At 66.4% G+C, this 57,671-nt stretch carries 41 protein-coding genes (2 of these 41 running past the window's edge); 24 read left to right on the forward strand and 17 right to left on the reverse strand.

Annotated elements, in window-relative coordinates; all coding sequences use genetic code 11:
• Positions 1-963, forward strand: partial view of an alkene reductase gene (locus tag AC2T4A_RS18460; protein ID WP_486741466.1) — the 3' portion only. The gene continues 147 nt to the left of window position 1, outside the view; 963 of the gene's 1,110 nt are visible here — the last part of the coding sequence; its start codon lies beyond the left edge, outside the window; it ends in the stop codon at positions 961-963.
• A gap of 143 nt (positions 964-1,106) precedes the next feature.
• On the opposite strand, the gene AC2T4A_RS18465 is transcribed toward AC2T4A_RS18460, so the two are convergent.
• Positions 1,107-1,898 (reverse strand): SDR family NAD(P)-dependent oxidoreductase, encoded by a 792-nt coding sequence (locus AC2T4A_RS18465; protein WP_486741467.1) that lies wholly within the window; start codon positions 1,896-1,898, stop codon positions 1,107-1,109.
• Positions 1,899-2,022: 124 nt separating this feature from the next.
• Here AC2T4A_RS18465 and AC2T4A_RS18470 point away from each other — a divergent pair, with 124 nt between their 5' ends.
• The 3 genes from AC2T4A_RS18470 (at position 2,023) to AC2T4A_RS18480 (ending at position 4,566) form a co-directional block, all read left to right on the forward strand.
• Positions 2,023-2,919: a LysR substrate-binding domain-containing protein gene (locus AC2T4A_RS18470; RefSeq protein WP_416749569.1), complete on the forward strand. Its 897-nt coding sequence runs from the start codon at positions 2,023-2,025 to the stop codon at positions 2,917-2,919.
• A gap of 139 nt (positions 2,920-3,058) precedes the next feature.
• A complete protein-coding gene (locus tag AC2T4A_RS18475; RefSeq protein WP_486741468.1) occupies positions 3,059-4,069 on the forward strand; it encodes an aldo/keto reductase in 1,011 nt (336 codons plus the stop codon).
• An 80-nt stretch (positions 4,070-4,149) separates the two neighbouring features.
• Positions 4,150-4,566: an SRPBCC family protein gene (locus AC2T4A_RS18480; RefSeq protein WP_416749573.1), complete on the forward strand. Its 417-nt coding sequence runs from the start codon at positions 4,150-4,152 to the stop codon at positions 4,564-4,566.
• 66 nt (positions 4,567-4,632) lie between these two features.
• On the opposite strand, the gene AC2T4A_RS18485 is transcribed toward AC2T4A_RS18480, so the two are convergent.
• Entirely contained in the window at positions 4,633-5,037 is a 405-nt protein-coding gene (locus AC2T4A_RS18485) for a hypothetical protein (protein ID WP_478379118.1), read from the reverse strand.
• 280 nt (positions 5,038-5,317) lie between these two features.
• On the opposite strand from AC2T4A_RS18485, the gene AC2T4A_RS18490 reads away from it, so the two are divergent.
• A complete protein-coding gene (locus tag AC2T4A_RS18490) occupies positions 5,318-7,270 on the forward strand; it encodes a hybrid sensor histidine kinase/response regulator (protein WP_416749576.1) in 1,953 nt (650 codons plus the stop codon).
• Between the two features lie 66 nt (positions 7,271-7,336).
• The gene (locus AC2T4A_RS18495) at positions 7,337-7,477 is read left to right on the forward strand and encodes a hypothetical protein (RefSeq protein WP_416749578.1); all 141 of its coding nucleotides are present in this window, start codon (positions 7,337-7,339) and stop codon (positions 7,475-7,477) included.
• 353 nt (positions 7,478-7,830) lie between these two features.
• Here AC2T4A_RS18495 and AC2T4A_RS18500 read toward each other — a convergent pair whose 3' ends face one another.
• Both AC2T4A_RS18500 and AC2T4A_RS18505 read right to left on the reverse strand, forming a co-directional pair.
• Positions 7,831-8,442 (reverse strand): Yip1 family protein, encoded by a 612-nt coding sequence (locus AC2T4A_RS18500; RefSeq protein WP_478379119.1) that lies wholly within the window; start codon positions 8,440-8,442, stop codon positions 7,831-7,833.
• 30 nt (positions 8,443-8,472) lie between these two features.
• Positions 8,473-8,832 (reverse strand): hypothetical protein, encoded by a 360-nt coding sequence (locus AC2T4A_RS18505; RefSeq protein WP_486741469.1) that lies wholly within the window; start codon positions 8,830-8,832, stop codon positions 8,473-8,475.
• 210 nt (positions 8,833-9,042) lie between these two features.
• Here AC2T4A_RS18505 and AC2T4A_RS18510 point away from each other — a divergent pair, with 210 nt between their 5' ends.
• From AC2T4A_RS18510 to AC2T4A_RS18525, 4 genes are all read left to right on the forward strand, one after another.
• On the forward strand, positions 9,043-9,255 hold the full coding sequence (locus tag AC2T4A_RS18510; protein ID WP_486741470.1) for a PLDc N-terminal domain-containing protein: 213 nt from the start codon (positions 9,043-9,045) through the stop codon (positions 9,253-9,255).
• Positions 9,256-9,380: 125 nt separating this feature from the next.
• On the forward strand, positions 9,381-10,928 hold the full coding sequence (locus AC2T4A_RS18515; RefSeq protein WP_486741471.1) for an AMP-binding protein: 1,548 nt from the start codon (positions 9,381-9,383) through the stop codon (positions 10,926-10,928).
• Positions 10,929-10,942: 14 nt separating this feature from the next.
• Positions 10,943-12,112, forward strand: coding sequence for an acyl-CoA dehydrogenase family protein (locus AC2T4A_RS18520; protein WP_478379123.1), 1,170 nt, complete (start codon positions 10,943-10,945; stop codon positions 12,110-12,112).
• Positions 12,113-12,170: 58 nt separating this feature from the next.
• Positions 12,171-13,457, forward strand: a complete 1,287-nt coding sequence (locus AC2T4A_RS18525) for an MFS transporter (protein WP_416749590.1) — start codon at positions 12,171-12,173, stop codon at positions 13,455-13,457.
• An 18-nt stretch (positions 13,458-13,475) separates the two neighbouring features.
• On the opposite strand, the gene AC2T4A_RS18530 is transcribed toward AC2T4A_RS18525, so the two are convergent.
• Positions 13,476-14,423: a LysR family transcriptional regulator gene (locus AC2T4A_RS18530; RefSeq protein ID WP_478379125.1), complete on the reverse strand. Its 948-nt coding sequence runs from the start codon at positions 14,421-14,423 to the stop codon at positions 13,476-13,478.
• A 314-nt stretch (positions 14,424-14,737) separates the two neighbouring features.
• On the opposite strand from AC2T4A_RS18530, the gene AC2T4A_RS18535 reads away from it, so the two are divergent.
• Genes AC2T4A_RS18535 through AC2T4A_RS18555 form a run of 5 tightly spaced genes read left to right on the forward strand, consistent with a single transcriptional unit; the run spans position 14,738 to position 19,561 of the window.
• Complete coding sequence (locus tag AC2T4A_RS18535; protein ID WP_416749655.1) at positions 14,738-16,567, forward strand: DUF1302 domain-containing protein; 1,830 nt, start codon at positions 14,738-14,740, stop codon at positions 16,565-16,567.
• A 14-nt stretch (positions 16,568-16,581) separates the two neighbouring features.
• Positions 16,582-17,955, forward strand: coding sequence for a DUF1329 domain-containing protein (locus AC2T4A_RS18540; protein ID WP_486741472.1), 1,374 nt, complete (start codon positions 16,582-16,584; stop codon positions 17,953-17,955).
• Positions 17,956-17,968: 13 nt separating this feature from the next.
• Complete coding sequence (locus tag AC2T4A_RS18545; protein ID WP_478379127.1) at positions 17,969-18,331, forward strand: YidH family protein; 363 nt, start codon at positions 17,969-17,971, stop codon at positions 18,329-18,331.
• A gap of 13 nt (positions 18,332-18,344) precedes the next feature.
• Positions 18,345-18,662 carry a DUF202 domain-containing protein gene (locus tag AC2T4A_RS18550; RefSeq protein ID WP_416749598.1) on the forward strand — a complete coding sequence of 106 codons (318 nt, stop codon included), beginning with the start codon at positions 18,345-18,347 and terminating at the stop codon, positions 18,660-18,662.
• Between the two features lie 2 nt (positions 18,663-18,664).
• Positions 18,665-19,561 carry a LysR family transcriptional regulator gene (locus AC2T4A_RS18555; protein ID WP_486741473.1) on the forward strand — a complete coding sequence of 299 codons (897 nt, stop codon included), beginning with the start codon at positions 18,665-18,667 and terminating at the stop codon, positions 19,559-19,561.
• On the opposite strand, the gene AC2T4A_RS18560 is transcribed toward AC2T4A_RS18555, so the two are convergent.
• The 6 genes from AC2T4A_RS18560 to AC2T4A_RS18585 form a co-directional block, all read right to left on the reverse strand.
• Complete coding sequence (locus AC2T4A_RS18560) at positions 19,558-21,129, reverse strand: sensor domain-containing diguanylate cyclase (RefSeq protein ID WP_416749602.1); 1,572 nt, start codon at positions 21,127-21,129, stop codon at positions 19,558-19,560. The two genes, AC2T4A_RS18555 and AC2T4A_RS18560, sit on opposite strands and share 4 nt — an antisense overlap.
• A gap of 354 nt (positions 21,130-21,483) precedes the next feature.
• Complete coding sequence (locus AC2T4A_RS18565) at positions 21,484-23,583, reverse strand: site-2 protease family protein (protein WP_486741474.1); 2,100 nt, start codon at positions 23,581-23,583, stop codon at positions 21,484-21,486.
• A 4-nt stretch (positions 23,584-23,587) separates the two neighbouring features.
• A complete protein-coding gene (locus AC2T4A_RS18570; RefSeq protein ID WP_486741475.1) occupies positions 23,588-24,928 on the reverse strand; it encodes an efflux RND transporter periplasmic adaptor subunit in 1,341 nt (446 codons plus the stop codon).
• A complete protein-coding gene (locus AC2T4A_RS18575) occupies positions 24,921-25,694 on the reverse strand; it encodes an efflux RND transporter periplasmic adaptor subunit (protein WP_486741476.1) in 774 nt (257 codons plus the stop codon). The genes AC2T4A_RS18570 and AC2T4A_RS18575 overlap by 8 nt, the downstream gene beginning before the upstream one ends.
• Positions 25,681-27,273 (reverse strand): TolC family protein, encoded by a 1,593-nt coding sequence (locus tag AC2T4A_RS18580; RefSeq protein WP_486741477.1) that lies wholly within the window; start codon positions 27,271-27,273, stop codon positions 25,681-25,683. Before AC2T4A_RS18580 ends, AC2T4A_RS18575 begins: the two co-directional genes overlap by 14 nt.
• 38 nt (positions 27,274-27,311) lie before the next feature.
• Entirely contained in the window at positions 27,312-37,877 is a 10,566-nt protein-coding gene (locus AC2T4A_RS18585; RefSeq protein ID WP_486741478.1) for a VCBS domain-containing protein, read from the reverse strand.
• Between the two features lie 313 nt (positions 37,878-38,190).
• Here AC2T4A_RS18585 and AC2T4A_RS18590 point away from each other — a divergent pair, with 313 nt between their 5' ends.
• Positions 38,191-39,819 carry a mechanosensitive ion channel family protein gene (locus AC2T4A_RS18590; protein ID WP_486741479.1) on the forward strand — a complete coding sequence of 543 codons (1,629 nt, stop codon included), beginning with the start codon at positions 38,191-38,193 and terminating at the stop codon, positions 39,817-39,819.
• 87 nt (positions 39,820-39,906) lie between these two features.
• Positions 39,907-40,695 carry an SDR family NAD(P)-dependent oxidoreductase gene (locus AC2T4A_RS18595; protein ID WP_486741480.1) on the forward strand — a complete coding sequence of 263 codons (789 nt, stop codon included), beginning with the start codon at positions 39,907-39,909 and terminating at the stop codon, positions 40,693-40,695.
• Between the two features lies 1 nt (position 40,696).
• Here AC2T4A_RS18595 and AC2T4A_RS18600 read toward each other — a convergent pair whose 3' ends face one another.
• Together AC2T4A_RS18600 and pdxR are read right to left on the reverse strand one after the other, a co-directional pair.
• Positions 40,697-40,987, reverse strand: a complete 291-nt coding sequence (locus tag AC2T4A_RS18600; RefSeq protein ID WP_416749619.1) for a putative quinol monooxygenase — start codon at positions 40,985-40,987, stop codon at positions 40,697-40,699.
• A 1,208-nt stretch (positions 40,988-42,195) separates the two neighbouring features.
• On the reverse strand, positions 42,196-43,629 hold the full coding sequence (pdxR, locus tag AC2T4A_RS18605; RefSeq protein ID WP_486741482.1) for a MocR-like pyridoxine biosynthesis transcription factor PdxR: 1,434 nt from the start codon (positions 43,627-43,629) through the stop codon (positions 42,196-42,198).
• A 146-nt stretch (positions 43,630-43,775) separates the two neighbouring features.
• Between pdxR and AC2T4A_RS18610 the strand changes: the two genes are divergently transcribed.
• Positions 43,776-44,216 (forward strand): carboxymuconolactone decarboxylase family protein, encoded by a 441-nt coding sequence (locus AC2T4A_RS18610; RefSeq protein ID WP_045214595.1) that lies wholly within the window; start codon positions 43,776-43,778, stop codon positions 44,214-44,216.
• Positions 44,217-44,292: 76 nt separating this feature from the next.
• Here AC2T4A_RS18610 and AC2T4A_RS18615 read toward each other — a convergent pair whose 3' ends face one another.
• Together AC2T4A_RS18615 and AC2T4A_RS18620 are read right to left on the reverse strand one after the other, a co-directional pair.
• Positions 44,293-45,459 (reverse strand): YbfB/YjiJ family MFS transporter, encoded by a 1,167-nt coding sequence (locus AC2T4A_RS18615; protein WP_486741483.1) that lies wholly within the window; start codon positions 45,457-45,459, stop codon positions 44,293-44,295.
• The gene (locus AC2T4A_RS18620; protein ID WP_486741484.1) at positions 45,456-46,328 is read right to left on the reverse strand and encodes a LysR family transcriptional regulator; all 873 of its coding nucleotides are present in this window, start codon (positions 46,326-46,328) and stop codon (positions 45,456-45,458) included. Before AC2T4A_RS18620 ends, AC2T4A_RS18615 begins: the two co-directional genes overlap by 4 nt.
• Before the next feature lie 99 nt (positions 46,329-46,427).
• On the opposite strand from AC2T4A_RS18620, the gene AC2T4A_RS18625 reads away from it, so the two are divergent.
• Positions 46,428-47,477 carry an NAD(P)H-dependent flavin oxidoreductase gene (locus AC2T4A_RS18625; RefSeq protein ID WP_486741485.1) on the forward strand — a complete coding sequence of 350 codons (1,050 nt, stop codon included), beginning with the start codon at positions 46,428-46,430 and terminating at the stop codon, positions 47,475-47,477.
• 244 nt (positions 47,478-47,721) lie between these two features.
• Here AC2T4A_RS18625 and AC2T4A_RS18630 read toward each other — a convergent pair whose 3' ends face one another.
• Positions 47,722-48,615: a DMT family transporter gene (locus tag AC2T4A_RS18630; RefSeq protein ID WP_486741486.1), complete on the reverse strand. Its 894-nt coding sequence runs from the start codon at positions 48,613-48,615 to the stop codon at positions 47,722-47,724.
• 278 nt (positions 48,616-48,893) lie between these two features.
• On the opposite strand from AC2T4A_RS18630, the gene AC2T4A_RS18635 reads away from it, so the two are divergent.
• A complete protein-coding gene (locus AC2T4A_RS18635; protein WP_416749633.1) occupies positions 48,894-49,691 on the forward strand; it encodes an AraC family transcriptional regulator in 798 nt (265 codons plus the stop codon).
• A 3-nt stretch (positions 49,692-49,694) separates the two neighbouring features.
• On the opposite strand, the gene AC2T4A_RS18640 is transcribed toward AC2T4A_RS18635, so the two are convergent.
• The gene (locus AC2T4A_RS18640; RefSeq protein WP_416749635.1) at positions 49,695-50,231 is read right to left on the reverse strand and encodes an RNA polymerase factor sigma-70; all 537 of its coding nucleotides are present in this window, start codon (positions 50,229-50,231) and stop codon (positions 49,695-49,697) included.
• Between the two features lie 347 nt (positions 50,232-50,578).
• On the opposite strand from AC2T4A_RS18640, the gene AC2T4A_RS18645 reads away from it, so the two are divergent.
• The 4 genes from AC2T4A_RS18645 to AC2T4A_RS18660 form a co-directional block, all read left to right on the forward strand.
• Positions 50,579-50,788, forward strand: coding sequence for an MbtH family protein (locus AC2T4A_RS18645; protein WP_416749637.1), 210 nt, complete (start codon positions 50,579-50,581; stop codon positions 50,786-50,788).
• 3 nt (positions 50,789-50,791) lie between these two features.
• On the forward strand, positions 50,792-51,514 hold the full coding sequence (locus AC2T4A_RS18650) for a thioesterase II family protein (protein ID WP_486741487.1): 723 nt from the start codon (positions 50,792-50,794) through the stop codon (positions 51,512-51,514).
• 21 nt (positions 51,515-51,535) lie between these two features.
• On the forward strand, positions 51,536-52,522 hold the full coding sequence (locus AC2T4A_RS18655; protein ID WP_486741488.1) for a TauD/TfdA family dioxygenase: 987 nt from the start codon (positions 51,536-51,538) through the stop codon (positions 52,520-52,522).
• Positions 52,523-52,720: 198 nt separating this feature from the next.
• Positions 52,721-57,671 carry the 5' portion of a non-ribosomal peptide synthase/polyketide synthase gene (locus AC2T4A_RS18660; protein ID WP_486741489.1) on the forward strand. Its footprint extends 7,835 nt past the window's final position, so 4,951 of the gene's 12,786 nt are visible here — the first part of the coding sequence; it begins with the start codon at positions 52,721-52,723; its stop codon lies beyond the right edge, outside the window.

Consider the following 57,671-nt stretch of genomic DNA (forward strand, 5'->3'; position numbering starts at 1 on the left):
CAGCGTGCCAGCGCCGGCCTGATCGTCAGCGAGGGCACCTGGATTTCGCCGCTGGGCAAGGGCTACGCCTGGACGCCGGGCATCCACACCCCGGCCCAGGTCGCCGGCTGGCGCAAGGTCACCCAGGCGGTGCATGCGGCCGGCGGGCGTATCTTCGCCCAGCTCTGGCATGTCGGCCGGCTCAGCCACATCAGCCTGCTCGACGGCCAGTCGCCGGTGTCCTCGTCGGCGATGCAGGCGGAAGGCGTCAACGTGTTCGTCGCCGAGAACGATGGGACTCCCGGCTTTGTCCAGGCCTCGAAACCGCGTGCGCTGAAAGTGGAGGAAATCCACACCATCGTCGACGAGTACCGCCAGGCTGCGCGCAACGCCATGGCCGCCGGTTTCGACGGCGTCGAACTGCACGCCGCCAACGGCTACCTGGTCAACCAGTTCATTGACTCCAACGTCAACGACCGCACCGACCAGTACGGCGGCTCGCTGGAGAACCGCCTGCGCTTCCTCGCTGAAGTAGCACGGGCGCTGGTGGAAGGTACCGGCGACAAGAGCCGTGTCGGCATCCGCCTGGCGCCGCTGACCACCCTGAACGGTTGCTCCGACGCCGACCCTGAAACCACTTACGTGGCCGCCGCCCGCCTGCTGGGCGAAATCGGTGTGGGTTACATCCACATCGCCGAAGCCGACTGGGACGATGCCCCGCACATGCCCCTGGCGTTCAAGCGTCGCCTGCGCGAAGTGTTCCCCAGCGCGCTGATCTACGCCGGCAAGTACACCGCCGAGCGTGCTGTCGCCGCGCTGGATGAAGGCTGGGCGGACCTGATTGCCTTCGGCCGGCCCTTCGTCGCCAATCCCGACCTGCCCGAACGCCTGCGCCTGGGCGCACCGCTCAATACGCACCAGCGTGAAACCCTGTTCGGCGGCGGCGCCCACGGCCTCACCGACTACCCGCGCCTGACGGCCTGAACGGCATTACTTCCTGCGCAACAAGGCCGTCTCCCGAGGAGACGGCCTTTTTTGTGTTCAGGCCCTTCTACCTTTGCGTTTTTCCCTAGGTGCAAGGAAAAGCCCCGGCGAATCTGCCGGGGCTTGTTGCGACTCAGGCCGCATCAGATCGCCAGGCTGTCCACCACGCCGCCATCCACACGCAACGCTGCGCCGGTGGTCGCGGAGGAGTAGGGCGAGGCGACATAGGTCACCAGCGCTGCCACTTCGTCGACGTCGGCGACGCGCTGGATGATCGAGCTGGGACGTTCGCGGCGGACGAAGGCGTCGGCTTCCTCGCGGGCGCTGCGGCCGGACTGACGCACGGCGTCAGCCACGAGGTTCGCCACGCCTTCGGTGAAGGTCGGGCCGGGGAGGATGGCGTTGACGGTCACGCCGGTGCCCGCCAGGCGCTTGGCCAGGCCATGGGAGACGGCGAGGTTGGCGGCCTTGGTGACGCCGTAGTTGATCATCTGCGCGGGGATGGCGACGCCCGATTCCGAGGACAGGAAAATCACCCGGCCCCAGCCACGCTCGACCATGCCGGGGGTGTAGTGACGAGCCAGGCGCACGCCGGAAAGCACGTTGATCTCGTAGAAGTCCAGCCATTCCTGGTCCTGGGTTTCGTAGAAATCGACATCGTTATAGATGCCCAGGTTGTTCACCAGGATGTCGGCGTGGGGTTCGGCAGCAAACAGTACGTCTGCACCGGCGGCGTTACCCAGGTCCGCGACCACGCCGCGAGCCTTGCCGTTGGCGGCGCGTATGCCGGACACGGCTTCGTCCACCGATGCGGCATTGCGCCCGACTATGACCACGTCGGCGCCGGAAGCGGCGAGCTGGCGGGCGATGCCCAGGCCGATGCCGCCCGTCGAACCACTGATGATGGCGGTCTTGCCGCCGAGATCGATCTGCATGTCTTCAATCCTCATCCAGGAGGCGCGGGATGCGCCGATGATCGTCTGGATATGGCGCCATGCTAGGAGTGGCTTGTAAGATCGTACATAACTTAATTCGACATACTTGAGTCCTTGAGGGTCTATGCTCGATCTCAGACAACTCCGTTATTTCGTCGCCGTGGCCGAAGTCGAGCACGTCGGCAAGGCGGCGGAGACCCTGCACATTTCCCAGTCGCCGCTGAGCCGGCAGATTGCCCAGCTGGAGGAGCGTCTCGGCCTGCAATTGTTCGAACGCAGCCAGCAGCGCCTGCGCCTGACTTCCGACGGGCGCACTTTCCTGCATGAGGCCAAGGCGCTGCTCAAACACGCCGAGCGCCTGGAATCCCTTGGCCGTCGCCTGGGTCGGGGCGAGACCGGCGGGCTGTGCATCGGCTATGTCAGCCACGCCATCCATGCCGGCGTACTGCCCGAGGCGCTGCGCCATGTGCGCGAGGAGCGTCCGGGCATCCACATCGCACTCTATAACCTGTCGGCCCAGGAGCAGTTCGAGGGCCTGCGCCAGCGCAGCCTGGATGTCGCCCTGGTCTGCGAGCCACCGGCGGAGGACGATCCGGACCTGCTCGCCGCGCCAGTGTTCGACGACCCGCTGCACCTCGCCTTGCCGCTGGATCACCCGCTGGCGGACAAGCCGCAGATCGAGCCGGCAGACCTTCATGAACAGGACTGGATCATGGTGGAGGGCCAGTTGCAGCCGAACCGCAGAGAACGTTTCCTCGCCAGTTGCGTGGCGGCTGGCTTCACCCCGCAGATCCGCCTGGAGGCCGCCGAGCCATTGAGCGCTATCGGCCTGGTTTCGGCGGGCCTGGGCCTGGCGTTGATCCAGCAGAGTATCGGTGGCGAGAGCAATCCCAATGTGGTGCTGCGCGAACTGCCGTGGCTGGGGCAGAGCACCGGGCTGTGGGCGGCCTGGCATCGTGTCGACCTGCGTCCGATCGTGGGCGACTTCCGTGAAATGGTGCTGGCGGGCGCCAAGGTCTGAGAGAACGTTGGAAAGGACTTGATGATAATTTAGGTCTCAAGTCTGTCGAATTATGACTTGGACGGTCTCGGTTGGGCGGGCATAGGATTGTCGCCACTGGAGTTCACAAGCGACTCCCCCCAACCCGGAGAACCTCCTGATGAGTCTCAAATCCCTGATCCCCACCCGCCTTGGTTTCGGTACCGCGCCGCTGGGCAACATGTTCCGCAACGTGCCCGTTGAAGAAGTGCAGGCTACCGTGGATGCCGCCTGGAACAACGGCGTGCGCTACTTCGACACCGCTCCGTTCTACGGCGCCGGCCTGTCCGAATCCCGTCTGGGCGCCGCGCTGGCCAACCGCCCGCGTGACGAATACGTCCTCAGCAGCAAGGTCGGTCGCATCATCCTCGACGAACTGGAAGACCCGGCGGCCCGCGAACTGGGTGAGAAAAGCGGCCTGTTCGAACACGGCAATCGCAACCGCATCGTCAACGACTACAGCGCCGACGCCACCCTGCGCTCCATCGAGGACAGCCTGAAGCGCCTGGGCACCGACCGCCTGGACATCGTCTGGATCCACGACATCGCCCAGGACTTCTACGGTGACGAGTGGCTGACCCAGTTCGAGATCGCCCGCACGGGTGCGTTCCGCGTGCTCACCCGTCTGCGTGAAGAAGGCGTGATCAAGGCCTGGGGGCTGGGCGTGAACCGCGTCGAGCCCATCGAACTGACCCTGGACCTGGACGAACCGCGTCCCGATGGCTTCCTGCTCGCCGGTCGCTACTCGCTGCTGGACCATGAGCGCGCGTTGCAGCGGGTCATGCCGCAGGCGGTGGAGCAGGGTGTCGGCATTGTCGTCGGCGGGCCCTACAGCTCCGGCGTGACCGCCGGTGGCGAGCACTTCGAGTACCAGAAGGCCAGCCCGGCCGTGCTGGCCAAGCTGGAGCGTATCCGCGCCGTGGCTCGTGACCATGGGGTGGACGTGAAAGCCGCCGCGCTGCAGTTCGCCCTGGCCCATCCGGCCGTGGTCGCGGCGATCCCCGGTGCGACCCGCCCGCTGCACGCCAACCAGGACCACGCTGCGCTCAGTGCCGTCATCCCTGCCGCGTTCTGGAGCGACCTGCGCGCCCAGGGCCTGATCAGCGCGCTGGCCCCCGTACCTGCCGCTTGAACCTTCGCCGCCGGGCCTTTTGGCCTGGCGCTCCACCACGATCATCGAATCAATGGGGCGAACGCCCCGGGAGAAACATCATGGCCAAGGCCACAGCATTCATCGACCTCAATTCCGATATCGACCAGGTCTGGCAACTCATTGGCGGCTTCGATTCGCTGCCCGACTGGCTACCGTTCATTCCGCAGAGCGCGCTCAGCGAGGGTGGCCGTGTGCGCACCCTGAAGAGTGTCGCCGGCGAAACCATCATCGAGCGCCTGCTGGACTTCAACGAAGCTGAGCGCAGCTACAGCTACACCATCCTCCAGGGGCCGGCGCCGGTGCGCGACTACCAGTCGACCCTGCGCGTGCTGCCGGGTGCGGAGGCTGAAGGCGTGCGCGTGGAGTGGTTCGGCTCCTTCACTCCCGAAGGCATCAGCGATGCCGAAGCCTCTGCCCTGTTCACCGGCATCTATGTCGATGGCCTGGCGGCACTGAAGCAGAAGCTCGAGGGCTGATCGCACCCTGCAAAAAGCCCCTTGTCCGGCGTGCGGACAAGGGGCTTCGTCATTCTGCCGCGAGGGCTACCAGAATCCCCCGGCGTGCCGTTCGGAGGCGTAGTCCAGATGCAGGGCGAAGGAGCTCTGGAAGAATTCCAGCAGGCGGGTATCGAGCACCATCTCGTTGAGCGAGGCGAGCGATCCGATCACCTGCTGCACGTCGGCCTCGGTCTCCCCGCAGCGATTTTCGTGGCATAGCCGCTGGGTCTGCGGGTCGGCGCTGATACGGCAGATGCACTCGGCGTCGTGGCAGGAATGGCGGACTTTCAGGCGCAGTTCCGGCAGGTCGCGGCGGCCGTCCAACAGCTCCACGCTGCATTCCAGGCCGTGTTCACGGGCAAATTCGCTGGCGCGGGCGAAGGCGGGCAGGGCCACCTCCACCAGGGCGCTCTGGTAGTCGTTGGCGAAACGCTCGGGGTCAACGCTCATCCGCAGTCTCCTGTGCTCGTTGCACGATTCCCCGGGCATGGACATCCGAGGGGGTTGTGTCATGGACCACGGAATTCGCGGCTTGCGCGAAGTATCAGCGGGTTTTCCGCCAGGCGGTTGGCTGGCCGCGGGGCTGCGGCCCGGCCTGGTCGGTAGCCCAGCGCTCTGGAACGCAGACGGGTTGCGCCAGGCGTACCGCCAGTGACGCCGTCCGGCGGCAGTCGGGGTAGGATGGCCGTGCCTATGCTTTGCTCCAATGAGCCAGGGGAGCTCGGATTTCATGCCAGAGACCATTGCCAGCACCGCCCAACTCGTCGAAGACGCGCGCTACCGCCTGCTGGTCGAGGCGGTGACCGATTACGCGATCTACATGCTCGATCCCGATGGCAGGGTCAGCAGCTGGAGCTCCGGGGCGCAACGCCTGAAGGGCTACGCCGCCGACGAAATCCTCGGCGAGCACTTCTCGCGCTTCTACACCCCGACGGATCGCGCAGCCGGTCTGCCAGAGCTGGCCCTGGACGAGGCGGCGCGGGTCGGTCGCTACGAGAGCGAAGGCTGGCGCCTGCACCGCGACGGCAGCTCGTTCTGGGCCCACGTGGTGATCGACGCCATCCGCAATACTGCCGGCGAGTTGCTGGGGTTTGCCAAGATCACCCGTGACCGCACCGAGCAGCACGAGACCGAGCAGGCCCTGCGGCGCAGCGAACAGCAGTTCCGCCTGCTGGTGAACGGTGTTACCGACTATGCGCTGTACATGCTCGACCCCGAGGGCAACGTCGCCAGCTGGAATTCCGGCGCCGAGCGGATCAAGGGCTACCACCCCGAAGAGATCATCGGCCGCCGTTTCGACTGCTTCTACTGCGACGAAGATCGCCTGGGCGGCGTACCCGAGGCCAGCCTGAGCACTGCGCTGGCCGAGGGACGCTATGAGGAAGAGCGTCTGCAGATGCGCAAGGACGGCTCGCGCTTCTGGGCCAACATCGTCATCGACCCGGTGTTCGATGACACCGGCAAGCTGCTGGGATTTGCCAAGATCACCCGCGACATCACCGATAAGCGCCGTGCCCAGGAAGAGTTGGAGCGTGCCCGTGACGAGCTGATCCAGTCGCAGAAGATGGAGTCCCTCGGCCAGCTCACCGGCGGCGTTGCCCACGACTTCAATAACCTGCTGACAGTGATTCTCGGCGGGCTGCAGCTGCTGGAGCGGCAGTTGCCCAAGGACAACGAGAAGGTCCAGGCCATCTGGCGCAACGCCCTGGAGGCGACCCGCCGCGGCGCCCAGCTGACCCAACGGATGCTGGCTTTCGCCCGCAAGCAGCGGCTGTTCCCGCAGCCGATCCAGCTGCCGGCGCTGCTGCAGGACATGAGCGAGCTGCTGGTCAGCTCCCTGGGCCCGACCATCAGCCTGGAAACCCGCTTCCCGCTGCAACTGGACTGCGTGCTGAGTGACCAGAACCAGTTGGAACTGGCGATCATCAACCTCGCCACCAACGCCCGTGATGCCATGCCCAGTGGCGGCAGCATCACCTTCTCGGCGCGCAACGCACAGGTCGGGCCGCGGCAGAGCGGCAAGCTGGCGCCGGGGGATTACGTGTGCCTGGCGGTCACCGACTCAGGGCAGGGCATGGACGAGGACACCTTGCGACGCGCTGCCGAGCCGTTCTTCACCACCAAGCCCACCGGCAAGGGCACGGGGCTGGGGTTGTCCATCGTCCATGGCCTGGCCCAGCAGCAGGGCGGAGCGCTGCTGCTGCGCAGCTCGCCGGGGCTGGGCACCACGGCGGAAATCTGGCTGCCGGCGGTGCGGGTGAAAGCGGAGCCGGAGTTGCCCAGCGTCGCGCGAGTAGTGCCGGCACCGCCCACCCTCGACGAGCCGATCGGTTTGCGGGTACTGGTGGTGGACGACGATGCGCTGGTGCTGGCCGGCACCAGCGCGCTGCTCGCGGACTTGGGCTGCCAGGTGGCGCGCAGCGAGTCGGCGCGCGCCGCCATGCAGTTGCTCGAGCAGTCGAGCTACGACCTGATGATCACCGACTTCGCCATGCCGGACATGGACGGCATGCTGCTGATCCAGCATGTGCGTCAGGCATATCCGGCATTGACCTGCGTGCTCACTACCGGGTACGCCGGGCGCCTGGATACCCTGGCCGAGTCGGTGATGCGCCTGCCCAAACCGTTCGACCGCGACCAGCTACTGGCCCTGCTCCTGATGGTAAAGGGCGCCGACAGGTAGAAAAACCGAACCTCCGCGAGCGCGGTGCGCCCAAAGTTGACCGCCCGCGCTATCGGAGGATTTGCCATGAACACCACTTTCCACGCCCAACGCCCCGATCCGCAGGAGGCTCCGCCGGATCGCGAAAGCCAGATTCCCGAGGACTTCCCCGAAGAGGTGCCCATGCAGCAGCCTCCGGAAGAGCCGGTGCCACGACCGGAGCAATGAGCCTACTGGTATGCCTGTCGCGTAGCAGCGGACTTCATCCGCGATCGGCCTGACCTTCGTGCGGGCGCGCCCCGTGTCTGCTCGACGGCCGGCAGGTTCAGACCGGCCTGCCGGCCGGATCGAGGAAGAGTCCGCTCCTGAGTGAAAGTACTGTGCTCGGCTTTGCCCTCACCCTAACCCTCTCCCAAGAGGAGAGGGGACTGTTTGGTGCAGGATGAAACCTTTGCGTCAGTGGGCTCGGACTGCTCCCTCTCCCTCCGGGAGAGGGCTGGGGTGAGGGGATGCATAGGTACGGACTTACCAGAGAAAGACAGTTGCTCCTGCACTCATGAACGCGACCTGCGAGGGGTGAGTTACTCCTGCAGATACTCCCCCGTCCCCATCATGGTCTGTCCCCACAATTCCAGGAAGGCGAAGGCGGTGGTCAGCAGGGCGAGAAATCCCAGCCCCAGGATGCAGCCTGAATAGAAGGCCGCGCTGCGCTGCGTCAGGCGCATGTAGATGGGCAGGCCGATGAACAGCAGCCAGCCCGAATACAGCGTGGCCGCCCCGGCGGCGAGTAGCAGCAGCCAGCGCGATGGCAGCAGGGCGGCGAGCCCGGCCAGCATCAGGGGCAGCGCCACGGCCGTGGAAAAGCCCATGCTGCGGTTGAGGTCGGGGCGCACGTCGGTGCGGAACAGCACCCAGCGGGTCAGGTACGCGATGATCACAATCCCCGCCACCAGGCCGGCATAGCACCAGAAGGCGAGAAGCGCGCCGCTGGCAAGGCTGAGTAACTGGGTTTCCTCATTCCCCGGCAGGCGCCAGCCAACCTGGGTAGTGCCGATGAACAGGCACACCGCCGGTAACAACGGCATCAGCAACCAGAGCGGCAGGTAGGCTGCCGGGTGCTGGTCGGCGTTGTCGCGCAGTTCGTGCCAGGCCGTTTCCGGGTGGGTGAAGAAGTGGGTCAGGGGAAAGGTCATGGCGTCCTCCTCGGGCCTCGTGGATAAGCATCAGTGGCGGGTTCGCCGGTCCGGGCGCAAGCCTTCCTCGACTTCCATTTCGATGAGCGAGCCGGGGTCTTCGTTGCCTGGGTCGTTGATCTGCGAGCTGACCAGCTCGGGATCGTCGATCGCCGGATCGAGGTCGCCTTGTGGCATCAACCCCTCGCCGCGATCGCGGCGGTCGAGCAGCGGCAGCAACTGCTCGTGGAACTCCTGCTGCTGCGCTTCGGAAAGCGCGGCGAATCCGTGGTTGAGGATGTAGCGGGCAAGGATCTCCTGGCTGCTGTCGACCTCCAGCGCACCTTCTTCGAGCAGGCGGCGAAGCCCCTCGGAGCGTTCTACGTCGCGATGATCATTCCAGCCCATCATTCGTCACCTCTTGTGTCTGGCGAGCAGTGAGTGACCGGCGCCCGTTTTCATGGGTGCCTTCACGAATGACTGGAGCGCGCCGCGCGGTGTTCAGTGCGAGGGACGAACGGTTCGGCGCCTGGACGATGGTCCTTCTGGTTGAACCTTGGGCCTCGGGCGGGGCCTGCCGGGAGAGGGGCAATTTCCTGCCCCGTGAGAAGGGGCCGGGTCATGTCTTCATTGCTCAGTGTTTTCTGGATCGCCGTGGCGACCATCATCGTGTTGCTGGATCTGTGGGCGATCCTCAGCATCTTCCGCAGTGACAAGGGCGTTAACGCAAAGGCGCTATGGTCCCTGCTGATTGCCATCCTGCCGGTGCTGGGGCTGGTGATCTGGGGGATTGCCGGGCCGCGCGGGCTCGCCCAGGAGCCGCCGTTGGACTGACTGGCAATGCCTGCTGACGGGGGCCATCGCATTCCGGCATGGCCGGCATCGACCTATGGTATTGGCCGCGCGCGGCGCACGGCTCTTAGGATTTCGCCCGTCTCCCCTGACAATGAGAACAACAAGTGGACCTGGGTAAAATCCTGCGCCGCAGTGCGCTTTACTGGCCTGACCGCGAGGCCGTGGTCGATTCACGTCATCGCATCACCTTCGCCGATCTCGAACGCCGTACCAATCGCCTGGCCTCCGGGCTGCTCACGCTGGGACTGGAGCAGGGCGCCCACGTGGCGATCCTGGCGCCCAACCGGGCCGAACTGGTAGAGGCGGAAGTCGCCCTGTACAAGAACGCCATGGTGAAGGTGCCGATCAATGCGCGCCTGGCCGCCGATGAAGTGCTTAGCGTGCTGAAAGATTCACGCAGCCAGGCGGTGATTGCCGATGCCTCTTTCGCCACGCTGATCGACCAGCGACGTGCCGAACTGCCGGATCTGAAACTGATCGTCCCGCTGGCTGCCGAAGGCGCCGATGTGCCTTACGGGGCGGTGCTTGAGCGTGGCTGCGATGCTCACATCAGTTGCGACCCGGCGGACGACGCCCTGGCGGTGCTGCACTACACCTCTGGCAGTTCCGGCGTGCTCAAGGCCGCCATGCTCAGTGTCGGCAACCGCAAGGCGCTGGTACGCAAGAGTATCGCCAGCCCGACGGGCCGTTCCGGCCCTGGCGATGTGATGGCCCATGTCGGCCCGATCACCCATGCCAGCGGCATGCAGGTCATGCCGCTGCTTGCCGCCGGCGCTTGCAACCTGCTGGTGGAGCGCTACGACGACCGCCTGCTGCTGGAAACCATACAGCGCGAACGCGTCACCCGGCTGTTCCTGGTGCCGGCGATGATCAACCGGCTGGTGAACTTCCCCGGGGTGGAAACCTACGACCTGAGCAGCCTGCGCCTGGTTATGTACGGCGCCGCGCCCATGGCCCCGGCGCTGGTGCGCCGTGCCATGCAGGTGTTCGGGCCGATCCTCGCCCAGGGCTACGGCGCCGGCGAGACCTGTTCGCTGGTCACGGTGCTTACCGAACAGGACCACATCGCGGCGCTGGATGATCCCAAACGCCTGGCCTCCTGTGGCCGCTGCTACTTCGACACCGACCTGCGGGTGGTCAACGAGGACTTCGAGGATGTGAAGCCCGGGGAGATCGGCGAGATCGTCGTGCGCGGGCCGGACATCATGCAGGGCTACTGGCAGGCGCCGGAGCTCACTGCGGAGGTCATGCGCGAGGGCTACTACCTCACCGGCGACCTCGCCACGGTGGACGAGCACGGCTACGTGTTCATCGTCGACCGCAAGAAGGAAATGATCATTTCCGGCGGCTTCAACATCTACCCGACCGAGGTGGAACAAGTGCTCTACAGCCTGCCGGAAATCTTCGAAGCGGCGGTGGTGGGCGTGCCCGACGAACAGTGGGGCGAGGCGGTCAAGGCAGTGGTGGTGCTCAAGCCCGGCATGCAACTGGACGAGGCGCGGATCATCGAGCTGTGTGCCGCGCAACTGGCCGGTTTCAAGAAGCCGCGCAGCGTGGACTTCGTCCGCGAGCTGCCGAAGAACCCCAACGGCAAGGTCGTGCGCCGCCTGGTGCGCGAAACCTACTGGCAGCACCAGGAACGTCGGATCTGAGAGGGAGAATGACCATGCACGCGATTCAACCCGGCGCCAAGGCACAGGCGATCATCGACGACCTGCGCGGCTTCATCCGCGAAGAACTGCTGCCGCTGGAGCAGCGCGAGGGTATCCGCTTCGGCGAGAAGCACCCGCGCGAACTGCTGCGCAACCTGTGGAAGCGTTCCTGCGAGCGCGGCTTCTACAACATCATGCTGCCTGAGGAGCTGGGGGGCGCCGGTCTGGGTATTGCCGACCTGTGCGCCGTGAAGGAGGCCGCGGCCAGCAGCGGCGCGGTATTGGCCGCTCACGTATTGGGCGAGCTGAGCGGTCCGCCGCGGGTGGGCCATCTGTTCCGGGTGGCCAGCCAGGAGCAGATCGACCACTTTCTGCGCCCGGTGTGCCGTGCCGAGAAGGCCGTGTGTTTCGCCCTGACCGAGGCTGAGGCTGGCTCCGACGCCACGGCGATCAAGACCAGCGCGCGTCTGGAGGGTGATCACTACGTGCTCGACGGCGCGAAACGCTATATCTCCGGCGCGCCCTACGCAGACTTCGCCGTGCTGCTGGCAGTGACCGGGCCAGGCAAGGGTGCCGAGGGCATCTCGGCGTTCTTCGTCGACCTCGCCGCGCCCGGCGCGCAGGTGGTGTCCGATTACCAGGCCATGTCCGGCCCCGGTACCCACGGTGACATCCTCCTCGAAGGGGTTAAGGTGCCGGTGGCGCACCGCATCGGCGAGGAAGGCAAGGGCTTCAAGCTTGCCATGGGGCGCATCACCCTCAACCGCCTGCTGCACTGCGCCACCATGCTTGGCATGGCGGAGCTGGCGCTGAACCTGTCGGTGGACTACGCCCGCTCTCGGGTGCAGTTCGGCCGGCCAATCGGCATGTTCCAGGCGGTCAGCCACATGATTGCCGACATGGCCACCGAGCTGTATGCCGCGCGCAGCATGATGTACGCCACGGCGGCCAGCTACGACGCGGGCGGCGACATCCGTACCCAGTCGTCGATGTGCAAGGTATTCAGCTCGGAAACCGCCTTCCGCATTGCCGACCGTGCGGTGCAGGTGCACGGCGGCGCCGGCTTGATCAACGGGCATCCGGTGGAGTGGCTGTTCCGCGCCACCCGTATGATGCGCATCCTTACCGGGACCAGCGAAATCCAGCGCAACACCATCGCCAAGGGCATCCTGATGCCCGATTGACCGGTGGGACGTGGAAGCGCGGACGCAGCACCCGACAAGAACAAGAGAGATCAGCGACATGCAAGATTCTTCTGCTAAAGAGAATGCCTACCAGCCCCGCCGAGCCTGGACGGTCGCCTTTCTGCTGGCGGCGATGATGCTGGTGAACTTCCTCGACAAGGTGGTCACCGGTCTGGTTGCGGTACCGATGATGAAGGAGCTGAACCTGACTCCTGCCGAATTCGGTCTGGTTGGCGGCAGCCTGCACTGGCTGTTCTCCATCTCCGCGGTGGTGGGCGGCTTCCTCGCCAACCGCCGCTCCACCCGCTGGCTGTTGCTGGGCATGGGGGCCTTCTGGGCACTGGTGCAGTTACCGATGCTCTATGCCACTTCGCTATGGACGTTGGTGGCCTGCCGGGTGTTGCTGGGCGTGGGTGAGGGGCCGGCGTCGCCGGTCGCCACCCATGCGCTGTACAAGTGGTTCCCCGACGAGCGCCGCAGCCTGCCGGTGGCGCTGCTGCATTCGGGCAGTGCCATGGGCCTGCTGATCGCCGGGCTGATGATTCCCTGGATCAGCACGCACTACGGCTGGCGCAGCAACTTCGCGGTACTGGCGATCTTCGGCGCCATCTGGTGCGTGGCCTGGTTCTTCTTCGGACAGGAAGGGCGGCTGGGCGAGACGCCACGCGGGCAGGGCTCTGGCGAGCGTCTGCCGTACCGTCGCCTGTTGGCTGACAGCACGGTGCTGGCGAACTATTTCTGCCACTTCGCCGCCAATTGGTCGTTGGCGCTGACCTTGACCTGGGTGCCGGCCTACCTGGAAAGCGGCCTGGGCCTGAGCGCCATGAACGCTGGGCGGCTGTTCGGGTTGTTCGTCCTGGTGACCATGCCGCTGAGCCTGTTCATGGCGTGGTTGTCGCAGCGCATGTTGCGCGCCGGTCTATCGTCGCGGATCGCGCGGGGTGTGTTCGTCTCGGCATGCCTGGTGGCCAGTGGCGTGCTGTCCATCAGCCTGTTGACGGACCTGCCGGTGGCGCTGCGCATGACCTACATGACCCTGAGCGGCGGCCTGGCGCTGGTGATGTACTCGGTGGGCCCGGCAATGCTGGCGGAAGTCACGCCCACCGCACAGCGGGGCAGCATCCTGGCGATTGGCAATGCCTTCGCCTCGCTGGCGGGGCTCAGCGCCCCTATCGTCACCGGCTTCCTCGTGCAGCGCTCCGGTGGCCTGGATGGTGCCGGCTATGCCCACGGCTTCGCGGTCAGCGGCGTACTGCTGGTGGTCGCCGGTCTGGTCGGGTTGGCCTGGCTACGCCCACAACGCTCGCGGGCACAGCTCTCCGGCGAACTGGCCGCTGCCGGTTGACGATGCGGGGGCTGGCGGTCAATCGTCCAGATTGACCGCTGGCAGAGGCGAGCGCTCGATCAGCTCGCCTTTCCACGTTCCGTTGCGCACCGCTTCCACCAGCAGTTCGCGCACCAGGTCGTGCACGCACGAGGCCGCGAAGCTCAGTGGCTTATGCGCCGAGTGGGCGATGGAGATGGTGCGTTCGATCTGCGGCTCGACGATGCGCCGCGCCAATGACTGCGAGCCCACCTCGATTGGCGGCCAGTTGCTGATGGACGCCGCCAGCCCGCTGGTCACCAGGCCTGTGATGCCGTAGGCGGACTGCTGCTCGTACTTCACATTCAGCTCAAGCCCCGCGGCCATGGCCGCCTGCTCGATGCGCCGGCGCAGGTGCATGCCGCGCGGCGGCATCACCAGTGGCTGGCTCAGCGCCTCGGCCAGGGTGATGCTCTCTCCCTCGCTTCCCAGCGGCATGCGCCCGACCCAATAGAGCTGCTCGACGAAGATCGGCTCGGCGACCACTCCTTCGAGTTCCTCGGCATTGGGCACGATGCCGAAATCGACCTTGCCCAGTTCGATGGCTTCGCCGCCTTCCTTGCTCAGACCGTCGCGCACCACCAGGTCGATGCCGGAGAACTTCTCCTGCACGCGCTGGATGATCGCCGGCAGCAGCAGGGCGGAGGTGGTCACCGGGATGGCCACCGACACCCGCCCGCGCGGGTCGCCCCGGCTGGACATCAGCTCGTCCTTCACCGAATCGATCTTCTGCACCACCGAGCGGGCCACCTCGTAGAGGCGCCGGCCGGCGTCGGTGAGATCGACGCCGTCGTGCTGGCGCAGCAGCAATTGCACTTCCAGTTCGCTCTCCAGCATGCCGATCTGCCGGCTGAGCGCCGGCTGGGCGATATAGGCCTTGCGGGCGGCGGCGGAAAAGCTACCGGCCTCGGCGATGGCGATCAGGTAACGCAACTGCTTGAGGGTCATCGTCGTGCCTTGTCCGGCCATGCCGGTTTGATATGGGGTCCATCTGAAGACGATATTTGTTCGTCGGCAGAGGGCTATTTAGTATCGAGCCATCCCCGCAAATCAAGGGCCGGTAACGATAAGCCAACAATCCGCAAAGTCTTCTGGAAGTTCATTCGAAGAATAATTCTTCTAATACAAATACCCAGATAATACAAACACCTACGCTCGATACCTCATGTTGCTTAAAGTGATTTCGAGGAGGATTTGTATTGCCTGAAGATCGCTCGAAAAGAATAAAGAGGATAAGAGTGATGACGCCGAAAGTTCGCATCATGGTGCGAGGCTCATGGCTATTGGTCGCAACTTGCACCTGCCATTCTGCCTGGGGTTACAACTTCGAAATCGGAGAGATCCAGGGCCAGCTCGACTCCGCGCTGTCGCTGGGCGCCAGCATGTCCACCCACAACCCCGAACAGCGCCTGATGCGCAGCGCCTCGGGTGATGACGGTCGTCGCAACTACCGCGCTGGCGACGTGTTCTCGAAGATATTCAAGGGCCGCCACGATCTGGAGCTCAAGTATGGCGACAGCGGCGTGTTCCTGCGCGGCAGCTACTGGTACGACTACGCCCTGCGCGACGAGAGCCAGCGCTTCAAGGATGTCGAGGACGCCGGACGCAAGAACGCCAACAAGTCCGCCGGCTTCGAGTTGCTGGACGCCTTCGTCTACCACAACTTCCAGATCGCCGATGAACCGGGTTCGGTGCGCCTGGGCAAACAGGTAGTGAACTGGGGCGAAAGCACCTTCATCCAGGGCGGCCTGAACGTGGTCAATCCGACCAACCTGTCGGCTATCCGCCGGCCGGGCTCGGAGGTGAAGGACGCACTGGTGCCGGTGAATCTGTTTTATGTCACCCAGAACCTCAGCGAAAACCTCTCCGCGGATTTCTTCTACCAGTTGGACTGGGAACAGACCAACCTGGACAACTGCGGCACCTTCTTCTCCAGCAACGACTACATCCCCGACGGGTGCTACGGCCTGGACGTAGGCAAGAACCTTACCGGCAACGCCGCCGCGGTGCGCGCGCTATCGCCGTTCGGCGTCGATCTGACCAGCGAGGGCATTCGCCTGCAACGCGCTGCCGACCGGGACGCGCGCAACAGCGGGCAGTGGGGTCTGTCGCTGCACTGGTTCGTGCCGGCCCTGGACACGGAGTTCGGCGCTTACGCGGCCAACTACCACAGCCGTCTGCCGTACACCGGTTCGATCAGCAGTCCGTACCTGACCAATACCAATTTCGTCCCCCAGCTGTGCGGCAACCTTGGCCTTTCTGGCGCGGCCTGCAACGGCCTGATGAACAGCAGCGCCGGCAAGACCCTGACCGATGCGCTGCGCATGGGGACTTCAAGTTACTTCGTCGAATACCCCGAAGACATCCGCCTGTACGGCCTGACCTTCGCGACGACGTTGTCCAGCGGCACCGCGCTGCAGGGCGAGATCAGCTACCGGCCGAACCTGCCGCTGCAATTCAACGGCCCGGATCTGATCCAGTCCGGCCTGGGCGACCCGTCGCGCACACCGTTGTATGACAGCGGCGCTGTGGCCTATGCCGACAGCAATGCCGCCGACGGCTACCGCCGCAAGGAAGTGACCCAGGCGCAGATGACCGCTACCCAGACCGTCAGCCAGGTCATGGGCGCCGACCAGTTGGTGCTGGTGGGCGAGGTGGGCGCCACCTTCGTCGGCGGCCTGGAGGGCCACGGCGGCCCGCGCTATGGGCGCAACAGCACCTTCGGCTCCGGCGAACTGGCCAACAACGCCGTGTGCATCGCCAACTCGGCAACGCCGCAGAACTGCAACAACGAGGGTTTCGTCACGTCGTTCTCCTGGGGCTACCGCGCGCGGGCGATCTGGAGCTACGCCAACGCCATCGCCGGCATCGACCTCAAGCCCGGTATCTCATGGTCCCACGACGTGAAGGGCTACGCCCCGGCGGAGGTCTCGGGCTTCAACGAGGGTGCCAAGGCGGTCGGCCTGTCGCTGGATGCGGATTTCAACAGCACCTACACCGCCGGCATTTCCTACACCAACTACTTCGATGGCGACTACGGCAACCGCGGCGATCGCGATTTCGTCTCGCTGTCGGTCGGCATCAACTTCTAAGTGGAGCCTGCCTCTTGAAACGCATCTACTGCCTGTTTTCCGCCGTCCTCCTGACCCACGGCGCTGTCCTCCTGGGCGAAGGTGCCTACGCCGCCGTGCCGGCCGGCGAGGCCGCCAAGCTGCAAGACAGCCTGACTCCCATGGGCGCCGAACGCGCCGCCAGCGCTGACGGCCAAGTCCCGGCCTGGCTGGGCGGGTTGTCCGGCGATGGCCTGAAGATACAGGGCAACGGCACCCCGGCCGACCCGTACGCCGGCGACCAGCCCCTGTTCACCATCGATTCGAGCAACTACCAGCAGTACCAGGCCAATCTCACCGCCGGGCAGATTGCGCTGCTCAAGCGCTATCCCGGCCAGTACAAGCTGCCGGTCTACCCCAGCCACCGCAGCGTGGGTGTGTCGGACATACTGAAGGGCTGGGTGGCGCAGAACGCCACCGGCGCCAGGCTCGTCAATGACGGCAATGGCATCGAGGGCTTCCACGGCGCGGTGGCCTTCCCGATTCCGCAAAACGGCCTGGAAGCGATCTGGAACCACATCACCCGCTATCGCGGCGGTAGCCTGCTGTCGGTCAACGACAGCGCGGCGCCCCAGGCCGGTGGCGACTACGTGATCACCACCACCGAGCAGCGCTTCACCATGGCCGACCAGGTGAGCAACTACGAGCCGGGCAAGGTGGACAACATGCTGTTCTACTACAGCCACCGCATCACCGCGCCGTCGCGCCAGGTGGGCGAGGTGGTGCTGGTCCACGAGACACTGGATCAGGTGAAGCAACCGCGCCTCTCCTGGGTCTACAGCTCCGGCCAGCGCCGGGTGCGCCGTGCTCCGGACAATGCCTACGACGCCGCCGGGCCGACTACCGCCGGACTGAGAACCGCGGACAGCCGCGACATGTACAACGGCGCGCCGGATCGCTACGACTGGAAACTGATCGGCAGGAAGGAGCTGTACATCCCCTACAACAGCTACCGCCTGGCTTCACCCAGCCTGAAGTACGCTGACTTCCTCAAGCCCGGCGTGATCGACTCGGCGCCGACCCGCTACGAGTTGCACCGCGTCTGGGAAGTGGAGGCCACGCTGAAGCCCGGCGCCCGCCATATCTACTCCAAGCGGCGCTTCTATCTCGACGAGGACAGCTGGACCGTGGTGGAAAACGACCAGTACGACAGTCGTGGCGAGCTCTGGCGGATCGGCGAGAATCACACGTTCTATCGTCCGGATGTCCAGGTGCTGCTGTCCGCCGTCCAGGTGTTCTATGACCTGCAGGCGGGCCGCTACATCGCTTCCAACATGAGCAACGAGCAGCCTCGCGGCTACGACTTCGGCTTCCGCGCCACCACCTCGGATTACTCGCCCGGCGCTCTGCGCGGACTGGGGATTCGCTGATGGTCTGGCGGCAATGAGTGGCGGTCGCAGTCGCCTGGCCGACCGCCTGCTGGGCGGCGGCGAGGAGCCGGACCCGCGTTTCAGCCTGGCGAATGAACGGACCTTCCTCGCCTGGATTCGCACCTCGATGGCGCTGCTGGCCGGCGCCATCGCCCTGGATGCCTTCGTAAGCCCCACACTGACGGGGGCTGTAAGGACCTTCCTGGCCCTGGCGCTGGCCGGCCTCGGCCTGCTTACCGCCGGGGCGGCCGGGGTTCGCTGGCTGAGCGTGGAGCGTGCGCTGCGACAAGGGCGGCCTTTGCCGGTGCCGCTGCTGGTGCCATTGTTGGCGCTGGCCTGCGTAGTGCTGGCTGCCGGCCTGATCGGCTACCAGTGATGAGCCAGTGGGCATGAGCGATAACGGATTGCAGGCCGAACGCACCACCCTGGCCTGGACGCGAACCCTGCTGGTGCTGCTGGTGCTGGCGGCGCTGGTGCTGCGGAGGATCGGCGAGCTGTCCGTATTCGCTCTGGTTCCGGCTGCGCTGCTGACGGGCTGTGCGTTGGTCTGCCAGCTCGGGCAGGGCGCACATTACCGACGCGGCTCCCGCGCGCTGGCCGGCTCGGCACCAGTCGGCAACGGCCACGCCGTGGCCTGGCTGAGCCTGACGCTGATGCTCACCGCCGGACTGTTGTTCGGCCTGATCCTGTTGCACGACGATTGCTGACCATGCACGACCTGTATGACCTCGACCTGAACCTGCTGTTGGTGTTCGACGCCATCTACCAGCAGCGCAGCATCACCCGCGCCGCGCGGTTGATGGGCCTGAGCCAGCCGGCGGTGAGCAATGCCCTGAGCCGCCTGCGCAAGCACTGCGGCGATCCGCTGTTCATCAAGAGCCACCTGGGTGTGACGCCCACTGTTGCGGGGCATCGTCTGGCCGACCATGTACGCCTGGCCTTCGAAAGCCTGCGCGAAGGCTGGCGCCAGGTGCCCGGGCGCCCGTCGACGGCACCCGAACTGCGGGTCAGCTGTGTCGACTGCCTGCAGCCGCTGTTTCTCGACACCGCCCTGGCGCGGCTGGGCGAGGCGTGGCGGGTAAGCTTCTACCATCCACAGCGCCGCGTGGCCTTCGACGAACTGCGCGAAGGCCGGCTGGACGTGCTGCTGGACATCGAACAGGTGGTGCCGTTCGGCTACGGCATCGAGCGTATCTCGGTGCCGGCGGACCGCTACGTCTTCGCCCACGGTGCTGCGCTGGAGAGTCCCCCGCAGACGCTCGCCGACTACCTGCGGCAGCCCCAGGTCCACGTGTCCGCCCGGCGTGGCGGCCTGTGCCCGGTGGACTTGCAGCTTGGCCTACGCGGACTGCGCAGGAATATCGCCTGCCGGGTGCAGAGCGCCCTTGCCGCGCGGCTGATGCTGGACCGCCATCCGCTGGGGGTGACCCTGCCGGCGAGGATGGCACGTCTGCTGGGCCTGAACCGCCAGCCCTTGCCCCTGGAGGAGGCGGTGGCGTTTCCCGTGGCCATCTATATCGCCCCCGGCTTGGGCGATGGCGGGCGGATCAACGACCTGGCGCGTGCATTGGCATCGCGGCTGACGACGCTCGATCCGATGGACTAGCTGGCGTCACTGCTGATTACACGGTCGCGGCCAGTCTGTTTCGCGCGGTAGAGGCGGCGGTCGGCCTGTTTGAGCACGGATTCCGCGGTTGACGCTGCCCCGCCGGACTCGGCGACGCCGATGGACAGGGTAAGCAGGCCCACTTGCGGTATCGGCGTGATCGCCACGGTTTCGCGGATGCGCTCGGCGATGGCGCTGGCCGCTTCCAGGGTGGTTTCCGGCAGCAGCAGGACGAACTCTTCGCCTCCCGAGCGACAGGCCAGATCGTCGGCCCGGGACGAATCGCGCAGCACGGCAGCGACGCGGCGCAGGGCCTCGTCGCCGGCATCGTGTCCCCAGGTGTCGTTGACCTTCTTGAAGTGATCGATGTCCACCGCCAGCACCGAGTAGGGCCGCCCGGATTGGCCCAGCGCTTCCAGCGCGGCGCCCAGCGCCCGGCGGTTGGCGAGGCCGGTCAGGACGTCGCTTTGCGCCTCCAGGCTCAGGCGTCCGAACTTCTGCTGCATCAACCCGACGCCAGTGAGCAGCGCCGCGCGGATCGCCGCCGCCTCGCGATACCAGGTTTTGATGTCCTGCAGTTCGCGGGGCGTTTCCGGGTTCGACAACTGCTCGGCGCTCTTCGCCAACTGGCGCAGTGGTCGGGTGATCAACAGGGTGCCGGCCCAGATGGCCAGTACACCCATCAGGCTGGCCGGGATCAGGCCGATGAGCATGTCCTTCATCAGCAGGTTCAACGGCGAGAGACTGAGGTCGCGCGGCTGCTGGGCGACCACCGCCCAGTTGGCGGCGGGCACATTGGCGTAGCCGGCGAGCATGGGCACGCCCTTGTAGTTGAGCACTTCCATGACGCCGCTTTCCCCGCGCAGGGCGGCGTCCACCGTGCTGCTGTGGACGAGCAATTCGCCGACGCGCGCCACCTCGGGGTGGTGCAGCAGGCGCCGGTTGGCATCGGCGACGAAGGCGAAGGTGCCTTCCTCCTGGAAATGGCTGCCGATGATGGTGTGCAGCACGCTGGGCTTGAGGATGTACACCGAGCCGCCGACCAGCCCCAGGTACTCGCCGTTGGCACCGATGATCGGCTGGGAGATCAGCACCACGAGGTTGCCGGCGATGGAAACGTAGGCCTGGCTGATCTTTGGCTGCTTCAGCCGCAGCGCTTCCTGCACGCTTTCCGAGCGCAGCGTGGTGCCGACGATCTGCAGGGAATCGGGATAGGCCTGGAGCACCTTGCCATGGGCATCGACGACGATCAGCGAATTGAAAAAGGTGTCCTGCGCCTGCAGGCGCATCGCCTCGGCGCGCAGCACGGCGGGTTCATCGAAATGCCTGGCCTGTATTGCCGCGCTGTAGGCCAGGTTGCGCTGCGCGGAGCTGAGGAATTCGCTGATGCTCGAAGCCACCTTGGCGGCATAGGCGCGATTGGCTTCCAGGGTGGAGTGGATGAGTGCGCTGCGCTGCACGTTGTAGGCCACCACCAGGCTGTTGCCCAGGGTCGCCAGTGCAGCCAGCAGGACGAAGGCGAGGATCAGCACCCGCAGCGTCAGCGGCTTGCGGCTCCAGCGCTTCATGGCTGGCCCTGCGCTGGTGGTGGGATTGCTGGGTGAGGTATCTGGGTTCGAGTCATCGAATGCCGGTTCTGATGAGGGGTACCTGCAGCCTACCCGTCGATCCTCGACGGTGCGAGGTTGAGGATAGGCAGGCTTGCGGTATCCGTCACTTCGCTGTTCTTCAGATCAGAGCTCAGCCTAAAGGCTTGGGCGTAGGAGCGGACTCCGTCCGAGATCGATTCAACGCCACTCCCATCGACCTGGGAGCTGGGCGAAACCATCGCGGACGGAGTCCGCTCCTACGGGAAGGATGTCCGCGACGTTGCCCCCTGGTCAGGAACAAACGCCAGAAGGGGCGGCCCGTTGCACCCCTCGCTAGAAGCCGCTCTCGCGCAGTGCAACGGCCAGCAGGCGGGTGAAGCCTTCGCCCAGCCAGCTGCGCCGTGCGCCTTCGATCTGCAGGTGGCCGCGGGTTTCGTGGAGGTTCGGTGGCGCGGCGTCCAGCTTGACCAGTATGTGGAACAGCGCCGGGTTGGGTACGAGGGATTCGCCCTGCGCGTTGACGTTCAGCGGGCCGCCGTAGCGCGAGGCGAGCATCGGCTGTTCCAGCTGGCTGATGCGCGTGGTGCCGATCAGCACCACCTGGCCTTCAATGGGCTGCGGTATGCCTTCGGGGTAGAAGCGCACACGGCCGCCGTCGGTCAGGCGCTGCACTTCGTCCTGCTTGACGTAGGCGTCCACCAGCCAGTGCCGTGGGTCCACCAGCACGCCGATGGGCTCGCGGGTGTTGATCCACTGGCCGGGCTTCCAGTCCGGGTTGACGTCCATCCAGCGGCCGGCGAAGGGCGCTGTCAGGTTCAGGCGCGCCATTTCGTTGCGGGCGGCGCGGGCCTGTTGGTACTCCACCCCCAGGCGCTGGCGGGTGACGGCTTCTTCGGAGAGGCCCGCGGGGTCGGCGAGCATGCCGGCCAGACGCCCCTGGAAGCCACGGATGCCGGCTTCGCTGCTGCGAATCTTGGCGGCGATGTCGGGTTCCTCCATCACCGCCAGCGTCTCGCCCTGGCCGACTTCGCCGCCTGGGCGCAGGTCGCGCAGCAGCGCGGGGAAGGGCGCGTAGACGTGCAGTTGCGCAGCCGCACGGGCCACGCCCATGGCGTGCACCTGGGTGCGCCAGGGAATGGCGAGCAGGAGCAGCAAGGCGCCGAGTAGCGCGAGGAACACCAGCTTGCGCCGCGGCTGCACTTCCGCGCGGCGCTGCCACCAGACCTTGAGTTCTCGCCACACGGGCTGAACGATGAACCAGCTGATTTCCACGGCGAACAGAAAGATCCCCAGCAGTTTGAAGAAGAAGTAGTAGACCGCCACGGCGATCCCGAGGAACAGCAGCAGGCGGTAGACCCAGGTGCCGAAGGCGAAGGCCACCAGCGCCCGGCGCTTGCCGGTGGGGAAGTGCTCCGGCCAGGGCTCGTCCAGCCCCAGCAGGTTGCGTCGCAGCGTGGTGCGCGCCAGTGCGCCGGCGCGCTCATGCAGATTGGGGAAGTCCAGCAGGTCGGAGAAGATGAAGTAGCCGTCGAAGCGCATGAAGGGGCTGGCGTTCAGCGCCAGCGACAGCGCCCAGCTGGTGGTCGCCAGGTAGAGCAGGGCGTTGCGCAGGGGGCCGGGATCGGCCAGCGCCCAGCCCAGCGTGGACAGCCCGGCCAGGCCCAGTTCGGTGATGATGCCCGCGCTGGCAATTGCCAGGCGCTGGCGGTTGCTGCGCAGTTTCCAGCTCTCGCCGGTGTCGGTGTAGAGCATCGGCCACATCACCACGAAGGCGATGCCCATGTGCGCGACCTTGAGCCCCAGTCGCGTCGCCACCAGCGCGTGCCCGAGTTCGTGCAGCGTCTTCGCCACCACCAGCGCGGCGGCGAAGCTGAGCAGGCCCTCGAAGGAAAAGGACTCCACCACGTCGTGGGTGAAGGTGTCCCACTGGTGCGCCACCAGCACGATGCCGGCAAGGCTGAGCAGCAGCACCAGCGTCGCCACGTAGCGGTTGAACAACCAGTCGAGGCTGCCGGCGATGGCGCGCAGGAAGCGTTGCGGGCGAATCAGCGGAATGCGGAAGAACAGGTAGTGGTGCAGCCACCAGTTCCAGGTCGTCCACTGTTTGCCTTCGCTGCGTGCAGCGAGGCGCGCCAGGGCTTCGGGGCCTGGGCGCAGCAACTGGTGGTGTTCGAGGAACTGGCGGAAGCCCAGCACCTGCTCGGCGTCGGGCTTGAGCGCGGTCTGCTCGGCGATCTGCTCGCTGATCTGGCGGGGTGTCTGTTCCCAGCGCAGCAGGCATTCGAACTCCAGCCAGCCGATGCGGTAGAAACGATTGAGTACGCTGTCCTGGATCACCCACACCGGCTCTCCGTCCGAGCCGGGGGCGGCTTCATCCAGGCGCAGGTCGTCCCGCAGGGGCGGGGTGGGCAGGTCTTCGGCGGCGATGTCCATGGCGCTACCAGCCGGTCCAGGCGCGCAGCGAGGCCAGCGGGCGACGCAGCAGGTAATAGCCCAGCACCACGCGCTCGCCATAGAGCTTGGCGGTGCCGTGTAAACCGAGTCGCGCATGGGGCGGCGCATCCTCGACGCTGGCCAGCAGGCGGTAGGAGGCGACGCCTTCGTCGCTGGGCTTGGCCTGGTAGCTGGTATCGAGGATTTCCCCGTGCAGCGGGTCGAGCGGGTATGCGGTGAGGAACAGCGCCACTTTCGCTCCCGGCTCCAGTGCGATGGCGTCGGCTACCGGCAACTGGATGCGCATGCCCGGCGCTTTCGGATCGGCAATCTGCAGAATGCGCTCGCCGGTGACCACGGGCTTGCCCAGCCAGTCGTTCGGGTCGCTGTACACGGCCACGCCAGCGCGCGGCGCGAGCACTCGAGTACGCGCCAGTTGTGCCTGCACGGCAGCCAGCTCGGCACGACGCTGGCGGGCGCGGCCGTCGAGCACCGTGAGTTCGCTCTTGCTCTGCGGGTTGTCGAAGGCGCGCTGGCTGGCCGCCATGAGTTCGGCGTCGGCCACGGCGACTTCCTTGGCCAGCACGTCGGCGCGGCTGCGCAGGGTGGTTTCGTCCAGTTCGAAGAGCGGCGTACCGACGTCTACGTTCTGGTTGGGGCGAACCAGCATTTTGACGATCACCCCGTCGATCGGCGAGCTGATCACCTGGGCGTTGCGCGACACGACTTCCGCCGGCGCCAGGGCCGTCTGCCGTACCGGAATGAGCAGCAGAGCGGCCAGTGCAATCACGCCGACCAGCACCTGGCGTTTGCTCGGCCGCCAGAAGCGCAGGCGGGTACGTGGCCCGAACGAGGCCCAGGCGTGTGCCCAGGTCTGCCAGATTCCCAGCAGCAACGGTTGCAGGTTGCGCGCCGGAGGTTCGTCGAGCAGGAACAGCACCAGCCCGAGGCGTTTGCCCGCGCGGTCGTGCAGCGGTACGCACCAGAGCCCGGCGGGCCACCATTCGCTCCAGCCTTCGGCGATGTCGGCGGGTGGTTCGATGGCCTCGCGGGCCAGCCAGGTCGGCGTGGCGTCGGGTACCTGCGCAGCGACCCAGCGACTGGCGCGTTCCAGCCAGACCAGGTAGGGCGAGTCCTCGGTGGGCTTGGCCAGTCCGGACACTGCCAGCAATTCGTTGCGCGACTCATGGCAGGCGAACACCAGCGCCTGGTGGAAGCGCAGCAGCGGGAACAGGTCGTTGGCGATGCTGAAGGCCAGGCCGCCGAGGGAGTCGGCCGCCAGCGCCTTGTCGCGCACATTGGCCAGGCTCAGCAGCAGCTGGGGGGGTGGCAGCAGCTCACTCATGGCTTTCGGGGAAGCGCGCGACCCCGCTCATGCCGGCGATCAGTTCGGGGTAGCTGGCATCCAGCTTCGCCTCGAGTTCCACGGTCTGCGCCACGGCGTCGACCCGCGCGTTGATCACGCTGACCTTGGCCGGGTACTGCTTGCCGGTTTCATGGATGTCCACTTCCAGGGGCATGTCCGGGCGCAGGCTGGGCAGCATGGATGAGGGTACGTTGAGGCGGACTTTCAGCGCGCCGTCGCTGACCAGGTCGAACAGCGGCGTGCCGGCCGTCACCGTCTGGTACGGCTTGACGTAGACCTTGGCAATGCGTCCGGAGAACGGCGCGTCGATCTGGCAATAGCCGGCCTGGGCACGGGCCAGGGTGAGGGCCCCGTCGGCTTTCTGCACCTCGGTGTTGGCCATGGCCACTTCCAGGTCGCCGACGGCATCGAGCTTGCGCAGGTTCTGTTTGGCGGCCAGGTTGGCGCGGGCCATGTTCAGTTCGGCGCCGGCAACCTTGGCGCGGGCATTGACCTCGACGCAGTTGAGCTGGGCGAGCTGGGCGTCCTTGGCGACCTTGTCGCCAAGGCTGGCCTTGAGCGCGCCGAGCGTCCCGTTCATCTGGGCGGAGAGGGTGGTTTCCAGGTTGGAGACCAGCAGTACCCGGATCGCGCCGGGATCCTGTTTGTCGGGAAGAGGCGGCAGGGCGCTGGCGTCTTCGGCCAGTGCCGGCTGGAGGAACATCAGGCACAACGGGAGGAGCAGGTACGACTTACTGCGCGGCATTGGCGGTTTCCTTTTGCCCGACGGAAGCTTGCCCAATGGAAGGTTGCACGACGGAAGCCTGAGCGGCGGCGGGGCCGTTGCTGGCGAGCAGGTTGGTGCTGGTCTGCTGTTCCAGGGTGCGCTGGATTTCCCGCGCGAGGGTCTTCACGTCGTGGTTCTCGATTTCCTTGGGCATCACCTCGAAGCCCACCGAGTTGTACAGCCGCCCCCAGGCCGCCTGGGCGTCGGAGTAAGCGGCTTCGCGCTGGTAGCGCGAGAGCAGGTAGCGGCCCTCGGCGCGGATCAGCTCCAGTTCGCTGCCCAGGGCGGCGCCACGGGCGGACTGGGCGTAACTGAGCAGGCTCTGGTCAACGCGCAGGCTCTCGTCGGCGAACTCCACTTCCTGGCGCGCCAGCTGGTAGCGCAGCAGGCCGACCCGGACCTGGGTGAGGATGGCCATGGACAGCGCGGTGCGGCGCATGTCGTCGGTCTTCTCCTGGCTGGCCTCGGCGGCCTTGATGTCCGGGTACTGCGCCAGGCGCAGCAGGTTCATCGAGACGTTGATGCCAGTCTGGTTCCAGTCATTGTTGTACAGGTACTTGTTGGAGTCGTACTCGTAGCCGTAGTTGAAGCTCACGTTGGGCCACAGCTGGGCCTTGGCGATCTTCAGGTCGTTCATGTCGACGCGCTTGCGATACCACTCCTCCATGATCTCCGGACGGCGTTCCAGCGACAGGCGCTCCAGCCGCTCGACGTTATTGGTCACCAGCGGCAGCGGTTGCTCGCCGATGTCGGCCAGGACCATTTTCGTGTTCGGCGGCAGCGACATCAGCGCGGCCAGTTCGGCGCGGGCGAATTCCAGGTCCTGGCGGCGCACGGTAAGCATGTACACCGAGTCGAGCAGGGCACGCTGGTAGGCGAGGATGTCCTGGCGCGGCAGCAGGCCCTTGCCTTCGGCCTCGCGGGCGGAGGTCAGGGCGCGGTGGGTGCGCATCAGCAAGCCGTCCACTTCCGGCAACAGGCGCTGCGCGCCCAGCGCGCGCCAGTAGGCATTGCGCACGTCCTGCAGGACGTTCTGCGCGACCTTCTCGCGGCGTTCCTCGGCCATCAGCATCTGGTCGTTCTTCTGCTGGGTGCGGAAGTAGGCAACGCCAAAGTCCAGCAGGCTCCAGGACAGCCCCAGGCTGTAGAGCTGGCGGTAGCGCTCTTCCGAGGTGGACGGGCGCAAGCTGACCTGGCGGTCCTCGATGCCGATGGAGGTGCCGCCGGAATCGTTGTTGCGCCCGGCGTAGCCCGCCGAGGCCACGACGCGGGGCAGCATCTCGTGACTGGTGACGTCGCGCAGATCGGAGGCCAGCGCGCTTTCCAGCAGCTTCAGGCGGTAGTCGAGGTTGTATTTCAACGCCCGCGCCGAGGCCTCGTAGAAGGTGATCGGCCCGCTGACCGGCTCCTGCTCCTTGTACATCCGCGCCTGATCATCGATTACCCGCTGGCGCATTTCCTCCTCGGTATAGGGCTTGGGCTCGAACGCCGAGCAGGCGCTGAGCAGGATGCTGACGGTGATGGTGGCGCTCAGGCATTTCAGTGCGTAGGCGGGCATGTTCTGTCCTTGATCAATCCTAAAGAGTCGCGAGTTCCTCATTGGCCACCGCTCCGGCGTTGGGCGGCTTCGCGCAACTGGGCGCGGAAGCCAGGTGCGGTCTGTGTGGCCTTGTCGGGCTTGCCTACCATGTCGGCGGGGAAGGGAGCCCAGAGCGATGGGTCGGGCAACAGGCCGTCGGCGCTCAGGCTGATCACGCCGTGGCGGCCGTCCACCCAATTGTTGTCCAGGGCCGCCGCACGACGGCTCTCGGCCACGGCGCGGGCGACGAACTGGCCCTTCACCTGGCCCAGCTGCGCGCCGAGCGAGGGACTTTCGATCTCCGGTGTGGCGAAGAACTCGACGTTGCTGCCGTCTGCTCCCCAGCCCGAGAGGGACAGGCGCTCGTCGATGCGCTCGACCACCGGCTGCACGAAGATCGCCGGGTCGACGTTGGGTATGCGGTCACGGGGGTAGCCATCGTCGCCGAAGCGATCGAAGTGCGGGCCCGGCGGGATGTAGGGCGTGGCGATGTCCAGGGTGATGGTCAGCTGGGCCTGGTCGCTGAGCCCGGTCAGGTCACTGATGGTGTAGGTGAAGTAGTCCTTGAGAACCTGCCCCAGGCCAGCGGCGGCCAGCACTTCCCGGTTGCTCATGTCGATGGTGTAGGTGTAGCTGCCGTCGGCGTTGAGCACGAGGGTGCCGTAGCGACCGGCGATGGGCTGGCCGACGACGCCGGCGTTGCCGCTGCCCGACTCTTCGCCGGTACGGATGCCGGTCACGCTGATGGCGTCGCCGCCGTCGACGTCGCTGTCGTTGGGCAGCACGTTGCCGCTGGCCTGCGGCGCCGGCGTTTCATCGCTGGCAAAGTTGCTGTCGTCGCGCGCCACCGGGTTGTCATCGGCGCCCTGGATGGTCACGGTCAGGCGGGCATCGGAGGTAGCGCCAGCGGTGTCGCGCATGCGGTAGATGAAGACCTCCCGCAGGGTTTCGCCAGCGGTGCGCAGCGCTTGTACCGTGGGGCTGTCGTTGTCCACGACATACTGGTAGCTGCCGTCGGCGTTGATCGTCAGCTTGCCGTAGAGCCCCTGGAGCACCTGGCCGGCGCTGGCGCTGTTGCCGTTTTCGCCGGTGTACTGCAGGACGGTCTTGGTCTCACCGTACTGTACGCCGTCGACGTCGGTGTCGTTGTCCAGCACGTTGCCGCGCGGGTCGACGCCGGGCGTACCGTTGTTCACGCCGCCGGCCTCGACGGCGATGGCGGCGTCATCGCTGGCGATCGGCGTGTCGTTGCGGCCATCGATGGTGATGGTCAGCAGGCCGGGGGTGGCGCCGCCCCAGATGTCTGCGCCCAGGTAGGTGAACTTGTCCTGCAGGGTCTGGCCGCTGGCGCGCAGGGCTTCGACTTCCGGCAGGGTGTTGTCCAGCGCATAGCTCCAGCTGCCGTCCTGGTTCAGCGTCAGCGTGCCGTACTGGCCGCGCAGGGTCTGGCCGGGCGCGGTGACAGTGGTGGATGTCGGGCTGTCGCCGGCCCAGAAGGAGACCACGTGCATCACGTCCTGCGGGATGGTGGTGATGGTGTCCGGGTCGGTGTCGTTGGCCAGTACATTGCCCGAGGGGTTGCTGCCCGGCACGTTGTTGTGCAGGCCGCCGTCTTCCACGGCGCTGCCGAAGTCCGGTGCGGTGACCGGTGGTTCGTTGCGCCCGCGGATCAGGATGATCAGCGTGGCGTTGTCATTCAGCCCACCGTCGTCGGTCACCTGGTAGGTGAAGGATTCGAGGGCGAACGCCAGCGGGCCGAGGGAGATGATGTCCGGGTTGGTGCTGTCGACGAAGTACTGGTAACTGCCGTCGGCATTGATCACCAGGGTACCGAAGGCGCCCTGGATGGTCTGCGGGCTGCCCGCCACCACCGCCACGGTGTTCACCTGGGCGCCTTCGGGGCCTTTGGCAATGGTGGTGACGCGCATGTGGTCGCCAGCATCGACGTCGGTGTCGGCGCCGATTCCCGCGAAGATTCCGGTCAGGCCGGTGATCACGTTGCCGGTGGGGTTGCGGCCGCCGCTGCCGTCGAGGTTGGCGACGGCGTAGTTGATGTCGTCGTTGGCTACCGGGGCGTCGTAGCGGCCTTCGATGGTGATGGTCAGCTGGGCAATGGAACTGGCGCCAGCGGTGTCGTGCATGCGGTAGGTGAAGGATTCCACCAGGCTGTCGCCCAGCTTCAGGGCCTGCACCGCCGCGAGGCTGTCGTTCACCGTATAGGTGTAGGTGCCGTTGGCGTTGAGTACCAGGGTGCCGTAGCTGCCGGCGATCACGCCGCCGCTGGCGGTGAGGTCGACCAGCGTTCCGCCGCTGCTCTTGTCGCCGCTACGCGCGGCATCCACCACTTTGGTTTCGCCGTAGGCGGCGCCGTCGACGTCGAGGTCGTTGGGCAGCACGTTGCCGGTAGCCGGGGCGCCGGGAGTGGTGTTGAGCGTCCCGCCGGCTTCGACGGCGGTGCCGGTATCGTCGGCGGCGATGGGGGTGTCGTTCTGCCCGTGGATGACCACGGTGAAGGTCCGGGTGATCGATTTGCCATTGCCGTCGCTGACGGTGTAGGTGAACACCTCGGTCAGTGTGTCGTTATAGGTGCGCAATGACTGGACGGCCGGGTCGAGATTGTTGACCACGAAGCGGTAGCTGCCGTCGGCGTTGAGCAGCAGAACCCCGTGGTTGCCGGCGAGGTCTGCCCCGACATTGCCGCTGATCCCGTTGGGATTGACCACGGCAGTGATGGTGAGGACATCGCCGTCCGGGTCGGTGTACGAGCCGCGGATGCTGCCGGTCGGGTCCAGGCCGGGAATGTTGTTGTTCAGGCCGCCGGCTTCGGTGGCGTGGATTTCCACGGGCTGGACGATGGGCGGGTCGTTGACGCCGGTGACGGTGATCACCAACTGTGCCAGGTCGGTCAGGCCACCGCTGTCATGGATGCGGTAGGTAAAGACCACGTCCAGCGATTGGTTGGCGGTCAGCGCGCGAATGGCCGGGTCAGCGCTGTTGACGATGAAGGTGTAGGTGCCGTCGACGCCGATGGTGAGCTGGCCAAAGTTGCCGCTGATGATCGTGCCGTTGGCCAGCCGTGCGGCGGTGCCGGTGATGCTGATGGTGCCGGCGACGGTCGTCAGCGCGCCGCCGGCGGTCTCCAGGCCGGAGCGAATGCCATCGACCCGAAGCTTGTCGGCATTGGGCTTGTCCGCGTTGTCGACGTCGGTGTCCACGCCGGTGCCCGGAGCGCCGGTGATCACGTTGCCACTGGCGTTGACCGGCGCCGGGCTGCCGTCGCTGGCGCCAGCGGTGGCGGTATTGTGGTCGTCCACTGCCACCGGGGCGTCGTTGGCGCCCTGGATGGTGATGGTCAGGGTGGCGATGGCGCTCAGGCCGCCCTTGTCGGTGACCTGGTAGGTGAATACCTCGGTGAGGGTTTGCCCGGGCGACAAGGCATTGACCACAGGGTTGCTGTTGTCGACCACGTAGCGGTACGAGCCATCGGCGTTCATCGTCAGGCTGCCATAGAGGACCTGCAGCGTCGCCGGCGCGCCGGGAGCTACCGGGAAGATGCGCCCGCCGCCGATGCCGTCGTAGCGCACCAGGCTGACTGCCTTGGTCTCGCCGTAGACCGTGGAGTCCACATCGCTGTCGTTGAGCAGCACATTGCCGATGGCGTCCGAGCCGGGACTGCCATTGTTGGCGCCACCGGCTTCGACAGCGGTGCCCGCGTCGTTGCGCGCCACAGGGGTGTCGTTGGCGCCGTGGATGTCGATGGTCAGGGACGTCGAGCTGCCCAGGCGGCCGCTGTCTTCGATGAAATAGCCGAAGGACTCGCGCAGCACGTCGCCCGCGCTGCGTAGTGCCTGTACCGCGGCGTTGGTGTTGTCGACCACGTACTGGAAGCCGCCTGTGGCGGTTATGTACAGCGTGCCGTAGCGGCCGGCGAGACTGACCACGCCGGTGGCGGGTACCGTGACGAAGCCGCCGAGGGAGTTCTCCAGACGGGTGACCTTGAGGATGTCGCCGTTGGTGGCGATGTCCACGTCGGTATCGTTGTCCAGCACGTTGCCCGTCGGATCGACGCCGACCGTGGCGTTATTCGAGCCGCCGGCTTCGATGGCGATGGCGAGGTCGGGGTGGGCAATGGGCGCGTCGTTCACCGGGTCGATGACGATGTTCAGGGTGTCGGTGTCTTTCAGGGCGTCGTCGGGGTTTTCGCCGGGGATGCCGTCGCCGTCCGCGTCGCCGAAATTACCCTGGTCGTTGGTCACCATGGTCAGGGTTTCGGCATTGCGGGCGGTGTTGAAGTCCTGGTCGCCCTTGTAATAGATCTGCCCGAGGGCGGCGTTGATCTGCTGCAGGGTGCCGGTCAGCACCAGGGTGCGACCTGCGCCAGCCGGGGGCGCATCGCTTGCACCGGGCGTCGTCGCGCTCTGCCAGAGCACGCCGTGCACCACGCTGAGGGTGACGGTCATGATGCCGTCGGCATTGCCGGCGTTGACGTCCACGTCGCTGGTGGTGAGGCCGACGATATGCAGCACGGTGTCTTCCTGGCCGTGTTGGTCGGTGACGGTGTTGATCGGCGCTTCGTTGATGTGCACGTAGCCGGCGTTGGCGATGCCGATGGCGCCCTCGGTGAGGTTCAGGTTGATGTTGCCCAGGCCGACGGTGGACGTCCCGGTGTCGGTGTCGACGCGCACGTGGAAGCGGTTATTGCTCGCCTGGGCGAAGTTCTGCGCCACCGCCACCAGGTAGTTGCCCGAGGGCAGGATGGCGAACTGGTAGGTGCCGTCGGCGGCGGTCACGGTGTTGAACGTGCGGTCGTCGGCGTTGCCGAACACGCCGTCGTCGCCGGCCCAGGTCAGGGTCACGCCGATGCCGCCCAGGCCGGGGCCGTCGGGCGTTACGCTGTTGGTGGCGGACTTGGTGTCATCCCACAGGGTGCCTTGCACCACGCCCATGCCGGCGCCGTCGCTGAGGATGTAGTCGTTCAGGCCGGTGGCGCCGTCCTGACCGGTGCGTTCGCCATCGGCACCGCCGGCGGTCAGTGGCAGCGAGCCGCCCCAGCCGGCGTTCTCGAAGCTGGTGGGCAGGCTGGTCCAGGTCAGTACCGCGGAACTGTTGACGTCGTCGGGAACGATGGTGTTGGGCAGGGTGACGCTGTAGATCACCTGCACCTTGGCGTTGACGTTCAGCTGGTCGAAGGTGAGTACCACCTGGCCGCCCACCACGCTGGCGGTGACGCCCGCCGGCAGGTTGCCGGTGGTGTAGCTGGTGCCGTTGATAACGATGCTCTGGATCGCGTAGTCGCTGCCATTGGGGAACTGGTCGCGCAGCACGACGTTGTAAGCCGGGACTTCGCCGTTCTGGGTGAAGCTGACGGAGACGGTGGCGTTGGTCGTGCCCGCCACACTGCCGGCGGCGATGTCGATGACCGACTTGTCCATGCCGGTGAAACTCGGCTCCACCACATGCTCGAAGATCGTGGCGCTGTGACCGCGATCGACGCCGGCACCGGCGCCGACGTGTTCGAACACATTCATGCTCAGCTGCGCGCCGGTCTGGTTGCTGGCGATGTTGGCGACGCGAACGTTGAACTCCAGGATCACGCCTTCGATATCGCCATCGTTCACTTCGGTGTTGGTCAGGTTGCCCAGGTTGAAGGTGATGGTCCGGCCATCAGTGGAAATCGCCAGGCGCCCGCTGTTGATGTTGAAGATACCGGTGGGTTTGTCGCCGGAGAGGTCCGGGTGGATCGGCAGCGAGACGTCGCTGTTCTGGTTGCCGATCATGATCAGCGAGCCGCCGCTGATCAGGTTGGTGGCGTCCGTAGTGAGCCCGCCGGTGCTGGAGCCCAGGGCGATCAGGATGTTGTTGAGATCGGCCGGAATGAACTCCAGTCCGGGAGCCAGCTCGATGCGGATCTGGTAGTTGGGGTTGTCGCCGGTGGGTACTACGACCGCCACGCGGTAGCGGATGATCTCGCCGACCACGACGGTTTCCTCCAGGCCGGCGGTATCGATGGCGCCCGAGGAGTTGGTCGCCGGTGGCGTGGCGTCGAGGCCGCCGACGCGGGAGACCTGGATGCCGTTGGTGACGGGAATGAGCAGCGTGTTGATCTGCCGGTAGTCGTTGAGCACCCCGGAATTGAGCAGTCCGTCGTCGCCGCTGCGTTCGCCGGCGCCGGTGTCGGTGGTGTTGTTCAGGCCGTCCAGGCTGGTCCAGCGCACCACGACGTTGTTCGAAATGACCGCCTGGCCGGCTGCCGTGGCGTTCACCACGCCCGACAGGGTAATGACGATGTTGCCGCCATTGACGATATCGATGTTGGCGCCGTTGGCGGTGACCAGTTGGCCGTTCTGGATGATGAAGTCCACGCCGCCGTTGTTAGTGGCGCCGCCGTTGTAGACCTTGCCGGTGATCACGATGTTGTCCATCTGCGTGGGCAGTATGTTCAGCAGGCTGAGATCGAAGGCATTGGTGCCGGAATTGTTGCTGATGGTGATGGTGTAGGTGACCGTGTCGCCTTCGTCGAAGCCGCCGTAGGTGGGCGTGGAAGTGACTTGCTGGCTCACCGTCAGCGTCGGCTCGACGATGGTCACCGAGGGCTGCTGCGGGCTGGCGACGGTGCGATCCACCGCCGTGGCGCCGTTGGGCGTATCGCCGTCGGGGTCGCTGTAGGTGATTTGCGCGCCGTTGTTCAGGGGCACGCCCTGCTGATTGCTCAGCACGTTGCTGGCCACCAGCACCAGGCGAATGACGAAGGCGTTGTTGCCGACGTTATTGTCAGCGGCGGCGCCGGCGGCACTGAACACCAGTTGCAGATCGACACCGTCGCCGCCGTTGGGGGTTGACGGAATAATGCTGACGGTCCCGTTGAAATTCTGCAGGAGCGCGCCGCTGAAGGGGTCGATAGCGTTGTCGGTCGCATTGAAGATGAGTTGGTAACCCGCGCCGCCGAAGGCCGTGGTATCCAGGCGCAGGCCCGGCGGGATCAGGTCGGAAAGACGCAGGTTGGCGGTGCCGCCTTCGGGCAGCGTGACGACGATGTCGTAGGTCATCTTTTCGCCGATCACCAGGTTACTGCCGCTGGTGTGGCCGGCGCTGGAGTCGTCGTCGGTAAGGCTGCCGTTCTGGTAGGTCTTGGTGATGGTCGGCGCCGCCACCTGCTGGTTGGCGATCTCGACGATGTCCACCGGAGTGAAGTCCTGGCCGCCCTCGACACTGGCATAGCGGGTCAGCGCGGCGCTGCTCTGCAGGGTGCTCGAGGCGAGGATGGCGTTGCTCACGGTGACGTCGTAGGTGATCACCACGACGTTGGCGCCGGAGAGATCGTTGGCTGTGCCGGCGCGGCCATTCAGCAGGGTGCCCTGGTTGTTGGCGTCGAGGAAGGTGATGCTGTTGCCGCTGATGCTGTAGTCGACGCCCTGCACCAGCAGGGTGCCATCGCCGCGATGGATCTGCAGGTTGGCGGTCGACAGGCTGCCGCCGACGAAGGCCAGGCCCGCCGGCAGCGTGATGCTGGTGGTGACGTCATAGGCGTTGCCGCCACCGCTGTTCTTGATCGCCGTGGCCAGGCGCAGGGTGTCGGCGCCGTCGATGCCGCTGACGTTGCCGTCTACCGCCGCGAGGCTGGTGACGCTGCCACTGAAGGGCACGCCGGTGGTGCCCGGCTGGGCCCAGGTGCCGGTGGTGCCGGTGACCGTGCCGTGGGTAGTGGAGACGACGCCGTGCTTGATGTCCAGGACCGGTTCGGCAACCGATTCGATCACCGCCACATCAGAGGAAACCAACACCGTCTTGTCGATGGTGGTGGTCTGGCTGGACTGCGCCAGCACGTCCAGTTCGCGCTGGTCGGCGAAAGGCTGGTCGCCTACGACCATGGTGAACTGCACCTGCACCCGGCCGCCGTTCAGGCCGCCGGACGCGAAGTTGCCGAAGTTGAAGATGATCGAGTTGCCGGCGCCGGTGCGTACGCTGTCTGGCACGTCGGCGATATTGTTGCCGGCGCCGAAGGTCCATTGGCCCACGCCGGTGCCCTGGGTCCAGTCGGTGACCTGCGAGGCGAGCAGCGGCAGCGGCAGGTAGGCGGTGAGGGTGAAGTTCTCGTAATCGGCCACCAGCAGGTCATAGGTAATGGTGAAGGTCACCACATCGCCGGGGCGCAGCTCGCCGTTACCCGGCGGGGCGCCGCCGTTGACCTGGGTCAGCTCGATATCGACGTTGGAGGTCTTGATGGTGCTGGTGGTGCTGGAGCCATCGGTCTGTTCGCCGCCGATGTTCAGCGAGTCGCGCAGCACGGTGGCGTCCACCAGCGCGTTGTTGCTGACACTATCGCCCTCGTTGAGCTGGTCGTGGGGCGGGTGGTCGGAGGTGTAGGTGGTGTCGATGATCGCGTCATAGACGACGGACATGCGCGTGGCGCCTTCCTGGATGTCGTCGTCCCAGAGGTCGCCGAACAGGGCATAAAGTCCCGGCCCCTGGACCGCGGCGGCAATGGAGGCGCCGATATCGAAGACCAGTGTGGTGCTGCCATCGGCGTTCACCGTGGCGGTGTAGATCACCGGGATGACCTGCGAGGTACCGTGCTGCTGGATGACGATGCTCGGCGCGTTGGCGCTGGAGAAGGTCTGGCCGTCGCTGAGTTGGTCGGTAATGGTGAACTGCCCCTGGCCAAGAATGTTCTTGCCGAAGGCATAGAAGTCGGAAATCGCCACGTCCATGGTGTAGCGCAGGGTGTCGCCGGGGGTGATGCCGGGGGTGCCGACGTCGTTCTGCAGGTTCACCGTCTTGAGCAGGGTGATGGATTTGGCGACGAAGGTGATGCCCGCGCCGTTGCCGGTGACGGTAAAGGGATAGCCGTCCGGGTCGGTCGGGCGGTCGCGCACGTCCAGCGGGTTCCAGTCGCCGCTCACGGTGGCGGTGCCGAAAGTGATGGTGCGTGGATTGCCCGTTGCAGGGTCGAGCACCGGTCGCCCGGCGGCGTCGATCTCCGGCACGTAGAAACCGACCGTGGTGGTGCTGGCTGCGCTCAGGGTGTCGTAGTGAACGGTGTAGCTGGCGACGAAGACATTGGGGTTGTTCAGCGCCGCGGCGATCAGCGTGGGGTTGGTCAGCACGGTGCCGTCGTGCAGGGTGATGGACGTCAGGGTGCCCCCAGCGCCGGGCGTGATGGAACTGACATGGACCTGGTCGGGCACCGTCTGGGTGACCGTCACGTTGGTCAGGGTCTGGCCGGGGGCCGGGGTCACGGTGACCGTCTCGGTGCGGGTGAAGTTTGGCCCGGTGACCGTCTCGCCCTCGGGCATGTCCACCGTCTGGGTGACCGACAGCAGGGTCGGGGTGACCACGAAGCTGTGCAGGGCGGCCTCCACCAGGGTCGGGTCCTGCGCGGGGTTGTTCAGGGAATCGTTGCCGTACTCGAATCCGCCGCGGGCGTTGATCGTGAGGTTCGGCGCGCCGTCGGAATAGCTGGTGTCGGCCAGGTTGCTCAGTTGTGCGGTGACCTGGATGCCGATGGCCGGCTGGCCGCTGGTGACGCTGGCGTAGGGCAGTTGCAGTACCACCATCTGGTCGCCGGCTTTCATGCCGACGCTGGCGGCGTTGATCACCAGGGCGTTGCCGTTTGCGTCCTTGGCCAGCGGGTGGGTGGCGTTGCCATTGGAATCGAAGGTGATGACGAAGCTCTTCACCGCCTGGCCCAGGTAGGTGGCGGAAACGAAAGTCGCGCCGTCATTGCCGTCACGACCGGTGGCCGGCATGAACAGGTCGATGTAGGGCGCGAAGCCGACCTGAGTGGACGGGTTGCTGAAGTTGACGTCGAAGGTGAAGGTATCACCCAGGCGCACGGCCGAACCGCCACTGCCCATGGCCACGGTGGGGCTGGCGTTGGCCAGCAGGCCCTGGAAGTCGGTCAGGGTGCTCGCGCTCAGGGCGATAGTCTTGTCGACATCCCCCGCGCGTACTTCGAGATTCCAGTCACCGCCGGCAAGGGTCGAGCCGGTGGCATTGCTGGAGGCGCCAACATCAGCGCCGGTCCAGCGCGCCAGCTCGTTGACCAGCGCCTGACCTGTGCTGCCCGAGCCTACGTCGCAGCCATAGAGCTGGATATCGGCGCCGGCATTGAGTTCGCCGCGCCAGGCGCTCAGGCGCTCGCCGAGCTGGTCAACGCTCTGGCTGGTGAAGGTCTGGTTGCCCAGGGTGAACTGGCCGGTGGCGCCGTGGGAGAAAATCTGGATCGAGTCGACCTTGCCCAGTTGCGTCAGCGCGTTGCTGATCGCGGCGATGGCGTCCTGGCCGGCGTCCACCACCAGGGCTGTGGTGCCCACCGGCAGGTTGGCGGCGAGCTGATCGCGGTTCTCCAGGCGAGCATCGATGACCACCAGGTTGCGCGGCGCGGCTTGCGCGGGCGCCGCCGCCTGGGCGCGGGCCTCTACTGCCGTGGCCGGCTTGGCCGTGTCCTTCGCCTCCGCAGCGGTACTGTCGTGATGCTGCTGGTCGACGGCCGCGGCTGCGGCTCCGTCGAAAAGAATACGTTGTTCCAGCGCCAGGGCATGTCCCACGGGCTGAAAGATCTTCGCGCGATTTTTGGCCTGCATTTCCGTATTTCCGGCTGATAAGTCCCCTAGGAAAGCAGTCCTACGCATATCTGCTTACGGAATTGAAACTAGTCGGGATTGGAATTTTCGCCAGCAGAACAGCGACATAAGCGACAGTCTGGTATCTGCGCTGTATCAGAATTCTTACAGCGGCCTGAGGCGAAAACCGCACCCTCCTAGGCGTGCGCAGGATTTGGCTGAAGGTGGCGCGATAATTCCGCTGCCCGCAGGCAGGTAATCCGCTATTGGCTACGCTTGGGCCTGAGGTCCATCAGAGGCCGTGGCAGTGCGCCGGAACATCAGGGAGCGGGGAATGGGGATGCAACTGGGTCGATGGCTGGTAGTGCTCTGGCTGGTGTTCGCCTGGGCGAGTAGCGGGCACGCCGAGGAAAAACCGGCTGCTACGGCTGCTCCCGCCGATGCGGCGACGGAGCTGAAGGTAGGCAATCGCGCCATTGTGGTGCTGCGCGCCACCCTGCTCGGGGAGTCCCCGGCTGTCCGTGCCCATCGGGCCAAGGCGACCATCGAGGAGGCGCTGCAAGGCAGCGATGCGTTGGCGGTCAGCATTGATCCGGTCCAGGACAGCTATCTGGTGCTGCTGGGCTACAGCCGCGCTTTCATCCTGTCCCCGGCAGACCTCGACGCTCCCGGTGCTTCGGTACGTGCCGCCGCCGAACAGGCCGCCGCCAACCTGCGCCTGGTGGTGGCGGAAAACCAGGAGGCGCACAGCCTGCGCTTCCTGCTGACTGCGCTGGGGCTGGCGGCCCTGGCGACACTCATCTACGGTGCCGCATTGCGCGGGATCGCCTATGTGCGCAACAAGCTGCTGGAGCGGCTACCCGGTGTGATGAGCCGCCACAGCGGTCGACTGAAAGTGGGCCAGACGCCGCTGCTGGGCAGCCGCTACCTCTATTACCTGGTCGGCCGGCTGATCTGGCTGGTCTACTGGCTGCTGGTGTTCCTGTTCAGCTACCAGTGGTTGAGCTTCGTGCTGTCGCGCTTCCCCTATACCCGGCCGTGGGGCGAAAGCCTCAACGTGCACCTGGTGAACCTGGCGCGCTACCTCATCAATGGCATGCTCGATGCCTTGCCCGGCCTTGCGGTGGCGCTCTGCATCCTGATCATCGCCCGCGCCATCAGCGGCTTTTCCCGCCACGTGCTGCAACGCATGGCGCGCCCAGGCAACCTGCGCTGGCTGACCGAGGAAACCCTGCAGCCGACGACACGGCTGACTTCCCTGGCGATCTGGCTGTTCGCCATTGTCATGGCCTATCCGTACCTGCCCGGCTCCGGCACCGAGGCCTTCAAGGGGCTGTCGGTGCTGGTGGGCCTGATGATTTCCCTGGGCGCGTCCAGCGTGATAGGCCAGGCCGCCTCGGGGCTGATCCTCACCTACTCGCGCACGTTACGGGTCGGCGAGTTCGTCCGTATCGGCGACAACGAAGGCACGGTCACCGAGGTCGGCGTGTTCAACACCACGATTCGCACCGGCCTGGGCGAAGTGCTGACATTGCCCAACTCGATGATCACCGGCTCCGTCACGCGCAACTACTCGCGCATCGTGCAGGGCCAGGGCTATGTAGTCGATACGGTGGTCACCATTGGCTACGACACGCCCTGGCGGCAGGTGGAGGCGATGCTGATCGAGGCGGCGCGACGCACCGACGGCATCCTCGAAACTCCGGCACCGCAGGTGTTCCAGACAGCCCTGTCAGACTTCTACCCCGAGTACCGTCTGGTGGCCCAGGCAATTCCGAGCGAGCCGCGCCCGCGCGCGCTGCTGCTGAGCGTGCTGCACGCCAATATCCAGGATGTGTTCAACGAGTACGGCGTGCAGATCATGTCGCCGCACTATCTGGGCGACCCGCAGGAGGCCAAATGGGTGCCGCGCGAGCAGTGGCACGCGGCGCCGGCGAAACCCGAGAATCCGGCGGAGCGTTGACAGCGCCAACTCTCATCTATCCTCATCGGTCCACGGGCGCGCGGCGCAACGTCGCGGCCGATTACTTCGCCATCGCCGGAGACATCCATGAACCTGCACCTCACCGACAAGCTCGCCCTCGTCAGCGGTTCGACCAAGGGTATCGGTTTCGCCATCGCCCAGGGCCTGGCCCGTGAAGGAGCGAGGGTCATTGTCAACGGACGCAGCCAGGCTTCCGTGGACGAGGCATTGCAGCGAATCCGCGCGCAGCAGGCCGGCGCCCAGGTGGAAGGTTTCGCTGGTGACCTGTCGGACTCGCAACAGGTCGCCGCGCTGGTGCAGCGCTACCCGGCGGTGGACGTGCTGGTGAACAATCTGGGCATCTTCGATCCCAAGCCCTTCGAGGAGATTCCAGACGAGGATTGGGTGCGCTTCCTCGATGTGAACCTGCTCTCCGGCGTGCGCTTGTCGCGCGCCTACCTGCCGGGGATGAAACAGAAGAACTGGGGGCGGGTAGTGTTCATCAGCAGCGAGAGTGGGATGGTGATTCCGGTGGAGATGATTCACTACGGCGTCACCAAGACCGCCCAGCTCAGCCTCTCCCGCGGGCTGGCGGAAACCTGCGCCGGCACCGGCGTGACGGTGAACGCGGTGCTGCCGGGGCCGACCGCTTCCGAGGGCGTCAACGAATTCGTCGAAAAACTCTCCGGCGGTCAGCCATTCGCGGAGTTCGAGGCGGAGTTCTTCCGCAGCGCGCGCCCCAGTTCGCTGTTGCAGCGCTTCGCGCGTCCGGAGGAGGTGGCCAACCTGGTGGTTTACGTCTGCTCCGAGGCGTCCTCGGCCACCAATGGTGCGGCCCTTCGGGTGGACGGCGGCGTGGTGCGCTCGCCTTTCTGAGTCACTCGGCGCTGCGGCTCTCGAACTCCAGCCCCAGCGCCAGCTCACCGCTGCCGAGTTGGCCCAGCCACTGCTGTGCTTTCGGGCCGGACAGGTGCGCGTCCAGTTCGGCCTGACTGCTCCAGCAGGTACTCACCTGCCAGCGATCGGCGTCCAGCGCCCGCAGTTCCCCGGACTGGCAGCCGGGTTGCAGGCGGACCTGTACGAGCAGCTCGTTGAGGTGATCGCCCAGCGCGGCGGCCTGGCCGGGGAATGCCTGGACACGGACGATGGCAATGGCGGACGGGGACATGGCGAGGCTCCTTTTTTGCTGGCGGATGAGCGGCCATTGGGCACTGAGGTTGCGATCCGATAAAGGCCGGAACCGGTTTTCAAACCGATGCTGACAGGGTAACGGCGCAGTTCCCGCGCCTGAACCGCCAATTCCCGGGAAAACCATTGGGCCATTACGCCCCGCGTGACGGACCTGTAGGAGCGAGCTTGCTCGCGAACAAGCTGCGTGCCGTGCGGTTCGCGAGCAAGCTCGCTCCTACAAAAGCCCGCATGTGAGGGGCTGGGCGTAAGAGCGGACTCCGTCCGCGATCGATTGCCGGCAGCTTCGAGCCTGCCGGTGGCACATCACGGACAGAGACTGCTCCGGCACCTGCCGACGGAAGGGCGCGCCCCGTGGGACCTGTAGGAGCGAGCTTGCTCGCGAACAAGCTCCGTGCCATGTGGTTCGCGAGCAAGCTCGCTCCTACAAAGGCCCAGCATGTGAGGGGGCTGGGCGTAGGAGCGGACTCCGTCCGCGATCGATTTCCGGCAGCTCCGGGCCTGCCGGTGGCACATCACGGACAGAGGCCGCTCCGGCACCTGGTGATGGAAGGGCGCGCCCCGTGGGACCTGTAGGAGCGAGCTTGCTCGCGAACAAGCTGCGTGCCATGCGGTTCGCGAGCAAGCTCGCTCCTACAAAGGCCTAGCATGTGAGGGGCTGGGCGTAGGAGCGGACTCCGTCCGCGATCGATTTCCGGCAGCTCCGGGCCTGCCGGTGGCATATCACGGACAGAGTCCGCTCCGGCACCTGGCGATGGAAGGGCGCGCCCCGTGGGACCTGTAGGAGCGAGCTTGCTCGCGAACAAGCTGTGTGCCATGCGGTTCGCGAGCAAGCTCGCTCCTACAAAGGCCCAGCATGTGAGGGGCTGGGCGTAGGAGCGGACTCCGTCCGCGATCGATTTCCGGCAGCTCCGGGCCTGCCGGTGGCATATCACGGACAGAGTCCGCTCCGGCACCTGGCGATGGAAGGGCGCGCCCCGCATGACGGACCTGTAGGAGCGAGCTTGCTCGCGAACAAGCTGCGTGCCATGTGGTTCGCGAGCAAGCTCGCTCCTACAAAGGCCTAGCATGTGAGGGGGGGCGTAGGAGCGGACTCCGTCCGCGATCGATTTCCGGCAGCTCCGGGCCTGCCGGTGACACATCGCGGACAGAGTCCGCTCCTACGCACCCTGGGAATTGGGTTCTGGCTCAGGCCAACTGCTGCAACAGGTCGCGCACCTTGTCCAGGGCGGGGTCGATGTCCAGTGTGTCGATGGCGCCGAAGCCCAGCAGCAGGCCGTCGCGAACCGGCACCTGGTGATGGAAGGGCGCCAGGCCATAGATGCCGACCTCCACCTTGCGCGCCAGCTCGGTGAGCAGGGCTACGTTGATCGGCTCGCGCAAGAGCGCTGTGAGATGGAAGCCGGCCACCGAGGGCACCGTCTCCAGCCACGGCGACAGGTCGCCCGCGAGACGCACCAGGATGCGCTCGCGTCGCCCGGCATAGATGCCGTGGCAGCGGCGGATGTGCTTGAGCAGGTAGCCCTCGCTGATGAACCTGGCCAGTGCCCACTGGGCCAGGGTCGAGCTGTGCCAGTCGGATATCTGTCGCGCCCGCACCAGCGCCGGGAACAGGCTGGGCGGCGGGATCAGATAGCCCAGGCGCAGCTCCGGCAGCAGCACCTTGGAGAAGGTGCCGATGTACGCCACCACGCCGCGACGGTCGAGGCTTTGCAGTGCATCGGTGGGCCGGCCTTCGTAGCGGAACTCGCTGTCGTAGTCGTCTTCGATCACCAGTGCACCCAGTTCCAGCGCGCGGCCCAGCAGCGCCTCGCGACGCGCCGGGCTCATCGGCATGCCCAGCGGGAACTGGTGCGAGGGTGTGGTGTAGATCATCCGGGTTCCGTCGGGAATCTGCTCGACACAGATGCCCTCGGCATCCACCGGCACGCTGGCCACTTCGGCGCCGAGAGTCTGGAAGATCAGCCGTGCGGGGGTGTAGCCGGGGTCCTCCATGGCCACCTTGTCGCCGGGGCGGAGCATGACGCGGGCGAGCAGGTCCAGCGCCTGCTGCGCGCCGTTGCAGACCATCACGTCGTCCAGCTGGCAGTTCACGCCGCGGGCGTAGGAGATGTGCTGGGCGATGCCGTCGCGCAACGGGGCGATGCCTTCGGGGGCGCTGTAGTGCCCGCGCAGGCCGGCCATCTGGCGTAGCGCGTGGTTCACGCAGCGTCGCCATTCCTCCTGGGGGAACTGCAGTTGCGTAGTGGCGCCGCCGATGAAGTCGGCCTTCGCCGTGCCGGCGGCGCCGGGATGGCGCAGGCGGGTGTCGAGGTTGGCCCAGCGGTCGATGTTGTCCTGGCTGGCGAAACGCATGCTGTCGTTGCGTCGTTCGTGACGCGGCAGGTGCGCGTTGACGAAGGTCCCGCTGCCGATCTTGCCGACCAGCACGCCTTCGTAGGTCAGCTGGGCGTAGGTGTCGGAGATGGTCTTGCGCGAGATGCCCAGCTGCTCGGCCAGCAACCGGCTGGGCGGCAGGCGGGTGCCGGCGGCGAGGCGGCCGGAGTCGATGGCTTCGCGCAGCTGGCGGTAGAGTTGCCCGGCGAGATCCTTCTGGCCGTGGATGATCAGGTGCAGCTCCAAGGGCGAACTCCGGGGCAGGGCGGTTGCGCAAGCGTAGCGCCGGCGGGTGGCGCGGTGAAGTTGTGCGGCCGAAATTCGCCGGATTGGCCACCTGCCTCTGGCGCGACGCGGCGCACAATGACCGGGTCAACCTCTGGAGTACCGTCATGGAGCCGCGTCTGGATTACTACACCGCCTCGCCGGAAGCACTGAAGGCGGTGCTGGCGCTGGAAGCCGCCATCTTCGAACTGTCGGTAGAGAAGCCCTTGCTGGAACTGGTGCGCCTGCGCGTGTCGCAGGTGAACAACTGCGCCTTCTGCGCCGACATGCATGCCATGGAGGCGCGCCGCAATGGTGAGACCGAGCGACGCTTGTTCGCGGTGAGTGTGTGGCGCGAGTCGCCGTTCTTCACCGAGCGCGAGCGTGCGGCGCTGGCCTGGTGTGAGTCGGTGACGCTGCTGTCCGAATCCAAGGTGCCGCTGGAGGTCTTCCAGCTAGCCCGCGAGCAGTTCAGCGAGCGTGAACTGGTGGACCTGACCGTGGCCATCGGCGCCATCAACGTGTGGAACCGCCTGGGTGTGTCCTTCCGCCAGCAGCCGCCGGCCTGAATTGGCCGACGTCGGCTGCTTTATGTAGGAGCGAGCTTGCTCGCGAAAGGAGTTCCAGGCAGCCACAGTGTTGAGGCTATTCGCGAGCAAGCTCGCTCCTACAAAGGGTAGTCCGGCGCAGGGGGAGACAGCAGAGAGCACCGATCAGCAACGCACTGGCTGCGGCTCCCAGTGCGGGGATGAAGCTGCCGGTCAGCCCGCGCAGCGCGCTGGCTGCCAGCGGCCCGACGATTTGCCCAACGCCATACAGCGCCGTCATCGCCGCCAGCACGTTGAAGCGAACTTGCGCGGCCACGGCGCGGGCTGCCGGCATGGCGATGGTTACGGTGCCCATGAAGCTGCCGCCCACCAGCACCGCACTGCCCAGATAAAGGAAGGCCGAGTCGCCCAGCGCCGGCAACATCACACCGATGGCCTGTACCAGCAGGTTCAGCGCCAATGCGCGCCGGCCGCCCAGCTTCTGGTGCAAGCGGTGCCAGAGAAAGCACGACGGCGCAGCACCCAGGCCGAACGCGGCCCAGACCTGCAACGGGTCGATGGCACCCAGGCCGCTCTTCATCAGCAACGGCAGGTAGGTGGCAGTGATGATGTAGCCGAAGCCGGCCAGCCCGTAGACCAGCAGGATGATCGGTGCGGACAGCTCCGGCGCCGGCCCCGTGGCGATCGCTGCCTCGTGTGGCGCGGTCGGCCCTTCGCGGCCCAGCGCAGGCGCCGCCAGCAGCGACAGCACAAGCCCGGCCAACGCCAGCACGCACCAGATCGCAGCGCTGCCCAGGCCGAAGGCATTGCCGGCGGCGATCAGCTCGGCCGAGACCAGGATGCCGATCCCCACACCGGCGAACATCATCGGCGCGCTGTGGCTTTCGCCCATGCTTTGCAACAGCCATTGCGCGGCGCTGACCAGGGTCATGGCGCTGAGCACGCCGGCCAGCAGGCGCACGCCGATGGCGAACCAGGCCGGTGCCGGAATGGCCATGGCGGCGAGGCTGGCCAAAGTGCCGATCAGGGCAATCACGCAAATTCGCGCGGCATGTCGTTCGTGGCTGCGCGCCAGCAACAACGCGCCGAGCAGGTACCCGGCGTAGTTGGCCGAGGCCGCCAGGGAGCCGCCGGTGACGCTGAGCACGCCGTCGCGCACCATCAGCGGGTAGAGCCCGGTGAAGGCAAACCGGCCGAAGCCCATGCCGACGGCGAGGATCAGCGCCGCTGACAACGCGGCGGGCAGGCGGCGTGTGCGGCTCATGGGCGTGCCTCCAGGGTTTCCCGCCAACGCTGGAAGGCGCCGGTGGCGTAGCCCTCGCGCCAGATCAGCAGGGTATCCACTTCCATCAGCGGCACCACCTGCAGGGCCGGCATGTCGCGATGCAGCTCCAGCACCGAACGCGGCAGCACGCCAAAGCATGAGCCGGCGTTCACGCAGGCGAGGATGCCGTGGTACGAGCCGACTTCCTGCACGGCGAGCGAGGCGCCGTCCAGCCAGCGCTCCAGCAATTGGCGATAGGTGCAGCCGCGGGCAAAGCCCACCAGGGTGCGCAGCTGCACGTCCTGGGGCCGGGTGATCGGCGGGTGGTCGCCAGGCAACACCAGCAGCAGCTCCTCGCGAAACACCGGTTCGGCGCACAGTCCTCGCTCCAGCAGCGTCTCGAAACCAGGCTCGGCGTGGAGGATGTCCGGGTGGGAAATCAGGGCGCAGTCCAACTGTCGGTTAAGCACCTCATTGATCAGTTTCTGGCTGTGGCCGGTGCTGATGCGCAATTCCACCTCGGGGTAGGTGCGGTGGAAGCGTGCCAGGATTTCCGGCAGGCGGCTGGCCGCGGCGGCTTCCATGCTGCCCAGGCGCAGGCTGCCAGTGGCGCTTTGCGGGTGCAGCGATTGCCGCGCCTCGCTGGCCAGGGCCAGCAGTTGCTCGGCATAGCGGAGGAATTCACGGCCCTGGTCGGTCAGCGTCATGCGCTTGCCGTCACGCAGGAACAGCGCTGCGCCGAGGTCTTCTTCAAGCTGGCGGATGCGAGTGGTCACGTTCGATTGCACGCGTTGCAGGCGGGCGGCGGCACGGGTGACGCTCTGTTCCTCGGCCACGCAACGGAAGATTTCCAGGCTGGAGAGATCCATGATTAATCTTCAATGGAGAATATGTTGCGACGAATATTCTCGTTATGAGATCGTTAGTCAAGCGGCGATTTCGCCGGCCCCGACGACGAGGACCCCGTCATGCGCATCACCGAACTGCTCGGCATCCAGCACCCCATCATCCAGGCGCCCATGGTGGGCGTGTCCACCCCGGCGCTGGCCGCAGCGGTGTCCAATGCCGGTGGCCTGGGTTCCATCGGCCTGGGTGCGAGCAATGCGACGCAGGCTCGCGCCCTGCTGGAGCAGACCCGCGCGCTGACCGATAAGCCGCTCAACCTCAACCTGTTCTGCCACCGCCCGGCCGTGGCCGACGCGGCGCGTGAGGCCGCCTGGCTGGAACACCTGCGCCCGCTGTTCGCCGAGTTCGATGCGCAGCCGCCAGCGCAGATCACCGAGATCTACCGCAGCTTCCTGGCCGACCCCGACATGCTGGAGTTCCTCATCGAGGCCCGCCCGGCCGTGGTCAGCTTCCACTTCGGCCTGCCGCAGCAAGAGTGGATCGATCGCCTGAAAGCTGCTGGTATCCGCCTGTTGGCCACGGCCACTTGCCTGGAGGAAGGCCGCGCCATCGAGGCGGCGGGGATCGACGCCATCGTCGCGCAGGGGTATGAAGCCGGCGGGCATCGTGGCGTGTTCGAGCCGGAGAAGGACGCGCGTATCGGCACCTTCGCGCTGGTCCGCACGCTGGTGAAGGGCACTGGCCTGCCAGTGATCGCGGCAGGCGGCATCATGGACGGGCAGGGCATGCGCGCGGTATTCGCGCTGGGCGCTCAGGCGGTGCAGATGGGTACGGCATTCATCTGCGCCGACGAGTCCTCGGCCAACGCTGCATTCAAGGCGGCACTGCGGGGCGAGCGTGGGGAGCGCACCGAAGTGACGGCGGCGATTTCCGGTCGCGCCGCGCGTGGAATGGTGAATCGGCTGTTCACTGACGTCGGCAGTGCCGATGCGCCGGCGCTGCCCGATTACCCGATCACCTACGATGCGGCCAAGGCGCTGACGGCCGCGGCGACCGCCAAGGGCAACAGCGACTTCGCCGTGCAATGGGCCGGGCAGGGCGCGCCACTGTCGCGGGAGATGCCGGCGGCGGAGTTGGTCTCGACTCTGATGGCCGAGTTCCAAGGCGCCTAGACCGCTACGAATGCGGCGTAGGGCAGATTACCTGGTACGGGTTATCTGCCGGTCTACTCACGGCGGATAACGCTGGCGCGTTATGCGCTCTGCGAGACCGATGGCCGAGTTCCGCGCCGGCACGAACGTGTAGGAGCGAGCTTGCTCGCGAACGGATTTCCCGGCGGCACAGACGTCAAGCGCTTCGCGAGCAAGCTCGCTCCTACAAGAGCCTGTCCGGCGCCGGGGCGGATGGCGTGCCCGATCAACGGGCGCTGACGGCCGCGGCGGGTTTTGCCCGCGGCCGCCAAAGTTCCGCCAGCAGCACGCCCCCAAGGGTCAGCGCACCGCCAACCAGATGGTAGCTGGTCAGTTTCTCGTCCAGTACCACGGCGGCGATGGCGGCGGTCAGCACCGGCAGCAGGTTGAAGAACAGTGCCATCCGGCTCGGCCCCATGCGCTGCACGCCCTGCATCCACGCCAGCGCACCGACGATGGAGGCCAGCAGCCCGGCGTAGAGCACCAAGGGCAAATTGGCGGCATTCAGTCCGTGGTGCGGCGAGGCCAGGTAAAGCGGCGCCAGTGCGACGATCGCCACCAGCACCTGTAGATACAGCATCAGCAGTGGCGGCAAGGGCAGGTTCCACTTCTTCAGCAGTACCCCGTACACGCCGTAGGCGAGGGTGGCGACGATCATCATGCCGTCGCCCAGGTTCACGCCGTGGCTGATCAGCTGCCGCGGGTTACCCTGGGTGATCACCAGCAGCACGCCGCCCAGGGATACCAGCGCACCGAGCAGCGCGGCGACGCTCAGCTTGTGGCGCAGCAGGATCGACGCCAGGGCGAGGGACATCAACGGCATCAGCGACAGGATGATGCCCATGTTGGTCGCCGAGGTCAGTGCGGCGGCGTAGTACGCCAGGCACTGGTAGACGGCCATGCCGAGCAGGCCGAGGGTGACGATCTTGCCCAGGTTGGCGCGGATCGCCGGCCAGTGGGCGAGGGTGGCGCGCAGCAGGAAGGGTGTCAGCAGCGCGCCGGCCAGCAGCCAGCGGTAGAAGCCGATTTCCGCGGGGGCGATCTGCCCCACGGCGAGCTTGTTGACGACGGTATTGCCGGACCAGATGACCACGGCCAGCAGGGGAAACAGGTAGTTCATGGGATTCTTGCGGGGCTCGGGTTTGGCTTCGGAGTGGGGCTGTTTCCCTCTCCCTAACCCTCTCCCTGAAGAGGGAGGGGACTGTCTGGAGCTGCCGGAAAGTCCAGTGTTAGCCGGCTGACTCCGCTATTGCGCTGACTGCCAAACGGCTCCCTCTCCCTTTGGAGCGGGGCGCGTAGCCAGGGCTGGGGAGAGGGCTCCATGGATGGCGCCCATTCTCGCCTCGTCCGAATCCAGACGTATAATGAAATCCAGACAATCCACCCCGACATTCGGACATGACCCGCGTACTCCCCCTTCCGCTGCCCGACATCGACCAGCTGCCCGCCGATCTGTACTTCCGCTATGACGAATTCGACGCCGGCACCCATTCGCCCAGCCATCGCCACGCCTGGGGCCAGCTCAACTATGCGTCGCACGGGGTGATGGAGCTGGAGGTGGACGGCCAGCGTTTCCTCTCGCCGCCGCAATACGCCGTGTGGGTGCCGCCGGGGCGTGAGCACAGCTGCTACAACCGCCAGGCCATCGTCTATCGCTCGCTGTATGTGTCTGTCGAACTGGCCGGCAAACTGCCCGAGAATCCGTGCACCCTGGCGATCAGCGATATCCTCAAGGCCATCCTTTCCGATTTCGCCGCGCGGCAGGTGAACATTCCGCAGAGCGCGGCGGATCAGCGCCTGGCCGAAGTGGTGATGGACCAGTTACAAGCGGCGCAACCCCACGACGATTACCTGCCATACGCCAATGGCGGCTCGCTGGGCGAAGTGCTGGCTGCGCTGCAGGCCGAGCCCGGCGACAACCGTACTCTCGCGCAATGGGCCGAGCGCGTGCACAGCACCGAGCGCACCCTGGCAAGGGCCTGTCAGCGCGAGTTGGGGATGTCGTTCGGCGAATGGCGCCAGCGCCTGCGGTTTCTCGCCGCTATCGAGGCACTGGCATCCGGGGAAGGGGTACAGCAGATCGCCTTCAATCTGGGCTACAGCAGCCCTTCGGCGTTCATCGCAATGTTCCGGCGGTTGTCGGGCACCACGCCGGAGCAGTATCGCTCGACCTTCCGCGCCCTGGCGGAAGGCTGAGGCTCAGCGCTTGCCGTCTTCCAGACCCTTGAGCGTCTTGCGGCAGTGGATCAGCGCGTCGCGCACCATGAAGTTCACCAGGGTCGGGGAGACGCCCAGTTCCTCGGCGATTTCTTTCTGTGTGCGGCCGTGCAGGCGATACATCTCGAAGGCGTAGCGCGTGCGCTCGGGCAGGCTCTGCAGGGCGCTGGAAATGGCCTCCAGGGTCTGCCGGTCTTCGTGCTCGATCTCCGGTGAGGCGGATGGCGTCGCGATGTGCATGCCTTCTTCCTCGCTACCCGAGTAGCGCTTCTCCAGCGCCTGGCGACGATAGAGGTCGATGGCCAGGTTGCGCACCACGCGCATCAGGTAGCCGCTCTGCGACTGGATGCCGGGAGTGAGGTCGCTCGCATTGAGCTTGATGTACGCATCATGGACCACGTCTTCGGCATGGCTGCGGCAGCCGAGGATGCGTGCTGCCGCATTGATGAAGGTCTGCCGGTGCGTAGCGAACAGCTCGTGCAGAGCAGGGCGCGACTCGGCGGGCATTGGCTTGGACATGCAAGGGTTTCCTATGCGGCGGCGGAGGCGGGGACGTCCACATGGGTTGAGGCGGTCAATCTAGATCAAATGATAATTATTATCAATTTATTCGAGAGACTCCGACTATCGCTCTGCGACAGGGTTCCCACACAAGTGTGAAGATTTTTCATTCGCATCCATTCGTCAGATCTCTCGGCACATGGGTGAAGGGCAAGCCAGGAAATTTCGCCGGCGCATATCTTATGAGAATTAATCGCATCCGAGAACACTAACTATTTCATTGCCTCTCTCGTCTTCATGGCAGAGCTGGAAAACATCGGTAATGGCCGGTGGCCGGCATCCCATACAGCTGAAGGAGAAGGGCGATGGCGTTCGATCGCGAAGATGCGGTTTACAAGGTGCTGGTCAACGGTGAAGAGCAGTACTCGCTGTGGCCGGACTACAAGGAAGTCCCGGCCGGCTGGCGCGAAGCCGGCAAGCAGGGGAGCAAGGCCGATTGCCTGGCCTTCGTCGAAGCCAACTGGACCGACATGCGCCCGCTGAGCCTGCGGCAGAAGATGGCCGAGGGGCAGTAACCCATGCTGCGTCTGTTCTGCCTGCCGTACTCCGGCGCCAGCGCGATGGTCTATGCCCGCTGGAAACGCCAATTGCCGGGCTGGATCGAAGTCTGCCCGGTGGAGCTGCCCGGCCGTGGCCGGCGCTTCGCCGAAAACCTGCAGACCGACCTGCGCGCCCTGGCCGGCCAACTGGCGGATGAAATCGCCGCGCGTCTGGACCAGCCTTACGCCCTCTTCGGTCACAGTCTCGGCGGTCTGCTGGCCTTCGAGCTGGCCCACGCCCTGCGCGAGCGTGGCCTGCCGATGCCGCAGGCACTGTTCGCCTCGGCGGCCTCCGCGCCGGCGCGGCGCGACAGCCATCGCGAGCTGGCGCAGGAGCAGAGCGACGCCCAGCTGATCGAGCGTATGCGCCGTCTCGGTGGCACGCCCGAAGCAGTGTTTGCCGACGAGGAAATGCTGCGCCTGACCCTGCCGGTGATGCGCGCCGACTTCCTCCTCTGCGGCCTCTACGACTATCGCCCCCGTGCACCGCTGGCCTGCCCGATCCACGTGTTCGGCGGCAAGGCCGACCGGCTCTCGGTGGATTCCCTGTCCGCGTGGCAGGACGAGACCAGCGCGGGCTTCTCCCTGGAGATGCTCGACGGTGGCCATTTCTTCCTCAACGCAAGCGAGGCGCGCCTGCTCGAGCTGCTGCTCGGCCGCCTGCGCCAGCCTGGCCATTCGACCAGCGCAGCGCTGGCCTGATCGATCCAAGCGGAGACCCAGATGCCCACCTCCACTCTGTTTGACATTGCTCCCCTGGCCGAAGCGCGCGGCGGCCTGCCGCTGCTGGTTCAGGCCCGCGGCGAAGAAGTCGACCTGCTCGACGCCCTGGCCGAGTTGCGCCCGCTGGTGGATGAGCGCCTGCCGGTCTGCGCCGGCATTCTCTTCCGTGGCTTCCAGGTCGGTGCGGCGGAGCGCTTCCGCGAGTTTGCCGCCGGCTTCGGCCATCCGCTGCTCAACTACGAGTTCGGCTCCACCCCGCGCAGCAACGTCACCAGCGGCGTGTACACCTCCACCGAATACCCGCCGCACCAGCACATCCCGCTGCACAACGAGCAGGCCTACACCCGCGAGTGGCCGATGAAAATCTGGTTCTACTGCGTGCAGGCCGCGCAGAGCGGCGGCGAGACGCCCATCGCTGACAGCCGCGAGATCTACCGCAAGGTGGATGAAGGCATTCGCCGGCGCTTCAGCGAGCGAGGGCTGATGTACACCCGCAACTTCGGCAACGGCCTGGACGTAGCCTGGGAGCAGGTCTTCAACAGCGACGATCCGGCCGTGGTGGAGGCCTACTGCAAGGCCCACCAGATCGGCTGGGAGTGGAAGGAAGACGGCGAGCTGCGCACCCGCCAGGTCTGCCAGGCGGTGGCCCGGCACCCGGTCACCCACGACTGGGTGTGGTTCAACCAGGCGCACCTGTTCCACGTCTCCAACCTGCCGCCGGAAGTGCGTGAGAGTCTGCTGGAAATCGTCGACGAGGAAGACCTGCCGCGCAACGTCTACTACGGCGACGGCAGCCCCATCGAACCCTCGGTACTCGACGAAGTGCGCGGCGTGCTGGAGGAGGCCAAGGTGAGCTTCCCCTGGTACAGCGGCGACGTCCTGATGCTCGACAACATGCTCGCCGCCCATGCGCGCTCGCCGTTCAGCGGGCCGCGCAAGGTGGTGGTGGCGATGGCGCAAGGGCATGGCGCAGACGCACAAGGCTGAACGCCGCACGGGTAGCGCCCAGCGCCAGAGTGACCGGTAGCACCATCTCCCTAGCCCTCTGACTAGGCGTCCCCCCCCATGAAGGGAGAGGGAACAATTCGGAGTACCGGGTCAGCGCCTGCCACGGCCATGGCCCGGTAAGCCCCACGAATTTCCTCCGGCGGGCCCCACGCGCCCGCCGCCAGAACAGGTGATGTCATGAACGACCGTTACGAAGCCGCAGGAAACCTGGTCGAGGCCCTGCTGCAACGCGCCTGCGAAATGCCGCGCAAGACCGCCCTGCGATTCATCGCCGAGAACGTCGAACAGCCCATCAGCTTCCGCGAACTGGACGAACGCGCTCGCGCCATGGCCGCCTGGATGCTGCGCCACGGCCGGCAAGGCGACCGCGCCGTGCTGCTGTTGCCCAGCGGTCCTGAATACGTCACGGCGTTCTTCGCCTGCCTTTACTCAGGGATCATCGCCGTGCCGGCCTATCCGCCGGAGTCGGTGCGCCCGCAGCACCTGGCGCGCCTGCGCTCGATCCTCGACGACGCTGAGCCCAGCCTGGTGCTCACCGACTCCACGCTGATCGAAGCGCTGCGCCCGGCGTGCGAGCGCGAGAACGGCGACAGCCCGCTGCTGCTGGCGGTGGACCAGGCCAACCCGGCGCTGGCCGTGGAGTGGCAGATGCCCGAGTTGGCCGATGACGACATCGCCTTCCTGCAGTACACCTCCGGCTCCACCTCGACGCCCAAGGGCGTGCAGGTCAGCCATGGCAACCTGGTCGCCAACGAGCGCCTGATCCGTCACGGCTTCGGCATCGGTGACGACGACGTGATCGTCAGCTGGCTGCCGCTGTTCCACGACATGGGCCTGATCGGTGGCCTGCTGCAGCCGATCTACAGCGGTATCGAGTGTGTGCTGATGTCGCCGCGCTACTTTCTCGAACGCCCGCGCCGCTGGCTGGAAGCCATCGCGCGCTTCGGCGGCACCGTCAGCGGCGGCCCGGACTTCGCCTATCGCCTGTGCTGCGAGCGGGTCAACGAATCCGCCCTGGAAGGCCTCGACCTGAGCAAATGGCGCGTGGCCTTCTCCGGCTCCGAGCCGATCCGCCCGGACACCCTGGAGCGCTTCGCCGCCTGGTTCGCCCCGGCACAATTCGACGCCTCTTCCTTCTATGCCTGCTACGGCCTTGCCGAAGCGACCCTGTTCGTCACCGGTGGCGTGCGTGGGGAAGGCATTGCGCAGTTGGAAGTCGACCTCAACGCCCTGGGTGAAAACATCGCCCGCCCGGGGCGCGGTACCTCGCTGATCAACTGCGGCCGCACCCAGCCGGACCACGACGTGCAACTGGTCGACCCGCTGAGCGGCGAGACCCTCGGCCCGGACCGCGTCGGCGAAATCTGGAGCAGCGGCCCCAGCGTCGCCCTCGGTTACTGGCGCAACCCGCAAGCCAGCGCGCGCACCTTCGTCGAGAAGGATGGCCGCACCTGGCTGCGTACCGGCGACCTGGGCTTCCTGCACAACGGCGAGCTGTTCGTCACCGGTCGCCTGAAGGACATGCTCATCGTCCGTGGCCAGAACCTCTACCCTCAGGACCTGGAACGCTGCGTGGAGGAGGAGGTGGACCTGGTGCGCAAGGGCCGGGTTTCCGCCTTCGCCATCGAACACCAGGGCCGCGACGGCATCGGTATCGCCGCCGAGGTCGGGCGCAGCGTGCGCAAGCTGATCTCCGCCGAGGCGCTGGCCAAGGCCATCTCCGCCGCCGTGGCGGAAACCTTCCAGGAGGCGCCGCTGGTGGTGGCGCTGCTGGAGCCCGGCGCACTGCCCAAGACCTCCAGCGGCAAGCTGCAGCGCTCGGCGTGCCGCGCCCAGTTGCGGGACGGCAGCCTGCAAGCCTATGCGATCCAGCGTGCCGGCGAGCCGATCAGCGATGGCGCCAGCGCCAAGCCGGTCGCGCCGTTGTCCGTTGAAGAGCAAGCCATCGCCGCGCTGTGGAGCGAAGTGCTGGAGCTGCCGGCGATCCGCCGTGACGACAACTTCTTCGCCCTGGGTGGCAACTCCATCAAGGCCACTCAACTGATGGCACGCCTGCGCGAGCGTCTCGGCCGCGCCGTGGAGTTGCGCCGGCTGTTCGAAGCGCCGGAACTGGGTGCCTTCGTCGCTGCGCTGGCCGCCTTGCCGACCACCCAGGTCGAGGCCGTGGCACAGGTCCCGCGTGACGGATTGCTGCCGCTGTCGCCGGCCCAGCGTCGCCTCTGGTTCCTCTGGAAGCTGGAACCGGAAAGCGCCGTCTACCACATCGCCGGACGCATGAACCTGCGCGGCGAGCTGCGCCGCCCCGCGGTGGAGCAAGCCTTCGCGATGCTGCTGGGCCGCCATGAAACCCTGCGTAGCCGCTTCATCGAACAGGCGGATGGTGAAGTCTCGCTGAGCCTGTCCGACGCCACGCAAGTGGAGCTGACCGAAAGCGATTTCAGCTCGCTGGGCAACGCCCGCCGTGACATCGCTGCCCGCGAGGACGCCGATGCCTTTGCTGCGCAGCCGTTCGACCTGGCCGCCGGCCCGCTGTTGCGCCTGCGCCTGCAGAACCTCGGCGGTGGCCGCCAGGCGCTGCTGCTCTGCGTGCATCACATCATCGCCGACGGCTGGTCGCTGAACCTGCTGCTGGACGAATTTGCCGAGTGCTACCGCGCCATTGTCGAGCAGCGCGAGCCGGTGCTGCCGGCGCTGTCGCGCCAGTACCTCGATCTCGCAGCCGCCCAGCAGGTCAGGCTGGAGGCGGGCGAGGGTGCCCGTCTGCTGGACTGGTGGAGCGAGCGCCTGGGTAGCGCCCATGCACCGCTGGAATTGCCGTTCACGACCGGTGAAAAAGGCCAGAGCGCCGCACTGATCGAACAGGAAGTCGATGCGGACCTGACCGGCAAATTGCGTACCTTGGCCCAGGCCCATGGCGCGACCCTGCCGATGCTCCTGCTCAGCGCCTACAACCTGCTGTTGCAACGCTACAGCGGCCAGCACGATCTGCGCATCGGCCTGACCCAGGCCGGTCGCGAACAGCTCGACAGCGAGCGACTGGTCGGCTTCTTCGTCAACCTGCTGGTGCTGCGCAGCGAGCTGCCCGAAGGCGCCAGCCTGCGCGGCGTTCTCCGCCAACTGCGCGACGACCTGCTGCAAGCCCAGGCGCACCAGGGTCTGCCGTTCGAACAACTGGTGGAAGCCCTGCAGCCCGAACGTGGCCACGGCCGCCATCCGCTGTGCCAGGTGGCCTTCGACCACCAGTGGCAGCCGCGCGCCGGCAACGGCCTGCCGGGCGTCAGCGTGGAGGCCCTGGAGCAGCTCGACCTGGAAACCCCGTTCGACCTGGTGCTGCGCGTCCGCGAAGGAGAGCAGACCCTGCGTCTGAGCGTCTGCTATGCCCGCGAGCGTTATGCCGCCGCGGGCATGCAGCGCCTGGTCGGGCACTTCCTCGACCTGCTGCACGCCTTGCCGCAGATGAATGCTGACGCCGTACTGGACGCCCGCGACTGGTTGCCCGCCAGCGACTGGAGCATCGCCGTCGCCGGTGATGCGCCGGTGTTCGAGGCGCTGAGCGAGACCATCGCCGCCCAGGCCCGCCGTCATCCGGCCAAGGTCGCGCTGATCGACGAGCAGCGCGAAGTGAACTTCGCCGAACTGGAGGATCGCTCCAACCGCCTGGCGCAGCGCCTGATCCAGCGCGGTATCGGCCCGGAACGCCGGGTTGCCGTGGCGCTGCCGCGCGGCGTGGACATCCCGCTGGCCCTGCTGGCCATCATGAAGGCCGGCGGCGCCTACCTGCCGCTGGACGTCGACTACCCCGCGGAGCGCCTGGCCTGGCTGATGCAGGACGCCGGCGTCGACCTGCTGCTGACCAATGCTGCACTGGCCGAGCGCCTGCCACTGCCCGAGGGCGTCGAGCGCCTGGTGCTGGAAGAGGCCGACCTCGCCAACGCCCTGGCTGTGCGCCCGCTGGTGCGCATCCAGGCGCGGAATCTTGCCTACCTGATCTACACCTCCGGCTCCACTGGCCAGCCCAAGGGCGTTGCCGTGGCCCACGGCGAGATCGCCGCGCACTGCCGCGCCATCGGCCAGCGCTACGCGATGACCAGCGAAGATCGCGAACTGATCTTCATGTCCTTCGCCTTCGACGGTGCCCACGAGCGCTGGCTTACCGCGCTGTCCCATGGTGGCAGCCTGCTGATCCGCAACGACGCGCTATGGACTGCCGAGCAGACGCTCGAGCAACTGCGCCGCCATGAAGTGACCGTCGCGGCCTTCCCGCCGGCCTACCTGCAACAGTTGGCCGAGCAGGCCATGATCCACGGCCACGCGCCGAGCATGCGCATCTACTGCTTCGGTGGCGACGCGGTGCCCGAAGCGGCCTACCAGTTGGCGCACCAGGCGCTGAAGCCACAGCACCTGATCAACGGCTACGGCCCGACTGAAACCGTGGTCACCCCGATGCTCTGGAAGGCCGACGCGCGTACCACGTGCGGCGCCGCTTACGCGCCCATCGGCGAGGTGGTCGGCGAACGCAGCCTGTACATCCTCGACGACCGCCTGCAACCGCTGCCGCGCGGCGTGGCTGGGGAGCTGTACATCGGCGGGCATGGCCTGGCTCGCGGCTACCACCAGCGCGCCGGCATGACCGCCGAACGCTTCGTCGCCGACCCGTATGCCGACGGCCTTCGCCTGTACCGCAGCGGTGACCGCGTGCGCTGGCGTGAAGACGGCGCGCTGGACTACCTCGGCCGCGTCGACCAGCAGGTGAAGATCCGCGGCTTCCGCATCGAGCCGGGCGAGATCGAGTCCCGCCTGCGTGCGCTGCCCGGCGTGCGCGAAGCGGCAGTGATCGCCCGTGACAGCGAGCGTGGCAAGCGCCTGCTGGGCTATGTCGTCGGCGAAGCGCTTGCCGAAGACGCCTTGAAAGCTGCGCTGCGCGCACAACTGCCGGACTACATGGTGCCGTCGCGCCTCCTCGTGCTCGACCAGATGCCGCTCAATGCCAACGGCAAGATCGACCGCAAGGCATTGCCGGAGCCCCAGGACGCAGCCAGCACCACCGAGGCCCCGCGAGACGGCCTGGAAAGCCGCGTGGCTGCTGTCTGGGCCGAAGTGCTCGGCTTGCCGGCCGTAGGCCGCGAGG

This window comes from Pseudomonas sp. PVC-3-1, assembly GCF_057444315.1.

Bases quoted from the DNA above. Each gene is read 5' to 3' on its own strand.
- AC2T4A_RS18465 (WP_486741467.1), bottom strand. From the start codon at position 1,898: ATGCAGATCGATCTCGGCGGCAAGACCGCCATCATCAGTGGTTCGACG.
- AC2T4A_RS18470 (WP_416749569.1), top strand. From the start codon at position 2,023: ATGCTCGATCTCAGACAACTCCGTTATTTCGTCGCCGTGGCCGAAGTC.
- AC2T4A_RS18475 (WP_486741468.1), top strand. From the start codon at position 3,059: ATGAGTCTCAAATCCCTGATCCCCACCCGCCTTGGTTTCGGTACCGCG.
- AC2T4A_RS18480 (WP_416749573.1), top strand. From the start codon at position 4,150: ATGGCCAAGGCCACAGCATTCATCGACCTCAATTCCGATATCGACCAG.
- AC2T4A_RS18485 (WP_478379118.1), bottom strand. From the start codon at position 5,037: ATGAGCGTTGACCCCGAGCGTTTCGCCAACGACTACCAGAGCGCCCTG.
- AC2T4A_RS18490 (WP_416749576.1), top strand. From the start codon at position 5,318: ATGCCAGAGACCATTGCCAGCACCGCCCAACTCGTCGAAGACGCGCGC.
- AC2T4A_RS18495 (WP_416749578.1), top strand. From the start codon at position 7,337: ATGAACACCACTTTCCACGCCCAACGCCCCGATCCGCAGGAGGCTCCG.
- AC2T4A_RS18500 (WP_478379119.1), bottom strand. From the start codon at position 8,442: ATGACCTTTCCCCTGACCCACTTCTTCACCCACCCGGAAACGGCCTGG.
- AC2T4A_RS18505 (WP_486741469.1), bottom strand. From the start codon at position 8,832: ATGATGGGCTGGAATGATCATCGCGACGTAGAACGCTCCGAGGGGCTT.
- AC2T4A_RS18510 (WP_486741470.1), top strand. From the start codon at position 9,043: ATGTCTTCATTGCTCAGTGTTTTCTGGATCGCCGTGGCGACCATCATC.
- AC2T4A_RS18520 (WP_478379123.1), top strand. From the start codon at position 10,943: ATGCACGCGATTCAACCCGGCGCCAAGGCACAGGCGATCATCGACGAC.
- AC2T4A_RS18525 (WP_416749590.1), top strand. From the start codon at position 12,171: ATGCAAGATTCTTCTGCTAAAGAGAATGCCTACCAGCCCCGCCGAGCC.
- AC2T4A_RS18530 (WP_478379125.1), bottom strand. From the start codon at position 14,423: ATGACCCTCAAGCAGTTGCGTTACCTGATCGCCATCGCCGAGGCCGGT.
- AC2T4A_RS18535 (WP_416749655.1), top strand. From the start codon at position 14,738: ATGGTGCGAGGCTCATGGCTATTGGTCGCAACTTGCACCTGCCATTCT.
- AC2T4A_RS18545 (WP_478379127.1), top strand. From the start codon at position 17,969: ATGAGTGGCGGTCGCAGTCGCCTGGCCGACCGCCTGCTGGGCGGCGGC.
- AC2T4A_RS18550 (WP_416749598.1), top strand. From the start codon at position 18,345: ATGAGCGATAACGGATTGCAGGCCGAACGCACCACCCTGGCCTGGACG.
- AC2T4A_RS18555 (WP_486741473.1), top strand. From the start codon at position 18,665: ATGCACGACCTGTATGACCTCGACCTGAACCTGCTGTTGGTGTTCGAC.
- AC2T4A_RS18560 (WP_416749602.1), bottom strand. From the start codon at position 21,129: ATGAAGCGCTGGAGCCGCAAGCCGCTGACGCTGCGGGTGCTGATCCTC.
- AC2T4A_RS18565 (WP_486741474.1), bottom strand. From the start codon at position 23,583: ATGGACATCGCCGCCGAAGACCTGCCCACCCCGCCCCTGCGGGACGAC.
- AC2T4A_RS18570 (WP_486741475.1), bottom strand. From the start codon at position 24,928: ATGAGTGAGCTGCTGCCACCCCCCCAGCTGCTGCTGAGCCTGGCCAAT.
- AC2T4A_RS18575 (WP_486741476.1), bottom strand. From the start codon at position 25,694: ATGCCGCGCAGTAAGTCGTACCTGCTCCTCCCGTTGTGCCTGATGTTC.
- AC2T4A_RS18580 (WP_486741477.1), bottom strand. From the start codon at position 27,273: ATGCCCGCCTACGCACTGAAATGCCTGAGCGCCACCATCACCGTCAGC.
- AC2T4A_RS18585 (WP_486741478.1), bottom strand. From the start codon at position 37,877: ATGCAGGCCAAAAATCGCGCGAAGATCTTTCAGCCCGTGGGACATGCC.
- AC2T4A_RS18590 (WP_486741479.1), top strand. From the start codon at position 38,191: ATGGGGATGCAACTGGGTCGATGGCTGGTAGTGCTCTGGCTGGTGTTC.
- AC2T4A_RS18595 (WP_486741480.1), top strand. From the start codon at position 39,907: ATGAACCTGCACCTCACCGACAAGCTCGCCCTCGTCAGCGGTTCGACC.
- AC2T4A_RS18600 (WP_416749619.1), bottom strand. From the start codon at position 40,987: ATGTCCCCGTCCGCCATTGCCATCGTCCGTGTCCAGGCATTCCCCGGC.
- AC2T4A_RS18610 (WP_045214595.1), top strand. From the start codon at position 43,776: ATGGAGCCGCGTCTGGATTACTACACCGCCTCGCCGGAAGCACTGAAG.
- AC2T4A_RS18615 (WP_486741483.1), bottom strand. From the start codon at position 45,459: ATGAGCCGCACACGCCGCCTGCCCGCCGCGTTGTCAGCGGCGCTGATC.
- AC2T4A_RS18620 (WP_486741484.1), bottom strand. From the start codon at position 46,328: ATGGATCTCTCCAGCCTGGAAATCTTCCGTTGCGTGGCCGAGGAACAG.
- AC2T4A_RS18625 (WP_486741485.1), top strand. From the start codon at position 46,428: ATGCGCATCACCGAACTGCTCGGCATCCAGCACCCCATCATCCAGGCG.
- AC2T4A_RS18630 (WP_486741486.1), bottom strand. From the start codon at position 48,615: ATGAACTACCTGTTTCCCCTGCTGGCCGTGGTCATCTGGTCCGGCAAT.
- AC2T4A_RS18635 (WP_416749633.1), top strand. From the start codon at position 48,894: ATGACCCGCGTACTCCCCCTTCCGCTGCCCGACATCGACCAGCTGCCC.
- AC2T4A_RS18640 (WP_416749635.1), bottom strand. From the start codon at position 50,231: ATGTCCAAGCCAATGCCCGCCGAGTCGCGCCCTGCTCTGCACGAGCTG.
- AC2T4A_RS18645 (WP_416749637.1), top strand. From the start codon at position 50,579: ATGGCGTTCGATCGCGAAGATGCGGTTTACAAGGTGCTGGTCAACGGT.
- AC2T4A_RS18650 (WP_486741487.1), top strand. From the start codon at position 50,792: ATGCTGCGTCTGTTCTGCCTGCCGTACTCCGGCGCCAGCGCGATGGTC.
- AC2T4A_RS18655 (WP_486741488.1), top strand. From the start codon at position 51,536: ATGCCCACCTCCACTCTGTTTGACATTGCTCCCCTGGCCGAAGCGCGC.